We start from the raw sequence: 57,671 nt of genomic DNA, 5'->3' as shown, positions 1-57,671 counted from the left end.
AAAGGACCTAATGTAATGATGGGATACTTTAAAGATGAGAAATTAACTAACGAAGTGATTGTAGACGGATATTTCCATACAGGAGATATTGGAGAATTTGACAAAGATGGTTTCTTAAAAATTACCGACCGTAAGAAAGAGATGTTTAAAACATCTGGTGGTAAATACATTGCACCACAGATTATAGAAAATTTAATGAAACAATCACGATTTATCGAGCAAATAATGGTTATTGGAGAGGGACAAAAAATGCCTGCAGCTCTAATTCAACCTAATTTTGATTTCGTCAAGGAATGGGCTGCTATTCATAAATTTGATATTGGAACTACTTATGCTGAAATTGCTAGTGATGACAAAGTGATTAAACGCATTCAAGAAGAAATTGACCAGATAAACACTAAATTTGGACATTGGGAACAAGTTAAACGCTTCGAACTTACACCCGAAATTTGGTCTATAGAAGGCGGGCAATTAACCCCTACTTTAAAATTGAAACGAAAAATAATTTTAAAGCAATACGAAAATTTATACCAAAAAATTTATAACTAACCACAACCAAATGGAAGACCACGAAATTATTTTCGTGGTTTTTTTTTGACCTTTTTTAAATATTAATTTGATAATTAGTTAACAGTAGAATTAAACTAATATCCTTTATTTAATTTCTAAAACCATTTTGAACTTACGACTTGTAAATGTTGCCAATTGAGAATGCTAAACAATGAAGTTTTCGACTTTTAATTTAAGTATCGAACTAAAAAAATCAATTTTATTATGCGTGCATAGTATATTTTTTTGTATATTTGAAATCGATTGCGAAAGATATGAAAGACAAAACAATAGATTACATACTAAGAGCCACATGGCAAGCTGTTGCCAGAATGTATAATGAAGAAGCTTCTAAATACGACGCTAGCATGGCAACAGGGTTTGCGCTATTGAGTATTGACAAAGAAGGAGGTACACCATCTACTGCATTAGGACCAAAAATGGGAATGGAGGCAACAAGCTTAACGCGCACCTTGAAATCGATGGAAGACAAGGGCCTAATTGTTAGAAAAAAAAATCCTGAAGATGGTCGTGGTGTTCTAATCTACTTAACCCCTTTTGGGAGAGAGAAAAGAGATTTATCTAAAAATACCGTACTTAAATTTAATGAGGCTGTACGAGAAAATATATCTGAAGAAAAGTTACAACATTTCATAGAAGTCGCTGACGTTATAAACGAACTAATTTCTGAGAAAAGTATATTCAATATAAGCAGCGATGCAGAAGAAGAAACTTTAAAAATTGAACAACAGTAGATTCTCTATTGTTCTTTTTACCAATAAACAAATAACGTGTTATAGCTTTTCTATTATAAGTAACTAGTCAAGCAATTCACATTTTTAATAAAAAACAAATAAAAACTACGTATGAAACGCACAATTAAAAAAGTTGCAGTAATCGGATCCGGAATTATGGGTTCGGGAATTGCTTGCCATTTTGCCAACATTGGTGTCGAAGTTTTACTACTTGATATCGTTCCAAGAGAACTAACTGAGATTGAAACTAAAAAAGGATTGACATTAGAGAGTAAAGTCGTTCGCAATCGTTTAGTTAATGAGCATTTGATGAATGCTTTGAAATCGAAGCCCTCTCCTATTTACAGTCAAAAGTTTGCTAATCGTATCACAACGGGTAACACTACTGATGACATGGCAAAAATTGCTGATGTGGACTGGATTATTGAAGTAGTTGTTGAAAGACTGGATATTAAGAAACTAGTTTTTGAACAAGTGGAAAAATACCGTAAGCCAGGAACGTTGATTACTTCTAACACTTCGGGGATTCCAATTCACTTTATGAGTGAAGGTAGAAGTGAAGATTTCCAGAAACACTTTTGTGGAACACACTTTTTTAACCCTGCGCGTTATTTAAAATTATTTGAAATTATTCCTGGACCACAAACTTCAACTGAAGTTTTGGATTTCCTTACTATATATGGAGAGAAATTTTTAGGAAAAACAGCAGTTGTTGCTAAAGATACTCCAGCATTTATTGGAAACCGTATTGGAATTTACGGAATCCAAAGTTTGTTCCATTTGGTTAAAGAAATGGGATTAACTATCGAAGAAGTAGATAAATTGACTGGACCAGTAATTGGTAGACCTAAGTCGGCTACTTTTAGAACTGTAGACGTTGTGGGATTAGATACTTTAGTACATGTTGCTAACGGAATCTATGAAAACTGCCCAAGCGATGAACAACACGACTTATTTAAACTTCCAGAGTTTGTAAACAAAATGATGGAGAATAAATGGTTAGGAAGCAAAACTGGACAAGGTTTCTACAAAAAAGTAGGAAAAGAAATTCTGACTTTAGACTTAGATACTTTAGAATATAGAGCGGCTAAGAAAGCCTCATTCGCTACACTTGAATTAACTAAATCAATTGATAAACCTATCAATCGTTTTAAAGTTCTTGTAAAAGGAAAAGACAAAGCAGGAGAATTTTACAGAAAAAGTTTTTCTGGAATGTTTGCGTATGTTTCGAATAGAATTCCTGAAATTTCAGATGAATTATACAAAATCGACGATGCTATGAAAGCTGGTTTTGGTTGGGAAAACGGACCATTCGAAATATGGGATGCTATTGGAGTAGAAAAAGGAATTGAAATTATGAAAGCGGAAGGTTTAGAACCAGCTGCTTGGGTAACAGAAATGCTAGCTGCTGGAAACAAAAGCTTCTATACTGTTACAGATGGAGCAACGCACTTTTACAGCATTCCTGCAAAAGCACAAGTTAAAGTTCCTGGACAAGATGATTTTATTATCCTGAACAACATTCGCGAAAGCAAAAAAATATGGAGCAATAGTGGTGGTGTAATCACTGATCTAGGTGATGGAATCATTAACTTAGAGTTCCTTTCAAAAATGAATACTATTGGTGGTGACGTTTTACAAGCGATCAATAAAGCCATTGATCTAGCTGAAAAGGAATACCAAGGGTTAGTTATAGGTAATCAAGCAGGAAATTTCTCTGTAGGTGCTAACATTGGTATGATCTTTATGATGGCCGTGGAGCAAGAATATGATGAGCTAAATATGGCTATCAAAATGTTCCAAGATACCATGATGCGTGTACGCTATTCTTCTATTCCAGTTGTAGTAGCTCCTCACGGAATGACTTTTGGTGGTGGATGCGAAATGAGCTTACATGCTGATAAAGTAGTAGCTGCTGCAGAAACGTATATGGGATTAGTTGAGTTTGGTGTAGGTGTGATTCCTGGTGGTGGTGGTTCTAAGGAACTAGCGTTGCGTGCATCAGATTTATTCCATAAAAATGACGTAGAGCTTAATGTATTACAAGAGTATTTCTTGACTATTGCTATGGCAAAAGTATCTACATCAGGTTACGAAGCCTTTGACACTGGATTGTTACAACACGGTAAAGATGTTATCGTAGTGAACAAAGACCGTCAAATTGCCGAAGCGAAGAAACACGCTTTACTAATGGCCGAAGCAGGTTACACGCAACCTATTCGTAGAACAGATGTTCGTGTATTAGGAAAACAAGCTTTAGGAATGTTCTTAGTTGGAACAGACCAAATGGAAGCAGGTAAATACATCTCAGAGCACGATAAGAAAATTGCTAATAAACTAGCGTATGTTATGGCTGGTGGTGATTTATCTGAACCAACATTGGTAAGTGAGCAATATTTATTGGATCTGGAACGTGAAGCTTTCTTGTCATTATGTACAGAAAGAAAAACACTAGAAAGAATCCAATTTATGCTAACCAAAGGGAAACCGCTACGTAATTAAGAAAAATAGAACCAAGATGCAAGAAGCAAGACACTGAATTTTATTTCTCCTCTTTCTTCTTGACTCTTTCTTCTAAAAATATCTAAAAGAAAAAATATGAAAACAGCCTATATAGTAAAAGCATACAGAACTGCAGTTGGTAAAGCACCAAAAGGAGTTTTTAGATTTAAAAGACCTGATGAATTAGCAGCAGAAACCATCGAATTCATGATGAATGAACTGCCTGATTTTGACAAAACGCGTATTGACGACGTAATGGTTGGAAACGCGATGCCAGAGGCAGAACAAGGACTTAACGTTGCTCGTTTGATCTCTTTGATGGGATTAAAAGTAGAGGATGTTCCTGGAGTAACCGTAAACCGTTACTGTGCATCTGGTTTAGAAACGATTGGTATGGCTACAGCCAAAATTCAATCAGGAATGGCGCATTGTATTATTGCAGGTGGTGCTGAAAGCATGAGTTTTATTCCGATGGGAGGGTATAAACCAACTCCGGATTATGCTGTCGCCAAAGCAGGAAACGAAGACTACTACTGGGGAATGGGTTTAACAGCCGAAGCAGTAGCACAACAGTTTAACGTTTCAAGAGAAGATCAAGATGAGTTTGCTTACAATTCACACATGAAAGCCTTAAAAGCGCAAGCTGAAGGTAGATTTGACAAACAAATTGTTCCTATTACAGTAGAACAAACGTTTATCAACGAAAACGGCAAAAAAGAAACCAAATCTTATGTTGTAAACAAAGATGAGGGACCAAGAGCTGGAACTTCTAAGGAAGCCTTAGCGGGACTAAGACCTGTTTTTGAAGCTGGTGGAAGTGTAACAGCAGGTAACTCTTCACAAATGAGCGATGGTGCTGCATTTGTACTTGTTATGAGTGAAGAAATGGTGAAAGAATTGAATCTAGAGCCAATTGCAAGATTAGTAAACTTTGCTTCAGCAGGTGTTGAACCTAGAATTATGGGTATTGGACCCGTAAAAGCAATTCCAAAAGTATTGAAACAAGCTGGATTATCAATTAATGATATCGAGTTAATCGAACTGAACGAAGCTTTTGCTTCTCAGTCATTAGCTGTAATTAGAGAATTAGATTTAAATCCTGATATCATTAACGTAAATGGGGGAGCAATCTCAATGGGACACCCACTAGGATGTACAGGTGCTAAACTTTCAGTTCAATTATTTGATGAAATGAAACGCCGTGGTAACAAATACGGTATCGTAACGATGTGTGTGGGTACAGGCCAAGGTAGTGCTGGGATTTATGAGCTTCTTTAATATTAATGTAAGACAATAGAATCAAGAGGCAAGAAACAAGATTCATTACCTAAGATGGTTTTTTTAATCAACAACTTATAGATAAATGAGACACAACTTTAAAAACTTAAAAATATGGGTTTTATCGATGGAAATTACATCTGACATACATAAGTTATGTTTAACTTTTCCAAAGGACGAGGTATATGGGTTAATAAGTCAAATGAATCGTTCTGCTATCTCGATGCCATCAAATATTGCAGAAGGTTCAAATAGAAGTAATAAACATTTTCAACATTACTTGAATATTAGTTTAGGGTCTTCGTTTGAATTGCAAACTCAATTATTGATCGCTTGTCAAAATGAATATTTATCAAAAGATAAAACAGAAGAAATAGAAAACAAAATAATTGAATTTCAAAAGATGACTACAGGGTTCATTAGCAAGTTAGACACTAATCTTTCTTCTTGATTCTTGCATCTTTTATCTAAAAAAAACAAAAAAATGAGCGACGTAACCAGAGGAGGTCAATTCCTTGTAAAAGAAACAAAGTGCGAAGATATCTTCACTCCTGAAGACTTCAATGAAGAACAAATAATGATGCGTGACTCTGTAAAAGAGTTCGTTGATAAAGAATTATGGCCTAATAAAGACCGTTTTGAAAAGAAAGATTATGCTTTAACTGAAGAAACGATGCGTAAAGCAGGTGACTTAGGTTTTTTAAGTGTAGCTGTTCCTGAAGCTTATGGCGGAATGGGAATGGGATTTGTAAACACCGTTTTAGTTTGTGATTACATCTCTGGAGCAACTGGATCTTTTTCAACTGCTTTTGGAGCACATACAGGAATTGGTACTATGCCAATTACTTTGTACGGTAGCGAAGAACAAAAACAAAAATATGTACCTAAATTAGCTTCTGGTGAGTGGTTTGGTGCGTACTGTTTGACTGAGCCAGGTGCTGGATCAGATGCTAATTCAGGAAAAACTAAAGCAGTTTTATCTGAAGATGGTAAAACATACTCTATCACAGGTCAAAAGATGTGGATTTCGAATGCAGGTTTCTGTAGCGTATTCATCGTTTTTGCACGTATTGGTGATGATAAAAATATTACAGGTTTCATCGTAGAAAATGATCCGAGTAACGGAATTACGATGAATGAAGAAGAGCACAAACTAGGAATTAGAGCTTCTTCTACGCGTCAAGTATTCTTTAACGAAACTAAAGTTCCAGTTGAGAACATGTTATCTGAAAGAGGGAACGGATTCAAAATTGCGATGAATGCTTTAAATGTTGGACGTATTAAACTTGCTGCAGCTTGTCTTGACGCACAACGTAGAGTAATCACTAACGCAACAGCGTACGCTAACGAAAGATTACAATTTAATACACCTATTGCTCAATTTGGCGCTATCCGTTCTAAATTAGCCGAAATGGCAACTAGCTGTTACGCTGGTGAAAGTGCAACGTACAGAGCTGCAAAAGATATTGAAGATAGAATTACAGCTCGTGAGGCTGAAGGATCTACGCATCAAGACGCCGAATTAAAAGGGGTTGAAGAATATGCTATTGAGTGCTCTATCTTGAAAGTAGCGGTTTCTGAAGATGTTCAAAACTGTGCTGACGAAGGAATTCAAATCTTTGGTGGAATGGGATTCTCAGAAGACACTCCGATGGAGAGCGCTTGGAGAGATGCTCGTATCGCTCGTATCTATGAAGGTACAAATGAAATCAACAGAATGCTTTCTGTAGGAATGTTGATCAAAAAAGCAATGAAAGGGCATGTCGATTTATTAGGACCTGCAACTAAAGTTGGTGAAGAACTAATGGGAATACCGTCATTTGATACACCAGACTTCTCTGAATTATTTGCTGAGGAAAAAGACTTAATCGTTAGATTGAAAAAAGCTTTCATGATGGTTGCTGGTAGTGCAGTGCAAAAATTCGGAACTGAATTAGACTCTCACCAACAAATTTTAATGTCAGCTTCAGACATGTTAATCGAGATTTACATGGCAGAAAGCACGATCCTTAGAACTGAAAAATTAGCTAAAAAAGAAGGCGAAGATAAAGTTGAAGAGCAAATTGCAATGGCAAGATTATACTTGTACCAAGCAGTAGATATTGTTACTCAAAAAGGTAAAGAAGCGATCATCTCTTTCGTTGAAGGAGACGAACAACGCATGATGCTTATGGGATTAAGACGTTTTACTAAATATACTAACATGCCAAATGTTGTAGCTTTAAAAGAAACGATTACTTCTAAACTAGTTGCTAAAAACGAATACTGTTTCTAGCATTATAAAGATTGTTTTTAGTTCAATTTTATTTGTTTAAAAAACCGCACTCATTAATTTGAGTGCGGTTTTTACTTTTTAGCATATTTACTTTCGAATTACAGCCTACCACTACTCTAGCATTAACGATAATCAGTTAGATTTACGATGGTTATTCACAACTCTACTATTTGTTAAAAACAGAGCAAAAAAAAAACTGCAATACTTGATTGCAGTTTTTGTCATAAATAAATAACCTTCTTGTTATTCGCTAATTGTTGGCTTTACAAATAAATCATGTGTCCCATCTGAACCCAAGTTTAGGAAACGTTCGTACTCTCTTAAAACGTCAGAGATTATTTCGTCTTTACTTAAGTACTGGATATCATATCCCATTCGATGATCACCAAAGTATGTTATAGGCAAAAACATCGTTTCAGAATCAATCGTAGGCATATTTAACTCATTAACTAAGGTTTCTGATACTGTTTGCGGTTGTGCCATAACACCAAACACAAAATCACGTAATTGCTCGTGTTTGATCACAAGTTCTATAGAATTATTTGGCGTTGTATGATAAACAATACTCGCTTCAATTTGATTCTTTTCTAATTCGCTTACTAATTCCTCAAATGACATGCGTACTGTCTCATTCAAGAATTTCCTAATGTCTTTCTTTTGTGAGTAAGTCAGAATTTTTTGCAAACGAATTTTCCAGTGATAGTCATTCCAATTCAAACTACCGTGTGAATACTTGGTCATGCTATATTCATTATCTGCTGATAATGCTTTCCATAAATTTACACAAAGTAATAACATTATAATTCCGAAGGGTAGCGCAGTCACTAGCGTCATAGTTTGTAGAGAAGCAAGTCCTCCTGAGCGTAGCAAACTTAATGATACTACGGTAAGCAGAACTCCCCAAAAAGCATTTTGCCATTTAGGAGAATTGGTAGCACCTTTTGACGAAATACCGTTCATTATAAATATTCCAGAATCAGCTGAGGTAATAAAAAATACACATATTATAGCGATTGAAAGTATGTTCAATAAACTCGTTAAAGGAAAATAAGTAAAGAAGTTAAACAATAATGTATCAGGATTATTTGCAAATTCGCTCAATGCACCATTGGCTACATATTCATCAATCCAAATGGCACTACTACCGAAGATCGTCATCCAAACAAAGTTAAACAATGCCGGAATAAATAAAACTGCTAATATAAATTCGCGTATTGTTCTACCTTTAGAAATTTTAGCTATAAATAAACCTACATAAGGAGCCCAAGAAATCCACCAAGCCCAGTATAAAATTGTCCAATTAGAGAACCACTCTTGACTGTCTTTTTCGAAAGCATAAGTATTAAAAGTCAAGGACATAAAATTACTTACATAATGTCCAATTCCTTCTGTTAGTGTACTTAAAATATAAATCGTAGGACCAGCAATTAATACGAAAAGCATTAACGCACCAGCCATTATAATGTTGATTTCGCTTAATTTTTTAACTCCTTTTCCTAATCCACTAGTAGCAGAAATTATTGCAATCAACATAACGACAACTACAATTCCCACCTGGTATTCAAAACTAGTATTAGGAATTACACCTAAGCTTTCAAGTCCTGCGCTTAATTGTAAAACACCAAAACCTAAGGTAGTAGCAATACCAAAAAAGGTACTACACAAAGCAAAAACATCGACAATATCTCCAAAACGCCCATGTATTTTATCTTTTAACATTGGGTAAAAACCACTTCGAATTGCAATTGGTAAATTATGACGGTAAGCAAAGTATGCCATCGATAATCCCACTACACCATAAATTGACCACGCATGAAAACCCCAATGGAAGAATGTATATAGCTGTGCCTCCTTTGCCCTTAAACTTACGTCAAGATTACTAATTGCAGGGTTAGCAAAATGAGCCATCGTTTCTGCAACACCAAAGTACATTAGACCAATTCCCATACCAGCGGCAAAAAGCATCGCTACCCATGAGAAGAAAGAATATTCCGGTTTGGTATCGTCAGCTCCTAATTTTATTTTACCTAGCTTACTTACTGCTAGACCAATTAAGAATATCACAAATACAGTAACAATTAAAACATAAAGCCAACCTAAGTTTCTAAAAATTACCCCTTTCACTACATTAAAAAACGCTTCAGCCTCTACAGAAAAAAATCCGCAAAAAAGCGAAATAATAATGATGATCGTAAGACTAGGTAGTGCCACCGACTTCGTGAAATCAGTTTTAAAATTATACTTCTGTTCTAAAAAAGATAATAGTTTATTCATAAATACTTAAATAAAGTTAACTACAAACAAAATTTGTTTGCAGTAATAAATTTAGTTTGTCCTATCCTACTTTAGAATATAAAACGAAACCGAAAATTAATGTTTAATTGCTAGAATTGAATCTAGCGCACTGTGCAAATAAGTGGTTAAAAAGCCCTACTCCTGCTTAAAAAACTCTAATAATGAGCTTCAGTGAAAATTGAATGACAAAAAGCCATTGTGGTTTTTAAAATAATGCTGCTTTAAATTAAAGCCTAGCTCTAATAATCTCTACAAATATAATAGTAGACATAATAATAAGAAATGCAAAATAGTCTGCAAAATTAGTCAAAATTCATGCTAAAATCTCAATAATTACAAATTACCGCTTATTTAGACGAATTAAACAACAAATTCTAATCTTTATTAAACATACCCTTATTTATGTACTAAATTATATAAGAATTTCAAATGGTTATGCTATCATTCGATATTTTTTCGCTACAATTGCTCTGGTTAAATCTCAATTATGTGGAAATTTTATATCATTTGCAATTAATTTTAATATTCAATCTACACTATTATGATTAATTTTATATTCTAATAACTAAAACTTTTCACCATGAAAAAATTTCTTTTTATATCCGCTTTAATAGCGACTATTATTATAGGCTGCAAAACAAGTAGTGATTCTACAAATACGAAGAGTTTGAAAATTGATTTCGAACCAAAAAGTAATAGTACTGTATCTGGAACTGCAACATTTGTAGAGAAGAACGGAATGGTAACTTTTACTGCTAAATTAGCAGGTTTGCAACCAGGTGTTCATGCGATACACATCCATGAAAAATCAGATTGCTCTGCCGCTGATGGTAGTTCGGCTGGAGGACACTGGAACCCAACATTTAAAAAACATGGAAAATGGGGTGTGGGAGAGTATCACAAAGGAGATATAGGAAATTTTACAGCCGATGCAAACGGAAATGGAACAATTACAATGACTACAGATGAGTGGAATATTGGTTCTGGTGATCCAATGAAAGATATCCTAGGAAAAGGATTAATTGTACATCAAGGTACAGATGATTTTGTTTCTCAGCCTTCTGGAGATGCTGGAGCAAGAGTTGCCTGCTCAGGAATCATCAAATAATTTTCAATCTAATATAAATAAGCATGCTGTTTCTTTTACTTGAAATAGCATGCTTATTTAATTTTAATTTAATCAACAAAGCCATAAAAAAACCTAGCTTTGTAATCTTAATAAAGCACAATGATTAATCCATCAGCATCAGGCTGGATCGACAAATACTTCATCATGCAAAATACTGTTTCTCAAACAGTCTTTAGCACTCCCGAGGATTTTTATTTCAAGATCCGACAAACGGGCTTCATTTACGGACATGTAATTTCGTTTGAAACGACCACCAAAATAGAAACAAAAGGTTGGGTTCAAAATGAGATTCCTAAGGTGGCATTACTTAACACTTTACACGCTATCTTTAATTTTACTGAAACTGAAAGCAATCCTGCTACATTCATTAGTAAAGCAGTTGCTTTTTATAACGAAATGAACCCTCAAGGTTTTAATATTTTCAAAAAAGTACTTCCGAATGGATCTCCTTCCCTTAATTTAGAAAAAATCATTGATGATCGAGTTCAAACTAATATCGATATTATTAGTAAGAACTTTTCGCATATAATGACTAATGCGCTTTTGTTTGTTGATGTTTTAGCTTTTCGCCAATACTTAATTCACGGTCATATACCAGAAAAATATTTAAAAAAAATAGAAGAAGCTGTTATCAGTTTGGTTTCATTATCCTTAAAAACAAAGTCTCAAAAATCTACTTATGATGACTTATTAATTAAACTTTTTGAGGCATCAGTGCGCTACAGTAAATTTTCGAAAGTCAGTGTACAAAACTTAGCAGAACTAAATTTAGATTACTTTGAAAGCGAATTAGAAAAATACTATCTCATCGACATGGCGGGAATGGCACTGTGGAGTGATGGTAAAATTGAAAATGAAGAGGCTTACTTTCTGCACAAGTTAGCACAATCGGTTACTGTTTCAGATGAATTTGTAAAAGACAGCATTGAAAGCACAGATTCTTTTATTACGGTAAATAAAAAAGATATTGCGTATTTCAATTATTCGAATCCGGTAAAACATTTTTATGATCAAACGACACAAAGTGTTATTACGCTAATCACTCGAAATAAAAATAGATTAGTAAAAGAAATTGTGCAAAGCAAGGAACTAATGATTCTCCTTGCCCTCTCTACTAGAAGAGATCTAGATGAAAAAGAAAAAAAGAAGGTTAAAAAGCAATTGTTAGATATTTGCAAATCGGTACCTTCATTAACTATATTTCTATTACCAGGCGGTAGTTTATTACTTCCTATATTGATTAAGTTTATTCCTAAAATGCTGCCTTCAGCATTTAATGAAAACTTAGATGAAAATGAGTAAAAAAAAAAGTCGCTTTATAAAGCGACTTTTTTTTCTATTTAAAATTGTAATTGAAATACTTCATCTAAATCTGAGTTAGAACTGATATTCACTTCTAGATCGGTTACAAAACCTGAGTTTAAACCGTAAACCCATCCGTGAATACTTAAGTCTTGTCCACTTTTCCAAGCAGCTTGAACAATAGAAGTTTTAGATAAATCAAAAACTTGTTCCTTAATGTTTATTTCAACAAAAGCATTAAAACGTTCAGTTTCGTCTTCGATAGAATCTAAATAAGTATTGTGTAGACGGTAAACATCTTTAATGTGACGAATCCAGTTATCAATAATACCAATAGACTGATTCCCCATTGCAGCTTTAATACCACCACAACCGTAGTGTCCGCATACGATAACATGCTTTACTTTTAATACATTAACTGCATAATCTAAAACACTTAGCATATTCATATCTGAATGCACAACCATGTTTGCGATATTTCTATGCACAAAAACTTCACCTGGCTTAGCGCCAATGATTTCATTTGCAGGAACACGACTATCTGAACAACCAATCCATAATAATGGCGGCGTTTGTCCTTTGGCTAAGTCTGCAAAAAAGTTAGGGTCTTTCTCTAAAGCGTTAACAACCCATTGCTTATTATTGTCTAATATTTTTTTATAAAAATCACTCATTTTATTTCGTTTTAAGTTTCTTATTATTTAATTGTGGTTTTTCTCATGATTATATTTCATGAAATCTTCACTACTTTTTTTGACTAACTATTTTTAAAATCTTCAGGTACTACCTCTTTCTTCACCATTTGTCTTTTGGCAACATCATAATAATGTTCGAAAGAAACGTGATTGTTTGCATCAGGACTATTTTCTAAATCGTATGCTTTCTTAAATCCTTTCAATTTCACTTTTATGTTTTCATCAACGGCTCGCGTCATCTTAAATTCTTCGATCAAATCTAAAATATCATGTGCTATGTATACAGTATCGTGCGCATTGATTATTACTTTAGAGTTTGCTGGAATATCATTCAATGTGGTTTTGATTGCAGCTTTGTTCAAGAAAGACACTTCTTGAGCTAGATCAATATGTATAATATCACCATCAACATACTCTTCTTTTTTAAAGCTATACGCTCTTTTAAGATTTCCTTTCAAGATAAAGATGATACTAATCACAATACCTAATGCAACTCCTTTAAGTAAATCAGTTGTAACAACGGCTACTAGAGTGGCGATAAAAGGAATAAATTGGTATTTACCTTTGTGCCAGAAATGCTTGAAAGTTGCAGGTTTAGCTAATTTGTATCCTACTAAAATTAAGATCGTCGCTAAAGTTGCCAACGGAATCATATTTAAGATTACTGGAATAGCTAATACGCTTATTAATAATAGCACACCGTGAATAATTGACGACATTTTTGATTTGGCTCCAGCCGCATTATTCGCAGAGGTACGCACCACTACAGATGTCATAGGTAAACCTCCTAATAATGCACTGATGATATTACCAACACCTTGTGCTTTCAGCTCCACATTAGTGTCTGTGTATCTCTTTTGTTCGTCCATTCTATCAGAAGCTTCAATACAAAGTAAGGTTTCGATAGAGGCTACAATTGCAATTGTCAAACCTACAATCCATACCTTAGGATTTGTGAACCCCGAAAAATTAGGAGTTACAATGATCGCTTTCAACTCTTCAAAAGAGCTTGGAACTGGTAAAGTAACTAAGTGATCTTTTGAGATAGCTAAATCGCTTCCCATACTAATGAAAAGTTGGTTAATCAATATACCTGAAGCCACTGCAATTAATGCTCCCGGAACTAATTTTAAACGTTTTAAGAACGGTACTTTGTCCCAAGAGATTAATATAATAAGTGAAGCAATCGTGATAATAATTGCTCCTAATTGAACATGATTGAACACTTCAAATAAAGATGAAAAAGTGTTGTTTCCATCATTTTGAACAAATGATTGATCTCCTTCAAAATCAGCATCGTAACCAAAAGCATGTGGCAATTGTTTCAAAATAATTATAATTCCAATACCAGCTAACATTCCTTCAATTACGTTTGTAGGAAAGTAGTTTGAAATGCTTCCTGCTTTGATAAATCCCAAAGCTAATTGAATGAAACCTGCAATTAAAACAGCAGTTAAGAATATATCAAACGCACCAAAATCAGTGATTGCTGTTAATATAATTGCTGTTAAACCAGCAGCTGGTCCAGAAACGCTCAAGTGAGATTTACTCAAATAACCCACAACAATACCCCCAATAATTCCAGAAATAATACCTGAGAATAATGGTGCACCAGAGGCTAATGCAATTCCTAAACATAATGGTAGCGCCACCAAGAAAACCACTAAACCAGATGCAAAATCAGATTTAAGGTTGGCAAAAAGATTTATTTTCTTTGTCATAATACAATAGATAATTAATATGTAAAACATTGATGCATAAAGATATGCAAATCGATGTTTAAATTTTTAAAAAACAGTATGTACTATGCCACGTCAGGAGGCGGAGAAAAGATTCTTGGGGTAATTTTATCATGTTTAGACAAGTTCTCTGAGAGTATGAGACTTGTTTTATTAACTACTGCAACTACGTGTGTTTTAGTCACTTCTTCATAATATGCAAAAACCTTCACCTCTTTTTGAGTATGCTCTTCTTCCGATAGACCAAAAAACATAGAAGTATCGCAAGACTTTTCAATAATTGTGACAATAGGAGGCACAGCTAGAAAAGCAATGAAGAGTAGTAAAAATATGCGAGCAATTATTTTCATTACCACAAAAATATAGTATATGTGAGTAAATTAAAAAAAACGGTAACTAAATTTATAAAAATTTAACATTATCAAAACAAAAAAAGCCACAAATAACATTAACTATTTGTGGCTTATATAATTACTATGAAACAGTAATTTATTCTTCTAACCAAGCTTGCATCATCCAGATCGTTTTTTCTTGTTCTGCTATGAAATCACTCATCATGCTGTTTGTACCTTCATCATTGATTGCTCCCGCATGGTCTAAAATTGTGCGTTCGATTTTAAGTAAAGATGACAACGATGAAACAATTAAATGAATTGCTTTTTCATCATTAGATACATTTTTACCTACTGTTAACTGGTTGTGGGCAATGTAATCCTCAAATGTGTGCAATGGAGTCCCTCCTAACGTTAATACGCGTTCGGCAATTAAATCAATCTTTAACTGTGAATCATTATAAAGTTCCTCAAATTTCACGTGTAAATCAAAGAAGCGTTTTCCTCTAATATTCCAATGTATACCTCTCAAGTTTTGGTAATAGACTTGAAAATTTGATAATAGAGTATTCAATTCTTTTACTGTTGCTTCTGTTTCTTTTACTGGTAATCCTAAAATATTTGTTTTCATATCGCTAATTTTTATACAAATTTACTGAATTTATAGTGTTGGTATACTATAAACTAAATTGATTGTTTTTATATTTGTATCAAAAAATACTATACATGACAATAACACAACTTAAATATGTTCTCGCAGTAGCTGAACATAAAAACTTTACTTTGGCGGCAGAAAAGTGTTTTGTTACACAGCCAACGTTAAGTATGCAAATTCAGAAAATTGAAGACGAGCTAAGTATCTTAATTTTTGATCGAACGAAAAAACCAGTCCAGCTTACAGACATTGGACAAAAGATTGTAAACCAAGCCAAGAATATTGTTAATGAAGCAGATCGTATTCAAGATATTGTGGAACAACAAAAAGGTTTCATAGGAGGCGAATTTAGATTAGGAATTATCCCAACGATTATGCCTACGCTACTTCCAATGTTTTTAAACAATTTTATAAAAAAGTATCCTAAGGTTAAATTAATTATCGAAGAGTTAAACACTGAAGAAATTATTATAAAATTGAACAATGGTCATCTTGATGCCGCAATTGCTGCAACACCATTATTAGAGGATAAAATCAAGGAAATTGTGCTCTATTTTGAACCATTTATGGCTTACATCCCTAATGGTCATGAACATTTTGATAAGAAGGAGTTAGAAGTTTCAGATTTAAATCCAGATGAGATACTGCTTCTACAAGATGGACATTGTTTTAGAGACGGAATTTTAAATCTTTGTAAAAACGATCCTAAAAATGAATTTACTCATTTCCAGATTGAAAGTGGTAGCTTTGAAACACTCGTGAAATTAGCCGATGAAGGATTAGGAACCACCCTGTTGCCATTCCTACATACTTTAGACTTAAAAGAGTCTGATAAATTAAAACTTAGACACTTTAAAGAACCCAAACCAGCTAGAGAAGTTAGTTTAATTTACCCTAAGAGCGAATTGAAAATTCAGATAATCGATGCATTGAGAAGCACCATCGCAGGAGTGATAAAAGGAGCCATTGTCTTTCAAAATATAGAGGTGATTAGTCCTTTACCTAAAAAATAATTCAAATTACTTTTTAATATGAATTAAACATGGTTTTAATTCTGGTTTCTTCTTAGTGTAAAAATTTAACCAATTTTCAAGATGTTCCATTTCGTAAGGCAGTAAATTTTTTACTGCTTTTTTTAATACTTTGGAAAATTTCTCAGGATTTACGCTTACTTTTTCAAGTGACTCTTTAGTATAAAAATAAATTAATCTAGACATGTTACTTTGTTTGAAAAGGTTGTTATTAAATTCTACTTGCTAAATTTAAGGATATCTCACTTATATTCTCTAAAGAATAAGCCAAAATACTGTTAAGTAACGACAGATTGCCATTATTAAAAGTTGACAAGTAATTATTAATATTATAAAAACAATAAAAAAGGGAACTCAAATGAGCTCCCTTTTTTTTATGAATTAACGATAAGTAGACATTGTTTTAGTTCTGGTTTTTCTACAGTGAAGTCGAATAACCATTCTCTTAATTGTTCGATTTCATATGGCAATAGCGTTTTAATAGCCTTTTCTAATTCTTTGCAAAAAAGAATAGGATCAAAACTAACTCTTTCTAATATAGATTTCGTGTAATCAAACATTATTTTAGACATAATAAAAAAGAATTTTAGGTTATTTATTTGATTTTGTATGACGTAAAAATAGGCCATTTACAAAATGTATGGTACGAATTTAACGTTATTTTTTGATAAATATTACATTGTGATAAATTAAACCCTTAAAAGCTAAATAATTGTGAAGAATTCCTAAATTTTCTTTGTCGCTCTAAACATCTCTCTTTTTCCTGGAGGACCTGCTAATTTTTCGACTGTAAAGCCCACTTCTATCATGCTTCTTTTTACTACACCGCGTGCTGCATAAGTAACTAACACTCCATTATCCTTAAGAGCACTGTACATTTTTCTAAAAATTTCAGTACTCCATAAATCAGGTTGAACATGATAACCAAAAGCATCAAAATAAATTAAATCAAAGTAGTTTTCATCAACAATATCGTCAAAAAACTGCTTCCTTTTTGTTAAATCAAAATGACCATCAATAATACATTTTTCCTCCCAATTTGACTGATGCATTAAATTAAATATGGATTGTTGGCTAGTAACTCCTAACTCGGCTACGTAATTCATAGCCGCGAGTTCTTCATTCGACACAGGATACGCCTCTACTCCAACATAATCGATATTTTGCTTTAATTTGCTGGATTCTAGAAAAGTAATAAAGGCATTTAGTCCAGTTCCAAAACCAATTTCCATAATGGCGATATCTTTTCCTTCGAATAAAGAAAGACCGTTTTTTATAAAGACATGATTTGCTTCTTGAATTGCACCGTGTTTAGAATGGTATGATTCTTTCCATTCTGGTATGTGAATGGTCGTTGAACCATCTGATGTTTGTATAATTTCTCTTTTCAAAATAATAATTTAAAATATGCAAAACATGACATAATGATTACACGCCTTCAAAAATAAGTAAAAACAGCCACAGTTACTTTAAAATAATCCTGATAATATTGTATAATTAACATAAAACGTAGTAATTTATATTAGTTTATTATAATATGAACAAAACACAAATAAAGCCACTTTTTAATGTTGTTTTGGCAAGGATTTTACTGATTTTTACTTAATTTTGCATTTAGACAAAAGCAGTCTTTACGCGTTATAAACTGCAGTTACCTACTATAACTCAAACTACGAACTAAACAAATAAATATTATTATGAGTACCTCTCAAAATCAGCAAATCCAAATTACAAAAGCAGCGACTACTAAGATAAATGATGTAGATTTTGATAATTTAACTTTCGGTTCTGTGTTTACAGATCATTTATTCGAATGCGACTATATTAATGGAGAGTGGCAAACTCCGGTTATCAAGCCTTACGCACCGTTTTTATTAGATCCATCTGCTCGTGTTTTTCATTATGGTCAAGCTATTTTTGAAGGTATGAAAGCGTATAAGGACGATGCAAATGCGGTATGGTTGTTTAGACCTGACGAAAACTTCAAACGTTTCAATAATTCTGCTACTCGTATGGCGATGCCTTCAGTACCTGAAAATGTATTTATGAATGGTTTGAACGAGTTACTTAAATTAGAAGAAGCTTGGGTAAAAAAGGGGAACGGAAGTTCGTTATATATTAGACCTTTCATGATTGCCACAGGAACAGGTGTAATGGCAAACCCATCTGACAATTATAAATTCATGATTTTATTATCTCCTGCAAAAGCATATTATGCTGGAGAAGTAAAAGTGTTAATTGCTGAGCACTTCTCTAGAGCTGCAAATGGTGGAATTGGAGCAGCTAAAGCTGCGGGAAACTACGCTGCACAATTTTACCCTACAAATTTAGCTAACAAAGAAGGGTTTCAACAAGTGATCTGGACAGATGATACAACTCACACTAAGCTTGAAGAGGCAGGAACAATGAATGTTTTCTTTAGAATTAAAGACACTTTGTTTACAGCTCCTACAAGCGAAAGAATATTAGACGGAATCACTAGAAAAAGTTTGATTGAATTAGCTGCTAGCGAAGGAATCAACGTAGAAGTTAGACCAATATTAGTTGCTGAACTTGTTGCTGCTGCAAAAGAAGGAACATTAAAAGAGATTTTTGGTGCAGGAACAGCTGCAGTTATAAGTCCTATTTCAGGATTCTCATACCAGGACGTATATTATGAATTGCCTAAATCAGAGGATACCTATGCATCGCATTTAAAAGAAAAATTAACGAACATACAAAACAAACTTACCGAAGACACTTTTGGTTGGACTGTAAAAGTATAGTTAGATTATTTTATATTAAAAAGCGGGCTTCTACAAATGTACAAGTCCGCTTTTTTATTTTTAGTAAATTATTTAAGAATCTTTGAGAAATCGGGTTTAGAATAATTTGGTCCTTTTAAAACTTTTCCATCTTCTCTATAAATTGGTTCGCCATCTTCACCTAATTTACTCATGTTACTGCGTTGGATTTCGTCAAAGACTGCTTCAATTTTACCTTGCAATCCGTGCTCGATTATTGTACCACATAAAATATACATCATATCTCCAAGTGCATCGGCAATTTCTATTAAATCGTTATTTTTTACAGCTTCAAGATACTCCTCATTTTCCTCTTTCATTAATTCATAACGCAAGTTGGTTTTTGCTTCACTCAATTTTGCAGTGGGATTTTCGCTATAGCCCAACTTATATGCGGTATGAAATTCTTGAACAGCTTTGATTTGTTTCTGCATTGTTTTTATTTTAATAAATGGAACTGCAAATTAGCAACTATTGAGAAACAATTACTTAAATTTGCAAAAAATAATTACATTATGTTTAGTCAAGGACAAATAATTTTTGCAGCTTGTTTTTTTATTGCTTTTGTGATCGCAATTACAATAGCTTATAGAAAAGACATTAATATTCATAAATCTTTTTACAAAGGTAATTACAAAGTACTTCTAGCCTTTCTAGGGTTTATTGGTCTTTTATTTATCATCAAGATATTCTTTAAACGTTAGAATATCATATTACATCATAAAAAAAGTCCGCTTACAGCGGACTTTTTTACGTTCTATAATTTAACGATTTCTAGTTTTCTAATGGCAAAAAGCTAAAATCTTTAGAATAATTAAGCATTTGCTCTTCAAAAGATTTTGGTTGCTCTACCGATATCGCAATAATATTTCCTTTCGCATCCATTTTCGGAACCAATACTGGATTTACAAATCCGCTGTAGGGCGCTGCAGCAAACTGCTTGTTACGCTCTAATACCTCAGCATGTAATTTTTGATCTACTTTTACACCGTAATTTTCAACCAAAGCTTTTCCAGCCTCGTAATCTCCTTCAGATTTAATGCGTTGTACTTCACGCAATAATTCACCAAAGATGGCATGTAGTTTTTCGTAATCAGTAATGTTAAAATAGGTTTTTCCGTTGCGTGTTAATTTTTCGATAACGTTGTCGTTTTTACCTTTTTCGAAAGCCCAAGAACTAACCCATTGACGGTTTCTCATGTGCGCTTCTTCAATATTTGCACCTAGATCTAAGCGCACTAATTGTGTCATCAATCCATTACGAATGTAACTATCATAAGATTCCATTCCTGTTTTTTTCCAGTCATCAACTAATCCTAATTCTTGAATTTTTGGGTTATACAAATAGTACAAACCTACTAGATCAGCCCTTCCTTCTTCTAATGTGGATGCGTAGCTTTTTAAAGTTTCCTTAGGCGTACCCACTCCTTCATTAATTTGACCCGATGCGTGCCCTACTACTTCATGCAAAGCAGTGTGTAACTTATCCCCAATTTCAGCATACTTTTCAGCCAATGCGATTTCTTCAGGATCATTAGCAAATTCTTGCAACTTCCCTTTGCCACCAGCATTTGAATAGGCGTCTATAATATTTCCTAACGAAACTGACTTCGAACCATGTTCTGCACGTATCCAGTCAGCGTTTGGTAAATTCACACCAATTGGCGTACTAGGAGACGCATCTCCAGATTCCCCTGCTACGATAACCGTTTTATAAGAAACACCTACAACATTTTTCTTTTTATGTTCTGGCATTAAAGGAGAATTATCTTCAAACCATTGTGCGCTTTGAGAAACAACTTCCATTTTCTTAGACATGTCAAAATCTTTGATTTGAACCACACCTTCGTAAGAACCTCTATACCCTAATGGATCATTATAAACTTCGATAAAGCTGTTGATATAATCAATATTTCCTTCTGTAGCATCTAGCCAAGCGATGTTGTAGGCATCCCACGTACTCAAGTCACCTTTTTGATAATACTTAATAAGTAATCCTAAAGCATCTGCTTGCTTTTGATTTTCAGCAACTGATTTAGCTTTCTCTAACCAGTAAATAATTTTATCAATGGCAGCACCGTACATACCATTACTTTTCCATACTTTTTCTTCTAGTGTACCATTAGCATTACGAACTAATTTAGAATTCAAACCATATGAAAGTGGTTTTTTAGGATCTGTGTTTGTTTTATTAGCATAAAAATCTTCTGCTTCTTTAAGAGTAATTCCTTTGTCATAAAAGTTGATAGCAGACCCTGCTAACAATCCTTTTGACTCATCAAGATTTACCTTTTTATCATCTATGTCATTAAATAAAATGTCGACAACGTCAGCTTCTAATACTGTATTTGTCGCCTTCATCAAACCAGATAAGTAAGCAGGACTGAACTCAGGTTTGATTTTATCATTAGAGTAATGGTGGTGAATTCCGTTAGAAAACCATACTCTTTTTAGATAGATTTCAAAATTTGTCCAATCATTACTTTTTTTATCTCCTGTATAATTTTGGTAGATATTTTCAAGCGCTTTTCTAATTTTAAGGTTGTTGCGGTAGTTTTGATCCCACATAATGTCACGACCTGAAGTTCCTGCTTGTGTTAAATAGTAAACTAATTTTTGCTCCTTTAAACTTAGGTTTTCCCAACCTGGGATTTGGTAGCGCAAAACTTTAATATCTGCAAATTGCTCTACAACGTAATCAAAGGCTTTGGCGTCCTGCATTTTAGCGGTAGTTTCAGCGACAGGTTTTTGCGTATTACACGCTGCTACCAATCCAGCTGTTAATATAAACCCAGCTATTTTTTGTAATTTCATTTATATGGTATTTAAGATTCAATAAACTATTAATTACAAATATACGGTTTCTTTAAATAAACAATAAAATAGCGCCGTTTTTGAGTATCGCAATTATAGATTTCTAAATTTTAGAATGTTTTAGCCGATTCTTCTTTCGAAAAGAGGATTGGGTAAAATTTATTTATGATCGAATACCCATTCGAAAACAAACATTTGGACCAAATAATTATGATTTAATCGCCTGTTTATAATTTTTATAGTGGTTAGTATAGCATATTAATTAAATTTCTAACTTTACCGTTGAAAACAAATCCTTAATTATGAGAATTCTAAAATATATTTTTCTTCTTTTATTACTTAGTGTTGTAGCACTGTCTATTTTTATTGCCACTCAAAAAGGCGATTTTAAAGTTGAAAGAAGCAAAGTGATTAATTCTCCTAAAGAGGTAGTTTTCAACTATGTAAATGATTTGAAAAATTGGAGTGATTTTGGTTCATGGACATTATCTGATCCCGAAACTTCATATACTTATCCAGCAAATACCGTAGGAAGAGGTGGTTCATACTCATGGGAATCAAAAGATGGTGATGGAAAAATAGCTACATTATATGTAAAAGCTAATGACAGTATCGCTCAAAAAATGAATTTTAACGGATCAGATTCTAAAGTTGCATGGAAATTTAAAGATACTATTGGTGGTACAAAGGTGACTTGGAGCACAGAAGGTAAAATGAGCTTTACCATGAAAATTTATGCGGCGCTTAATGGTGGTGTAAATAGAGTGATAGGTAGTCTATATGAAAAAAGCTTGAGCAATTTAGACAAAGCTTTAGATTATGAGGTGAATACGTTTAAAGTAAAAGTTGATGGTGTGGTCCAAAAACCAATGATGTATTACTTGAGTCAAACATTTACATCTGAACTTAGTAAAATCAACAAGAATTTTAATATTGTTATCCCTAAGATAAAAACTTTTTGTGAGCAAAATGGCGTGAACACCGTGGGGAAACCATTTATTATTTATCATACGTATGATTTGCAAACACAGCTAGCAAAAATCTCCATTTGTATGCCTATCGACCATGAGATATTTTTAAGTGCGGGAAGTGATATTCTATCTTCTAAAATAGAAGCTTATGGAGCAGTCAAAGCGACCTTAACTGGAGATAATTCACATAATAAAAAAGCCTACGACCAAGCACTAGCACTGTTTACTAAAAGTAATTTTGTACATAACCCTACGATTTCACACATCGAAGTATATGCCAAAAATAAAAACGAAGTAAAAAATGCCTCTCAATGGGTTACAGAGGTTTATATCCCTATGCCAGCAGCTATTGTTCCAGCTACAGTTAAGTCAATTAATTCTCCAGCCGCTGGTGGATTATATCAGGAACCTGCAACAACTACAACAGCTCCTACCTCAGCAAATACAAATCAGGCAGTGGGTACTGCTACAAACCCAAATACCGTAACTCCTAAAAAGGTTGTTCCTAAAAAACCTAAAAAAGTTATTGATAAAGAAGTAGCTCCAGCGACGCCTAAAAAAGAAGTAGCTCCTAAAGCTGTAACTGAGGACGACGAATTTGAATTTTAATTTATCTCCTAATTAAACCTTTTCAATAAATTCTATTCTAATAATTATAAAAGACAAACTTGCAAGAGGAAGAAGAATTTATTAAGCAATTACTAGACAGCAAAACGCAAAACGTAGCGTTTCAAAAGCTGCTGTCTACCTATCAAAAGCCACTGTATAATCACATTCGTAACATTGTATTGAATCACGATGATACAGATGATGTCTTACAGAATACGTTTGTAAAAATCTTCCAGAATCTAAAGAATTTCAAAGGAGAGAGTAAACTTTTTTCGTGGATGTATCGTATTGCAGCTAACGAAGCAATTAGTTTTTTAAATCAAAAAGCTAAAAAAAGCGGCATTAGCTCACAAATTATACAAGACAAAGCACTTGATAACTTAAGAGCAGATGTTTACTTTGATGGAAACGAAATCCAACTCAAGTTGCAACAAGCTATTGCAACACTCCCAGAAAAACAGCAACTCGTTTTTAAAATGAAATATTTTGAAGAACTCAAGTATGAGGAAATATCTGAAATCTTAGGAACATCTGTTGGAGCTTTGAAAGCTTCTTACCATCATGCGGTAAAAAAAATAGAAAGCTTTTTAACAACAGATTAAACCTTTTATAGATTTTACAGTCAAACTAACGTTATGAAAGAATTTAAACTAGAAGACAATCCAAAAATCACAACCGGTTTTGTGACGCCAGATAACTATTTTGAAGATTTTTCTGCAAAATTCATGCAGAACTTACCTTTAAATGAAACTCCTGAGGTCAAAGTGATTCCGTTGTACAAAAAAAGTAGTACTATCATTAGTTTGATTGCTGCAGTGTTTGTGATCGCTTTAATGTTACCTATATTTAATCAAAGTCCTGCGATAACAACTTCTGCTGAGATTGATCAAGCATCTTTAGAAAATTACTTGAGTTATCAAACAAATGTGAGTCAGTACGACCTTATAAATTCACTGGAAACAGAAGATTTAGAAAATTTAAATGAAACCACTACAACTACCTTAGAACAAGAAACAATTGAAGATTTGCTTGTAGATAATGGTAATTTAGAACATTACATCATGGAATAAAAACCACTTAAAAAAGTGTTTTATATAGATAAATTAAAATATTGAGAAATGAGTTTAAAAAAAATAATACCACTAGTGTTACTTCTTACCTCTTTTAGCTTTTATGCTCAAAGTGGTAGTTCGAAAAGTAAAAAAGAACAAATACAGTCAATGAAAGTTGCTTTCATCACCACTGAACTTAATTTGAGCGCAAAAGAAGCACAGCGTTTCTGGCCTGTTTATAACAGTTTTGATGATAAACAATACGAAATCAGAAACGATAAAATGACGCTTTGCAAAGTACACCTTACTGATGCAGCAATGAGCAAATTATCTGACAAAGAAGCTGCTGCTTTATTAGATAAAATGGAAAACTCAGAGGAAGATTTGTATGCCTTGAGAACAAAATACAGCAAAGACTTAAGAGAAATACTAACTCCTACTAAAATCCTACTTCTAAGAAAAGCAGAAGATGATTTTAATCGAAAATTATTGCACCAATATCGCGATAGAGCAAAGAAAAAATAAAATAAACAAAAAACCCTAAAAGTGATTTTAGGGTTTTTTGTTGCTTCATTAGAGATAAGAAGTTGCTTTTATAGATTATTTCATTGCTTCAAGAGCGGCAATTAATATATCGATATCTTCTTTTGTGTTATAGTGACTAAGTGAAATCCGGATGCTAGGCTTAGATAAATCTTCTTCCGATAGCATTTCTGCTAATACATGAGAAGGCTTGATACTTCCACTTTGACAGGCACTACCTCTAGAGACAGCAATCCCTTTCATGTCTAAATGAAATAAAATCATTGAAGTTTTATCTTTTGAAAAAGGCAATAATACATTGACAATGTTGTAAAAACCGGCTTCCCCTCCATTAATTTTCGAGCCCACAAGTTTTTCGTTTAACTGAGCAATTAAATAGCTTTTTAATTCTTGAATATGATTGCGCTCCTGTTCTAAGTTTTCATAGGAAACAGTCAGTGCTTTTGCCATTCCCACAATTTGGTGCACAGCCTCAGTTCCTGCTCTCAATCCCTTTTCTTGTTCGCCTCCATGCAACATAGGTTGTAATCCAGAGTTCTTTTTTACATAAGCAAAACCAACACCCTTGGGTCCGTGGAATTTGTGCGCACTAGCTATGACAAAATCGACTGCTGTCTTTTGTAAATCCAAACGAGTCTTCCCCATAGATTGCACCGTATCAGAATGAAATAATACACTATGTTCTTTACATATTTGAACCACACGATCGAGGTCTAAAACAGTTCCCGTTTCGTTATTTACGTGCATTAAGCTCACTATAGACTTAATAGGATTAGCTAATTTCTCAACCAGATTAGTATAATCAACACTACCATTTTTTTTAACATTGACATAATCAATTTCGACCCCAAATTCCTTTTCCAATAACATAGCGCTGTGCAAAACGGCATGATGCTCTATCTTAGTAGTTATAATTCTTTTAACCCCTAAATCTTTCACAGCAGAGCGCAAAACCCAGTTGTCTGCTTCTGTACCACCAGAAGTAAATATAATCTCCTGAGCACTCACATTAAGCTCTTTTGCAATCGCTTTGCGAGAAAGTTCAAGCGCACTTTTGGCATTTCGACCAAAACCGTGCGTAGAAGATGGATTACCATAATCCTGAGCCATTACAGCGACCATTGTATCAATGACCTCTGGACGAATGGCAGTAGTTGACGCGTTATCTAAATATACTTTTTTCATTGCTGCAAAGTTATGAAATATCAATTATCTTATCTCGAATAACATTTGCCATTTTTTTAGCTATTTTTGTACCAAATATAAAATACAATGAAAAAAATACTCGGCTTAATGGTCTTCGTACTAGCACTAAATGGTTGTGATGATGGTGATTTAATACAAGAAGATATCGATTTTGAAAGCATTACAACAACTCAAAGTTGCTCTGATAATAATTTAATTTACAAATTAAAAGATCAAGAGGCTTTTATACTTGACATACCTTCTACCACTTTTACTGATGAAGATTCTGATGTGATTACTACTGAACTAAGTATAGATGGCAGTACCAATCGAGTGATCTATAGATTCTATAATGGAACCGTTGCAACAGATAACATTTGCGAAACGATTCCACCCATTTCTCCCAACGTAATTGACCAATGGACCGCTACAAGCGGAACCATCCAAATAGTTAAATCGGCTGCTAAAGCGGTTGATGAAACAACAAATAGCAGTAGAATTACCGCGTACAATCACGCAATTGTTCTTAAAAATGTTACTTTCTCTAAGAGCAAAGGAGGAACACAAGTATACGATACATTCACATTTGGTACGTATCAAACTACAGCGACAACACTTCCTTTCTTGTTTGACGAAACTAAGAATTTGAACCAATGTAATAGTTCAAATGACCTGTACAAATTCACTACTGCAGAGGCAATGATTTTTACAATTGACCCTACTTTATTAATAAATGAAGTGACTACAGCTGGCGCTCCTAGAACTGCTTTAATAGGAACAACTACAAACAAATTAACCTACCGATTGTTTGACGATTTACTTACAAGCGCCTACTTTTGTAACGCAACGACTCCTACAACTCCAACACTAAATCAAGAGTGGTTAGCTAACGCCGGAACGGCAGATGCAAGTGGAACAAAATTGACAGGAATAGTCGAAGTTACAACTACCACAAGCGGACCGAATACTTTCAAGCATACTATCGTTTTAAAGAAGGCCACATTGACTCGCGGAAACTATAATTTCTCATTAGGTGACAGCTATACCTATGGCGTGCTTTTCACGACAAACTAGAAAATAGACTCACATTTATAAATAAGAAATCCTCTTTTGTATTGCTACAAAAGAGGATTTTTTTTGGAGTAAAATAATGTTTACTTCGTACTTTGTTTTATAAAAACTTCGGTGGCACCTTGACCATATTTTTGATAATTGGCTTCTTTAAAATCAATATTATCATATCGACCTAACATGAAATCCAACTCTGCTTTTAGAATCCCTTCGCCAACTCCATGAATAAAAACGATCTTAGGGATACGGTTTTTTATAGCAAATTCAATATGTCTTTTTGCCGTATCAGACTGCAAAGTTAAGATATCATAGTTTGACATTCCGTTTTTGTTTTTAACCAATTTCTCAATATGTAAATCAAACTCTGGAACAATTCCTTCCCCACGATCTTTGCGTTCTTTAACAAAACTACGTGGTTTTGGGATTTCTTTTTCCTTTTTAATTTCATCTATATTAATCCTTCTAATAGAATCCATTAAATTACTGGTATTGTTTATTTTAAGCAATTCGTTGACTTTAAATGTCATCACAAAACCATCCTCTGTTTCGATGGTAACATCGCTACCATTTACTACTTGCACTACTCCATTGATGGCTTCATCAAGTACGGAAACACTATCTCCTTTATTCAACATCTTTATCTTCTTTTTCTTGATTTTTACTTGGTGTTTTTGCACTTAGTTGCATCATTCCTATCATGAAAACAACAATCGCAATTACGGTAATATACACATTTCCGGTGTTGCTTACTTGCTCATAAAAAGCAACTATGATTGCTGCAATCATCAACGGAATTATAAACTTTTTCATATCTTTAACTATCAGATCTCAAAAGTAACAAATTAATAATAGTTCCTTTTATTTCTGAATATCTTTGTCACATCCATTTCAAATTGAATTCGTTTTGCATTATGAACTTTGAACCCTACATGCTTCCTTGCCTTTTTAAAAAACTCACTGGATTTGATTGTTTGGGATGTGGTTTTCAACGTGCATTTTTTTTGCTTCTCAAGGGAAATATTTCAGGAGCATTCACAATGTTTCCACCAATTTTCACTAGTGTTTTATTTTTGATTTCGCTCACAATTGGAGTTTTTACTAAGTCAATTATTCCTCAAAAAGTGATTGTGTTTTTGGCTTTACTAAATGTAATTGTGATGCTCATCTCTTATTATTTCAAATAATTTCATCTTATTTATTTCCTACAAAAATAGCAACAAACCTAACAGCTATTTTCAATTATATTTTATCATTAAAATTTTACTTTTTCGAAAACAACAAACCAGAACGAACAAGTTCGTTTACTTAAAAAAAGAATTCTAATTTTCACTTAATTTCGCTTCCATAAATTTTCTTTTTATTCGAAACAATAAGACTTATTGATGGATAAAAGGTAGCACTTCAGCCCGTACCAAAATCATATTTTTCACCCTTTATTATTTCGAAAAAAACCGAAACTATTTTTCGAAATAAAAGTTGGTTTTAGTAAACATTCGTTAAAAAGTTCCCATCAAGCAAACAGCAACTAGAGATGAAGGCGCAAATCCAAAATAGTTCAATATCTTTGTCAGTATATCAATATTCAAAACAACTTGGCGTGATTATAAATCATCAGGTAGTCTTAGACGCGATTGCTTTTTGCGAAAGCGGAAACAAGACAAATTGAGGTGTTGATACAACTTTACTATTAACAATTCAAATTCATAATCGTGACTAAAGAGCTGATTATTCAAAATATTAGTGCTTTAAAAAAGCATGCAACAATTAACTACGGAATAAAAACAAAAACAGAAGCTTTTACAGAGCAACTTTTTTACACCTTGTTTGACAGTAACGCAGAGCTTGATGAAAGTATCGACGAGCTAGAAAGACGATTTAAAGAAATTTCGATTATTGCTTGTCAAAAGCCAAGAGGTATTTGCGATTCTATCTGGGACAACTTCCTAGAGAAACTTCCGGCTGTTTTACAAATGCTGAACGATGATGCACAGTACATTTTAGAAAATGACCCGGCATCTAACAGCATTGAAGAAGTATATCTCGCCTACCCTGGTTTTTATGCTATTGCTATTTACCGCTTGAGTCACGTACTTTACAATCTCGACCTTTTACTATTTTCTAGATTGATGAGTGAGTATGCACATCGCATTACGGGAACTGATATTCATGCAGGAGCCCAAATCGCTTCACCATTTTTTATTGATCACGCGACTGGGATTGTAATTGGGGAAACTGCCGTAATTGCAAAATTTGTAAAAATTTATCAAGGTGTTACTTTAGGAGCCCTTAGCGTAAGCAAGGATATGAAAAATGCCAAAAGACACCCCACGGTTGAAGAAGGCGTTTGCATCTATGCTAATGCTACAATCCTAGGAGGAACAACAACTATAGGTAAAAACAGTATTGTAGGTGGAAATGCGTGGGTAACCAAATCAATTCCTGCCTTGTCTGTAGTATTGAACACGACAACAACTGAAGTAAAAATTAAAGAGATACGATAATATGAAACCTCAAAACATACTTAACCTCATTGGGAACACACCGTTGGTGGAAAGCGCCAATTTGGTTGCCAATAAAAATGTCAAGCTATTATTAAAATTAGAAGGAAATAATCCTGGCGGAAGCGTAAAAGACAGAGCGGCATATAACATGATTGCTGCTGCACTTGAAAGAGGTGATATTAAAAAAGGTGATAAATTGATCGAAGCCACTAGTGGAAACACTGGAATCGCCCTTGCTATGATTGCACAATTAATGGGAATTGACATTGAACTAGTGCTTCCTGAAGATTCTACCAAGGAACGCACACAAACGATGCGAGCATACGGCGCTACAGTGATTTTAACGCCTGCTAAAGAAGGAATATTAGGTTCGCGTGATTATGCCGATAAAAAGGTTGCAGAAGGCGGATACATCATGTTAAATCAGTTTGCTAATGAAGATAATTGGAAAGCACATTATAAAACCACTGGTCCAGAAATTTGGAATGACACCGAGGGAACAGTAACACATTTTGTCGCAGCAATGGGAACAACCGGGACCATTATGGGAACCTCAACTTATTTAAAAGAGCAAAACAGCAACATCCAAATTGTGGGTGCGCAACCTAGCGACGGCTCACAAATTCCAGGAATTAGAAAATGGCCTCAGGAATATCTCCCAAAGATTTTTGATGCTTCAAAAGTAGATACCACTATCGAAGTGACCGAAGACGAAGCACGAGCAATGACTAAAAGACTGGCCCTAGAAGAAGGTGTATTTGCAGGAATGAGCAGTGGAGGATCTGTTGCCGCGGCTGTTAAAATTGCCGAAACACTAGAATCAGGAGTGATTGTTGCCATTATTTGCGACCGTGGAGACCGTTATTTATCATCTGACTTATTTGACTAAATTGTATAGCCATGAACCAAATTGTAAGAACCACTCCAGACAACATTGATTTTAAAAGATTAATAGAACTACTTGATATTGACATTCAAGAACGAGATGGCGACGAACACGTTTTTTTTGCTCAATTCAACAAAACAGACAGTATTAAAAATGCTGTTGTTGTTTACGTAGACGAAGTTGCTGTAGGATGTGGTGCTTTTAAACTTTATAAAGATGAAATTGCAGAGATAAAAAGGATGTATGTCGATCCACAAATGCGCGGAAAAGGTATCGCTTCAAAAATTTTAATCGAATTAGAAAATTGGGCTCGCGAAGAAGGTTATACAAGTGCTATTCTTGAAACCGGTCACAAATTTCCCGAAGCTGTTGCATTATACCAGAAAAACGGATTTGTAATAACCGAAAATTACGGACAATATATTGGCGTTGCCGATAGTATTTGTTTTCGAAAAGACTTGTAAAAAATAAGGCGTTACTAGATTTTAGTAACGCCTTTCTTTTTTGATCGAATGAACAATTTATTGTAAAGTTGCCGTCGATGATATTTTTGTATTTAGCAATTTTGAAATCGGGCAATTAGTTTCTGCTTTTGTAACTAGTTCCTGAAAGTCAGCATCGCTAATTCCTTTTACCTTTGCTTGTACTGTTAAATGCGAGCTCACAATGCTTCCGTCCTGAAAGTCGATATCGCATTTTGTTTCTATATTATCTATTTCGTGTCCGGCCTCAGTAATGTAAGCGCTCAATTGCATGGTAAAACAGCCTGAGTGTGCTGCTGCAATCAATTCTTCAGGGTTTGTTCCCACTCCTTCTTCGAAACGAGCCCCAAAAGAATATTGTGCGTTATTTAATGTTGTACTTTGTGTTGATATTTTTCCGGCGCCCTCTTTTAGAGAACCTTCCCAAACTGCGGTTGCATTTCTTTTCATAATTTAGTCGTTTTTTAATTTACTCAAATTTAAGATTTTAAAATCTAGATAGTGAAGATACCTCTTTATTTAACTTAAATTTAAAACGAGATACGCATCCCTAAACAAGCAGTATTCAATATTTTAAAGTGACCGACTTATAATTTATATCGAAAGCGCTATGTTTGCTTAGCATTGTATATTTTACAATAGATAAAAAGAATGACAAATGAAAATAGCTAAAATATTTTTAGGGACATTATTAGTACTTGCAGGAATGGGACAAAAAGGACACGCACAAGATTGGGCAAACTTGAATAAATACAAAAGCGAGAACGAACAACTTTTGCAAAAGGAGCTTACTACCAAGTCGGTTGTTTTCATGGGGATTCTATCACCGAGTTTTGGTCAAGAGAATCTCCAGAATATTTTCAGGAGCGGCAATACATCAACCGAGGCATCAGCGGGCAAACGACTTCGCAAATGCTATTGCGATTTAGATCAGATGTGATTGCGCTCAAACCAGCAGTTGTTGTAATTCTAGCGGGTATCAACGACATTGCCGAAAATACAGGCCCCATAGCACTCCCAATGGTTGCAGGAAACATTGCTTCGATGATAGATCTGGCTAAAGCCCATAATATTAAGGTGATTTTATGTTCGATTTTACCAGCAGCTTCATTTAATTGGAATAAAAAAATCGAACCAGCCATGAAAGTAATGGCGTTAAATGATCTCTTAATGAATTACGCTGATGCGAATGCAATTCCTTATGTAGACTATTTTTCTGCATTGGTGGATGATAATAATGGATTGCCTTTGCAATATGCCGAAGATGGCGTTCATCCCAATCGTGCAGGATATAAAATCATGGAACCAATAGTACAACGTGCAATCAACCTTGCTTTTATACTAAAATAAAAAGAGCCCAATCGACTGTGATTGGGCTCCTCTTTAACTACTATATTCTAAAATGCTTATTTTACTACTGTAAAAATGATTTTAGAATCATCAAATACTCTTTGTGTTTGCTTCTTGAAATCCGTTTCCTTAGCGTAAAAAATATTATCTACAAAAGTTTGCGGATTCAAATCAATAAAAGGAAACCAAGTACTTTGAATTTGCACTTGAATTTTATGTCCTTTCTTGAATGTATGCATCACATCTTGTAACTTCACATTTACTACTGTTTTCTGATTAGCTACAAACGGTTCTGGAGTGATAAAACTATTTCTAAAACGACCGCGCATTACTTCACTGCGTACCATCATGTGATAGTTACTCATTTTTAAATAAGGAGCCACCTCATCAGTTTCAGGTTCGTCAGCTGGAAACACATCAATTACTTTAACAATCCAGTCAGAATCTGTTCCTGAAGTCGACACTTGTAATTGTGCTAAAATATCTCCAGCCAGCGTCATGTCGTCTGTTAGCACGGGTGTTTCATAAACTACTACATCTGGACGTCTTGCAGCAAAACGTTGGTCATCTGTCATATATTTACGTGGGGTAATTCCTTTTTGGTTGATATCTTCTGTAAACGGAACCGGTTTTTTGGGATCACTAACAAATTCGATAAAAGCATCGCTTGTACCAGTTTGTGCTGTTAATTTGTTTTCGTTTAAAAACATCGTTTCTTTAGAGGCATTTTTTGGTGGCCAAACGTCGTATGTTTTCCAGTCTTTTGCTCCAGTATCAAATACGTAAGCCTCTGGTAATTTATTCTGCCCTTTTCCATTGTCTTTCAAGAAATGACGGAAAAAGTTAGCTTCAATATTTTTTTGGTAAAAGCTAGAAATGCTGTCTCCAAATTTGATGTTCCCAATTGTAGCCGTTGCTGTATTCCTAGCCCAGTCACCATGACTCCAAGGCCCCATTACAATGGTATTGTAATTTTTACTGCTTTTCTCGATCGCCTGATATGTGTTTAAAGGTCCGTATAAATCCTCAGCATCAAACCAACCTCCTACTATCATCACTGCAGGTTTGATATCTTTTAAGTGTTGTAATATTCCACGTTTTTGCCAAAAATCATCGTAGCTAGAATGGTCTTTTAATTGTTGCCAAAATTCATTGTCTTTACCGTAATATTTATCTAAATTAGACAGTGGTCCTGCGTCTAAGAAAAATTGGTAATCGTCTTTAGTGCCTACATCTGGTAATTTGTACCATGATTTAGTAGTAGGCTCTGCTTTTTGAATTCCGAATAAAGGTGTTGCTTTCCAGTAACTCAATAAATAGGCCCCATTATGATGAAAATCATCAAAAAAGAAATCACTTATGCACGCTTGAGGCGAAACTGCTTTCAAAGCCGGGTGATTGCTTAACAATGAATAGGTAGAATAAAATCCCGGATACGAAATTCCCCATACTCCCACATTTCCGTTATTGTTATCGACGTTTTTTACTAACCAATCAATGGTGTCATAAGTATCTGAAGCTTCATCAACTTGAGATTTCCCTTTTTTATTAGGTATATAAGCGCGCATATTGTCATACAAGCCGTCGCTCATCCAGCGTCCGCGTACGTCTTGGTAAACCACAATGTACCCCTCTTTCATCATGGTTTCACTAGGTCCAATGCTTTTTTTGAATTCATTCTCACCATAGGGAGCGCAGCTGTAAGGCGTGCGTTGCATAATGATAGGGTATTTCTTTGAAGTATCTTTAGGACTATAGATTGCCGTGAATAAGGTATTTCCATCGCGCATTTTAATGCTGACTTCTTTTTTAGTATAGTGCTCCCCTACCGTATTAGGTGTAGTGTCCTGAGCAAAAACTGTAGCTGTAATTGCGAAAAACGCAATAAATAATAGTTTTTTCATGTAAATATTGGCTAATAATAGAAGCGTAAAGATATTTAGAATAATGCGATATTAAAGCATGTCCAAAACGTTTTTTAAAATATCATTAAAAGTGGGTATTGTAGGAATAATTAATTAGTTGTCAATTTGTGGCTGAGGACAATGGAATAACAAAGTTTCAAAATTACTTTAAGAGCAGAAAGTTGTTTCTTTCATAAAAAGTATAATTCCATTTACTAAATAATTAATAAAAAACCTATAGTAACATGGCAAATCTAAAAGACATACTAGTATTAACAACTTCCAATACACAAGGTCTAACTATCGTAAAACATTTAAAACCCGTTTCAGCACATCTTGTGGCAGGAACAAATATATTTAGTGACTTTTTAGGTGGATTAACTGATGTTTTTGGTGGTCGATCAAATTCCTATCAAAAACAATTATCATCACTATATGATGAAGCAATCGAGCTAATAAAATTTAATACGTATGAGATTGGTGGTAATTGCATTATTGGCTTAAGCATTGATATGGATGAGATTTCTGGTAAAGGAAAATCTATGTTTATGTTAACTGCTATTGGAACAGCAGTCATCATTCAAGACGAGGATAAAAAGTTGGAAAATTCTAAAGCGAATGAAAAACTTGAGAATGTAGGAGTTGAAAGGATTAATAATTTGAGAATTAAATTATTAATAATTGATCAGGCAAAAAACAACTCACTTGTCCTTGATGACAAGACTTGGAATTATATTAAATTAAATCAAGTAGAAGAAGTATTTCCATATATTATAGACGCAAATTCTTCTCTCATAAAAAATTATGATACGGCGATGGATGGCTATAAATCATTTAGCGAAAATTTCATAAGTTACTTGAACGCTTTAAGTGAGAACAAACAAATAGAATTGCTATATACTGCTATTGAAAATGAATCAGATCAAAAAGTCACAGAATATCTAGTTAAAGTAGTACAGGAATTGAATCTTTTTAATTTCGAAAGAACTTTAACTCTATTAAATAATACAGCATTAGAAAAAAAGAAAATTGGTTTAAAAATAGCCACTTTCGACAAGTCTTTTTATAATAAAACAGATATTGAAAATCTATATCTTATAAAAGAATTCATCAGCAATAATTTTAAACAGAGAGGTCAAATCACGAGTAAAAAGCAATTATTATCATCCAAAGAAAAGGAGGTTTGGAATTGTGAATGTGGTAATAATTCCGTGGAGATTGGAAAATACTGTGGAGTATGTTTTAACGATATAGTTGGCTTTAAAAAAGGTGAAGTTAGAGCAATTGATGTAGAGGACTTATTAGATCAAAAAATCACATTGATTAATAATTTTTTACGATAAATTTAACTCTATTACCCATCTTGACCTTGTAACAAATTTCCTAAGTTGCCGTCTATTAGTTATAACAAACGCTCTTATGAAAAAATGTTTACTTACTTCTCTTTTTTTGATTTTGATGGTGCCTATAGGACTTGCTCAAAGCCTTCGCGTAAAAATTATTGCTTCGGCGACTGGAGAACCGGTTCCCTATGCGAATATTAGTGTGAACGCCACAGAAAATTTGGTTTCTAATGGTGAAGGTTATTTTTCACTTTCAGAAAACAATAGTCAGGATGCTACGGTAATTCTTGTTTCTTATTTAGGGTTTGTAAATCAGCAGCTAACTGTAGAGCAAATAAAAAAGCAAGATCTAACGATTAAAATGCTTCCTGCAATGTACGAGTTGGAAGATGTGGCTATTTCGAATGAAAAAATTACCGCTGACCAAATTATGGCCACAGTAAAAGCCAATTTGAAAACCAATTATCAAACGAGCGAAACGGCTAACAAAGACAAGATATTTCATCGTACAACGCAATATTTCGATCCTTCAAAAATTGAAGTTGAAATCAATAAATCTACCGGTTTTTCAAAAGTGGCTTTAGAGAAAGTAAACAACGACATACAATCCTATGCTAGAAAATTAATTGCGCATCCACCCGTTTCTTTTACTGATGTGCTTTGCAATTATTACTCGGTGAAAACTAAAAAAAGCGAAAAATTTATTTTTACATCAAAGCTTGATGTATTAAAAGCAACGATTTTAAAAAATGAAGGGCAATCAACTTCTCTCGTAGACTTAGAGAAAAAAGGGAAAGAGTTAATGTTGAAACATCTGGATACAACTAAATTCTACCGTTTTAAAAGCGGACTCATTGGCTCCCGAGACACCATATCTTTTAGTGAGGAATTTAATAGAAAATCAAATAAAGACACGGTAAAAACAAAGCAGTTAGCTCAAGCAAAAAGTGATTTGAATAGAATTATGAGCAAGGCCAATATATTAACCAATAAAAAGCTTGATTTTATACAAAATCCAGAGTGGTACACGTACACATTAGAGGGCACTACATTTACTAATAAAAATGAATACGCCTATGTACTGACTTTTAAACCTAGAAAAAGTAAAGCCAAATTTGTAGGCAAATTATATGTTTCAGATGGTGACTATGCTGTTCTTCGAGCAGAGTATGCTCTCGAGGACGGAGAACGATTAGAAGGGCTTAACTTGAAGTTACTATTCGGAATTAAGTTTAGTGTCAACATTAGCAAGGGGACCATGATGTATACTAAATCCTCTAGTGACGACAAGTATTATCTACAGTATGCATCTACAGAAGAAGGTGGTTATTTTTACGTTAACCGCCCTTTAAAATTAATCGAATTGGCAAAAGGTGAAAAAGATGTACTCGATCTTGATTTTAAAATGGAAACAACTACGAGAACTAAAAATGAATATTTAAATATTTCTCGCACACCTATTGATGCTGCTACAGTAACTGGCTTTAAAGAGAAAGATTTTAAGTACCAAACTATTTCGAAATACGATCCGAAGATTTGGCAAGCATATAACGCAATCGAACCGATGCAAGAAATGAAACAGTTTAAAACAATTAATTAAACTATTGTACTACTTAAAGTTAACCAGCTATGTTAAAAACATTTTTATTTATTCTGACTTATTTATGTTGTTTAATGACCAATATGCACGCTCAAAAGAAGCAGTATTACAGCACAGATGATTATAAACAAATTGACAGTCTTACTTTTACAAAATACAAAGACGACTTTTTCTATTTTAAAGTCGAAAGCGATTCAACAGTTGTAAATCTTAAAGCGCCTAGAATTAAAAAGGGAAAACTAACTGCAGAGCAGTTTGATGCCGTAAAGATAAGTTTAAACACCGACGAACATTATTTTGACACCACCGAATTCCTTGTTATTGAATATTTTCCTGGGCTAGATTCTTGCAATAGTTCAGGCGATAAAACGGCAGTTATAGCGAATTATGAAGCGCATGCGGCAAAGATGGAAAGTAGGGATGATGTGAAGCAGTTTTTTATTTACCAAGAAAAAGAGGGAATTGAGATGTACGGAAATATTAACTGGCAAGCAGATCGTGACCATGTAATACAAAAATCTTTTTTTATGCTACATTTTCCTTGTAGTAGCATGGTTGTGGTCGATCGTTCTGGTAACTATTACTCGCATCGAGGAGAGCACAATCTAAGTGAAGCTTTAACAATAATTAAAAAGAAGAAAAATTTCCAACCGTAATTAGACTTTCCAATTTAAAAACAGTGACATAATGGATTACGCATCACAGCTACAGCAAAATTTAAAAGACTATTTCGAAAAATTAGATTTTGCAGTAACAAACTTCATCGCTAGTAGTGAAAGCCAAGAATTTAAAGCTTGTTCGTTTCTATTAAATAATAAGAAGATTATTTACCGTCAAGCGAAAATTACTCCCACTAAACTAGGCCACTTTGTTACAATCTGGAAAAGAAATCTAGAGGGAATTACAGCTCCATTTGATTGGAATGATAAATTTGACTATTTTATAGTAACTGTTATAAGAGAGGAAAAGACAGGACAATTCATTTTTCCAAAAAATGTACTTAAGGATTGCGGGATTATCAGCTATCTTAATAAGGATGGTAAAAGAGGAATGCGCGTATATGCCCCTACTGAAACAGTAAAAAGCAAACAAGCCATTAAAACCCAGAAATGGCAGCAAAACTATTACATTCCTAGTGAAATAAATACTGAAGAACTGAAAAAAAGGCTACATCAGCTTCTTAATTACGGTCAGTCATCGCTATAATTAATAAATATATATCGGATAATCTCCTTGTGTATTCCTTTAAAAAAAGAGATTAAAAAAAACGTTTTATAACATTGCCGTCTTGAAATTCTAAGCCTTTGTAAAATATTCCTTATTTTAGCTAATAGCTGTTGGTTTTACGATTTTCGAATAGAAAGAAAAAGCAAAGTAAACCGCAGTTTAGTTATTCACCAAAAATAAAATACATTATGAAAAATTTAGATTTTAGTCATCTAAGCGTTGTCTATGTAAATTGTACCTTGAAAAAGTCTCCTGATATCAGCCACACTTCTTCCTTAATAAATGTTTCGAAGGAAATTATGAAAAAGGAAAATGTAAAAGTCGAAGAAATAAGATTAATAGATCACAAGGTGGCAAGCGGCGTTTATCCGGACATGACCGAATATGGTTGGGACGCTGACGAATGGCCTGCTATATACGAGAAAATTATAGCTGCAGATATATTAGTGGTGGGAACTCCAATATGGTTAGGTGAAAAATCATCTGAAGCACAAAAATTAATTGAGCGACTATACGCCATGAGCGGAAAAACAAATGACAAAGGTCAATATGTATTCTACGGAAAAGTAGGTGGTTGTATTATAACGGGTAACGAAGATGGCGTGAAACACTGCGCAATGGGAATTTTGTATTCATTACAACATGTAGGATATTCGATTCCTCCACAAGCTGATGCTGGTTGGATAGGAACCGTGGGACCCGGACCAAGTTATGGAGATACAGAGTGGAAGGGAGAAAAACTAGATAAACCAGTGGGATTTGATAGTGATTTCACCAACAGAAACACTACTTTCATGACCTATAATTTACTACACTTAGCAGCGATGATGAAAGCAAATGGTGGCTACCCTAGTTATGGTAACTCTCGTAAAGATTGGGACAATGGAGAACGATGGGAGTTTGACAATCCAGAATATAGATAATTGAAATACAGAATTTTACACTTTCCCTTAATTTAAATTTAAGTCTTAAAAAACTACATTTAAATTAAGGGTTTTTTATTGTTTTACTTTAAATAATAGACTGAAAACAATAACGTAAAAATAAAAAGCATTCTTTTTAAAAAATATTTTGCTTTTTGAATTTATAAAAGTTTACAAACGCTTATTTTTGCGCCATGGGAAGAAAAAATACAGACAAGGTTGTCTTTCATCAAATAAAAGTCCTTGATGCAGGTGCAAAAGGCGTATCGGTTGCAAAGGCACCGGATGGTAAAGTAGTGTTTATACCAAATGTGGTACCAGGTGATGTGGTAGATGTACAAACATTCAAAAAACGCAAGTCGTTTTATGAAGGGAAAGCAGTACATTTTCATGAATTATCAGAACATCGTGTAGAGCCAGTGTGCCAGCATTTTGGGGTATGTGGTGGTTGCAAATGGCAGAACATGAACTACACACAACAACTTTATTATAAGCAAAATGAAGTTTTAAATCATTTACAACGTATTGGAAAAATAGAACTTCCTGATTTTGAACCAATTTTAGGATCAGAGAAAAAATTCTTTTACAGAAATAAAATGGAGTTTTCGTTCTCTAACAGCCGTTGGTTAACTGAAGCAGAAATTAGCAGTACTGAAGATTTAGGAAATAGGAATGCCTTGGGATTCCATATCCCAAAAATGTGGGATAAGATCCTAGACATTAATAAATGTCACTTACAAGAAGATCCTTCAAACGCCATCAGAAATGAAGTTCGTGATTTTGCTAACAAGCATGGTCTGACTTTCTTTAATCCTAGAGAGCACTCAGGTTTGTTACGTACATTAATGTTGCGTACGGCTTCAACAGGTGAAATCATGGTATTAATCCAATTCTTTGAAGACGATAAAATTAAGAGAGAATTATTATTAGATTATTTATACGATAAATTCCCTGAGATTACGTCATTACAATTTGTTATCAATAGCAAAGCAAATGATACATTATACGATACTGACATTCAGCTATACAAAGGACGTGATTACATATTGGAAGAAATGGAAGGATTGAAATTTAGTATTAATGCTAAATCATTTTACCAGACTAATTCTGATCAAGCATACGAATTATACAAAATAACGCGCGACTTCGCTGGTTTAACTGGAGAAGAAGTGGTTTATGATTTATATACTGGAACAGGTACTATTGCTCAATTTGTTTCTAAAAAAGCAAAAAAAGTAATTGGTGTCGAAAGTGTTCCTGATGCTATCAAAGATGCAAAAGCAAATGCGGTACGCAATGAAATCACAAATTGTGAGTTCTTTGTAGGAGACATGAAAGTGGTTTTCAACGACAGCTTCATTGCACAACACGGACAGCCAGATGTAATTATAACTGATCCACCACGCGACGGAATGCACAAAGACGTAATTGAGCAAATTATGAAAATTGCTCCTTCAAAAGTGGTTTATGTAAGTTGTAACTCAGCTACACAGGCACGTGATTTAGCTTTAATGGATGAGAAATACAAAGTTACACGCGTACGTCCTGTGGATATGTTTCCGCAAACGCATCACGTAGAAAATGTCGTTCTTCTTGAGTTAAGATAGGTAGTAATTAGTAAAAAGTAATTAGCTTCAATTTTGTACTAATTACTTTTTACTGATCACCAATCACAAAAAAAAGTATATGAAAAAATTAATTCTCTTAATATTCGCTATTGCCTTTACTTTTTCCAGTTGCGAGAAAGATGATATTTGTGATGCTAATACTATTACAACTCCTCGATTAGTGATTTCGTTTTACGATATTTCTAATTCCTCTGTGTTAAAAGATGTAACTAATTTATCCATTATTGAGGAAAACGAGACAGAAGCAGTTACTTTCAACTCAAGCACATTAATTAACGGAAGCACGGTTTCGATTCCTTTAAAAACAGATGCTGATGTAACTAAGTATCGATTCATCTTATACTTTGGTAGTACAACAACACCGGTGGCTAACGAGGACCAAATTCAGTTTAATTATACTCGTGAAAATGTGTATGTTTCTAGAGCTTGTGGTTACAAAACCGAATACACATTAGACCCAGCAAATCCATTTATCCTTACTGATGGTGCAGCTGCAGATCAACAATGGATTAAATATGTTGCTGTAAAAAAGAGTACCATTACTAACGAAAATGAGACACACCTTGAAATATATTTTTAGTATTTATTTTGTCCTTTCAGCCTGCATTTTATCTGCACAAGAAACAGGTCCTAAAAAAATAGCTCCAGTAAAACCACAAACTGAGACTGCTCCTGTTATTCCTGCAAATGATTATGAAGAAGTGCGTAAAACAGCTATCAAACCTACGGACACTATTAATGTAGTTCCTAAAATCAATCGTTACGGTTTGCGTGTGGGTGTTGATGTATACAAATTGACTCGCATGCTATATGACAAAGATTATAAAGGAATTGAGTTCACTGGGGATTACCGTCTTTCTAAAAAATACTATGCCGCTGCAGAAATAGGAAACGAAAACAAAACTACTGATGATGATCGCTTAAACTTTACAACAAAGGGAAGTTACGTGAAAGTTGGTTTTGATTATAATGCCTATGAAAACTGGCTTGATATGGAAAATATTATTTCTGTGGGATTGCGTTACGGTTTTAGTTCGTTCAGCCAGCAACTGAATGACTATAAAATCTACAATTCGACGCCTTATTTTGGTGAAGTTCCAGAAATTAGCTCAGGTCAAAAATACAATGGCCTAAGTGCTAGTTGGGTTGAGGTTGTAGCAGGCGTTAAAGCAAAAGTTTTCAATAATGTATTTGTGGGTTTTAGTTTGCGATTGAATACTTTAGTAAGCAATAAAAAACCAGATAACTTTGATAATTTATATATTCCTGGTTTCAACCGCACTTATGATGGAAGTTTTGGTGTTGGTTTCAACTATACTATTTCTTACTTTATCCCTATTTATAAAAAGAAAATTGTTCCGGTGATTGTTCCTAAGAAACCGTTACCTAAAAAATAAAAATGCTAGTAGTTTGATTTTATTTTTCGATCAAAAAAAGCAATTATAAAATTAAAAAGGAGCCAATTATATTAATTATAATTGGCTCCTTTTTTTATTATTAGAATAATACAATGATTGTTATTATCCAATTTCCTTTACCTCTTTAATGAAAATCCATTTCATATATAGCTTTTCGCCATCTTTTGTGCGCAATGCTTTGAACTTTGGTGATAAAATGGTTCCTACTACAAATGCAGTAAATGGAACCCAAAGTCCTGTTAATCCAGTGTACATCTCTACTAAATAGCGCGCAGATATAAACAGAATTGCAAAACATCCCAATTGATATAAAAAAGCTCTTACTTGTAATTTTGTCATGCTGTTTTATTTAAAGTTAAAGGTCTAAAAAAAATTAAAGTTGGTTACTATTTATCAATGATAAATTTGTACCATTCTATTTTCTTTCTTCTTATTCCTCTTCAGTTACTTGAAATTTAGTTCTCTTACTTCCTTCATACATTTCGTATTTCACTAGACGTGCTTCAATACTTGCATTAAAAAGTTTAATTTTTCGAGAAGGACGCAAACCAACAAATTTCAAGGCATCAAGATTACCTGTAATAAACCATGAGTTAGTTCCTGGGTAATTTTTCTTTAAAGTATCTCCTATGTTTTTATAGAATTCTTCCATGTGTATATCTAAACGCTCATCATACGGTGGGTTAAATACCATGTGTAATTTTCCCTGAGTCGTTTTCTCGGTGTCAAAAAAGTTTTGCTCGTCGATAGTAATATACTCCTCAAGGTTGGCATTCTTAATATTGTCCTTCGCTTTTTGAACTGCAGACGGCGCTTTATCATATCCTTTAATCGTATGATGAAACTCACGTACTCTTTTCAATAAACTATCAACAATGTTATCAAACAATTCATTATCCCAATCTTTCCATTTTTCGAATGCAAATTCTTTACGATTAATATTTGCTGGAATATTACATGCGATCATCGCCGCCTCTGCAAGAAAAGTTCCAGAACCACACATAGGGTCAAGAAAATCAGTTTCTCCATCCCAACCAGAAAGTAATAAAACACCTGCAGCAAGCACCTCATTTATAGGAGCAATATTGGTTGCTGTTCTATAGCCACGCTGATGTAAGGAATTTCCAGAAGTATCTAATGCTACAGAAACTTGGTCTCTATCAATATGAATATTAATTCTTAAATCAGGATGTGCTTTATCGATACTAGGACGTTGTCCCGTGCGCTCTCTAAATTGATCTACAATAGCATCCTTACATTTTTGTGAAACAAACTCTGAGTGGTTAAAATTATCTGAGTGTACCGTTGCATCAATCACAAAAGTTTGATTTGCATTGATATATTTAGACCAGTTCACACCAGAAACACCTTTATATAACGCTTGCTCATTATTAGCTCTAAAAGAGTAAATAGGTTTCAAAATTTTTAAAGCCGTACGCAAAGACAAGTTCGCCTTATACATAAATCCTTTATCACCTTTAAAACTAACCATTCTTACGCCCTGCTCTACTTCCTGAGCGCCTAATTTTTGCAATTCGTTTGCTAATATCTCTTCGAAACCAAAAAAGGTTTTGGCCACCATCTTAAAATTATCTTCCATCTTTTTGTATCATTTAAAACAAGCCCCTTCATAAAACTACAAACGCTTGAGATAAAAATTATGTGAATCTGTTTGTATCGCAACTGATTCGTTATTTTTCAGCAAAAATACACTAAATTTGCCGGATAGAATAAATTGAAAAAGAATAAATGTCTGAAGAATTAAAACCTACTGCCTCAAATCAAGATCAACCAGCACAAACTTGGTTTAGCTCTTGGTTTGACACACCGTATTACCACATATTATATAAAGATAGAAATTATAGAGAGGCGCAAGTTTTCATGGATAATCTTACCCATTACTTGAACCTTCCTGAACAAGCAAAAGTATTGGATTTGGCCTGCGGTAAAGGACGTCACTCTATTTACTTGAACCAATTAGGGTTTGATGTTTTGGGAGCTGATCTTTCTGAAAATAGTATTGCCGAAGCAAGCAAGAATACAAACGACACCCTACATTTTGAGGTGCACGACATGCGCGAGCCTTTTGAAAAAAAGTATGATGCAATCTTTAATTTGTTTACTAGTTTTGGTTATTTCGAAAATGAAGAGGATAATTTAACCACTTTAAAAGCAATTAAAGAGAGCTTGTCTGAATATGGTTTTGCTGTCATCGATTTCATGAATGTAACTCAAGTTTTAAACACGCTGGTCCCTGAGGAAACGAAAACTGTAGACGGAATAGACTTTCATCTTAAACGTTATTTAAAAGATGGCCACATTTGCAAAGACATCATTTTTAGCGATAACGGACAAGATTTTCATTACACTGAAAAAGTAAAAGCACTTACTCTGCAAGATTTTGAAACCATGATGGAAGAAGCAGGAATCTACTTGCTAGACATTTTTGGAGATTATAAATTAAAGAAATTCTACAAGAATGAGAGCGAACGCTTAATTATGATTTTTAAGTAATTGCCATAGTGGCTAATCGTTGTTATGGTTAATCAAGGCCATTAATAAACGGTTAGTTTTATAACCCATCACACGATTCAACAGTTATCATGAATTACTTATTACCTTTAATATCAGTGCTATTAGGTTATGTTATTGCTTTGATTTTAAAACCAAAGAACAAGACAAACTTAAAATTATTGCTAGCCTTTAGTGGATCATTCTTACTGTCATTGACAGTAATGCACCTATTGCCAGAGGTATACGAAACACACAATCCAAATATTGGAGCTTTTATCATGGTGGGAATTTTATTCCAAATCATCTTAGAATTCTTCTCTAAAGGAGCTGAGCACGGTCATGTTCACGGCCATCCTAATATGGCGCACATTCCGTGGTTTCTATTTTTAAGCTTGTGCATACATGCTTTTCTTGAAGGCTTTCCGGTAAGCCATCACAATGATTTAGCTATAGGAATTGCAATTCATCATTTGCCTATTGCAATTATTTTAACGACGTTTTTCATGAATGCACAATTGAATAAAAAAGCAATTTTTGCCTTCATGATGACCTTTGCAGCAATGACTCCGCTAGGAACTATTGCGGCTGACTATCTTCCTATATTAAACGATTACCACACTGAACTTACGGCAATTGTAATCGGAATCTTATTTCACATCTCTTCTACAATCATCTTTGAAAGTAGCGAAGGCCACAAGTTTAATATCGCTAAGGTTTCTATGATTATAATGGGAATTCTATTAGCTTTCTTCTTATAAAAAAAAATTTTTGGCGTGTCCCTTTATATGCTTGATAAAAATCAGGCATATAATGGGGCGGGCTATTTGCTACAATCTTTTATTTCTCAAAAAAAATAAAAGGATTTTCACTACTATCCCTCACGCGGTACATGTTAGGCTATAAGAATGTTTTGTTCACGTTTTGTTTCATACGAAATTATAGATACTTTTTCCTACACTGTATATAAAGTACAAGAAAGTTGGCTATATTTGGACGAAGGTAAAATCTGACTCAGGAATATTTCCCACACTCTCTTTAAAATGCAGCATCCTTTGTTTAAATACTTGTATTTAAAATTACAAGACTAAGATTTCCAACGCGCAAATAATTTATAAAATTCAAACCAGTAAGATGAAAACAGGACTTAGAAAATACGTTGAAATTTTTAAAGAGTTAAAAGTAAAACATCCTAATCTAACCGAATATGAAATGCTAACATTAGCTATTCAAATAGAGCGAAATGAAATTTTAGAGAACGGTCTTGCCGTAAGTAGAAATGACCATGAGCCTAGTGGAATCGAAGCAATTGTAAGCGCTTTAAATGATGCTGATAAAAAATCATCTTAAGCATTTCAATTATTAGCACAAAAACTAGCATACTAACCTAACTTAAAAAACCAAATGAAAAGTGAATGGACTACAAATTATGAAGGCAATGAAATTAGAATAACAAACAACTGGTTCTCTGGCGAAAAACTCTTTGTAAATAATGAACTTCAAGACGAGCAACTAAATTTTATCACTCCAAGCAATATGACTGGAAGCTTGATTGATAAAAATGGCAACAAACTACATGTTAAGACCAATATTTCGGGGTTTTTGTCTGTTAGTTGCCGACTATTCATAAACAATAAAAAAATCACATTACAGCAAATAGCTTAGAAAATAAGAGGAACACATTTTTTGTTTCTCTTTTTTTTTGATACTAAATTAGAATTGATAACTATCTCAATAGCCCCGATTGCAGTGGCATCCTCTCGCGTGGCGACAGCCAAAGCGGGAGATATAACGGAAAGCGGGATATAAACTTCTTGTAAACAAAAGTACGTCTTGCTCCAAAACCTAAAAATCACAGAGATTATTATCTTTCAAAATCAAGAATTTTTGAAAGATATAAATATGAGATGTTTTGTCACCAAATTTTCTGTAGCTAGCATAAAATCAAAAGTGTAAAATTAAAAATACTTTTTAAAAAGGTAGTATCTTTGAGTCTTTTCAACTCTGAATTTCAAGAAATAATGACTTTTAATAAAATTACTGAGCAAACTTCTAACTACGAGCATTTGGATAAAATGTCGGTTGACGAGCTTTTAACAAATATCAATAACGAAGACAAAACTGTACCGCATGCTGTTGAAAAAGCACTGCCGCAAATCGCTGCTTTAGTGACTCAAATAGTTAAGAAAATGAAAAATGGTGGACGCCTTTTTTATATTGGAGCAGGAACTTCGGGAAGATTAGGGGTAGTCGATGCCTCTGAGTGTCCACCTACTTTTGGTGTGTCATTTGACACTGTTGTTGGAATTATTGCTGGTGGTGACGAAGCCATTCGTAAAGCAGTAGAAAATGCCGAGGATAACACTACGCAAGCCTGGATTGATTTGCAACAACATACTGTTACTTCAAATGATGTGGTAATAGGTATTGCTGCTTCGGGAACAACTCCTTACGTAATTGGTGGTTTAGAGAAGTGCAATGAAAATGGAATGATCACAGCTAGTATTTCTTGCAATGCAGGAAGTCCTATTTCTACTATAGCGCAATTTCCTATTGACGTAGTTGTTGGTCCTGAATTTGTTACAGGAAGCTCTAGAATGAAGGCTGGGACAGCGCAAAAATTAGTATTGAATATGATATCAACTGCAACTATGATCCAACTTGGAAAGGTAAAAGGAAACAAAATGGTTGACATGCAGTTGAGCAATAGCAAACTAGTAGATCGCGGTGTAAAAATGATTATGAGTGAAATCCCAGTGAGCTATGAAGAAGCTGCTAATTTACTGCAAACTACCGGTAGCGTTAGAAAAGCAGTTGAGCAATATCATTTGAACAATTAAAATTTAAGCTCTCTCCATCTCCTACTTTTCTTTAAATTTTAAATATAAAAAAATTATTATGGCTACAAATAAAGTGCTTTTATCTAAAGGAATAAAATACTTAGCATGGGCATTACCACTATTATTTATTGGTCCTGCTATTATTTACAATGCTTTTATAAATACAGACAACGTTTGGCATTATGCTGTTTTAGCAGTGGGAATTATTGCCTGCATAGCTGCCGTATATTTTATGTTTAAAGGATTGCAAACAATGGTAAAAGGCTTATTCAACGATTAATGGAAGAGTTAATTCATATTCAGAAAACATTTGATAAGGTTAATTTTATCAATAAAAAAGTAAGTAATCGTGAATTTGAAGATTGCATCTTCAAGAACTGTGATTTCTCCAATAGCGATTTTTCTAATAATACATTTATGGACTGCGAATTTATTGACTGCAATCTATCGATGACAAAATTGATAGGGACAAATTTGAAAACAGTCAATTTTATTAATTGTAAGTTAATGGGAATTGAGTTCAACACATGCAACGATTTTTTATTTCAATGTAGTTTTCAGGATTGTGTTTTGGATTACGCTTCATTTACCAACAAAAAAATGGTAAAAACCAACTTCAGTAATTGCTCCATACGAGATGTGAATTTCTCAAATACGATATTATCTAATTCGGCTTTTGATAATTGCAATTTGGATAACGCTTTGTTTCACGAAACGCAGTTAAAAGAAGTAGATTTTACCACAGCGTACAATTATAAAATTGACCCCGAATACAACCCAATGAAAAAGGCAAGGTTCTCTAGAGACGGAATCACTGGTTTACTTGATAAGCATGATATAAAAATTAATTAGCCATGGATGTAGCTCTTTCCTATTTGAGTAGTACTAAGAAGCAATTTGCTTACTATAAATTAGTAGGCGAAAAAGCTATTGATCAATTAGAAGACGAGCAATTATTTATTGTAGCAAATGAAGACACAAATAGTATTGCTACAATTATAAAACATATCGCAGGAAATATGCTTTCTCGATGGACAGACTTTTTAATTACTGACGGAGAGAAAGATTGGCGGAATCGCGACACAGAATTTGCGAATGATTTAAAAACGAAAGATGAAGTCCTTGACATATGGAGCAGCGGGTGGAATTGTTTATTTGCCACTTTAGATTCGCTTGAAGCAGAAAATCTCTCTCAAATTATCTACATTAGAAACGAAGGTCATACTGTCGTAGAAGCTATTAATAGACAATTAGCACACTATCCTTATCACATTGGCCAAATAGTTTTTTATTCAAAATTATTAAAACAGAGCAGTTGGAATAGTTTGACAATTCCTCGCAACAAGTCAGTAAATTATAACAATACAATGTTTGCTGAAGAAAAAAATATTCAGAACTTTACAGATAAAGAAATAAAACGATTAGAATAAACAGTTTATTTTATATTACAACATATTCATGAAAAAATTACTTATCATACCCCTACTCTTCTTAGCCGCATCTTGTTACAATGTAGAACGAAATTGCAAAGATTTTAAAACCGGAAAATTCAAGTTTGAATATGAAGTAGACGGTGTAAAAAAAACCACTTACTTTGAGCGAAATGACAGTATCGAAATCGAGAATTACGATGGCAAAATAGACACTGCTACTGTGAGATGGGTGAACGACTGCGAATATGTTTTAAAGAAGCTTCATCCAAAGAATATGGCAGAAGAAAAATCTATTGATATGAAAATTCTAACCACCTCTGGAAATACATACACATTCGAATTTGGTATGGTGGGTGTTGCTCAGAAACAAAGAGGTACCGTTACAAAAATATCAGATCTGTAAATTTAATTTCTCAAAATTTAAACTATTACACCTATGGAAGTTTTTTTAAACCCCGATGCTTGGATAGCACTGATTACATTAACCTTCCTAGAAATCGTCTTAGGAATAGATAATATTATTTTTATATCAATTGCCACCGGTAAATTACCACCTGAAAGCCGCAAAAAGGCAACCAAAATAGGGTTGTTTTTAGCAATGTTCATGCGTATTGCATTACTGCTTGGAATCTCCTATTTGATTGCAATGAAGGAACCTTGGTTTGTTCTAGATTTTAGTTGGCTTTCTGCGCAAGTCTCTGGACAGAGCATTATATTGCTTCTAGGTGGATTGTTTTTGATCTATAAAAGTACAAACGAAATTAGAGAAAAAGTAGACGATAAAGGCCATGAAGAAAAAGAACTTGGAAATGCAGCCACCAAATCTTTTGGTAATGTAATTTTCCAAATTATATTAATTGACTTGGTTTTTTCGTTTGACAGTATACTTACCGCAGTAGGTATGACAAATGGTGTGGAAGGAGCTTTATACATTATGATAACCGCGGTAGTTATTTCCGTTCTAATAATGATGCAATTTGCTGTTCCCGTTGGGAATTTTGTAAATAAGCACCCTTCAATACAAATTCTTGGACTCTCCTTCTTAATCTTGATAGGATTTATGTTGATTACAGAAAGTGCGCATTTATCTAATGCAGTGATCTTTGGTAGTCATGTCACAGCGGTACCAAAGGGTTATCTATATTTTGCTATTTCATTTTCATTATTAGTTGAAGTGCTAAATATGAAAGCATCAAAAAAAAGATAAGTAATTGATTCAAAAAAATTAAACAAGGTAGGTTAACATATACTTTCAAGCAAGAGAATCCTGATCACAAAAGATCGGGATTTTTTTTTCATGGTAAGCAAGTCCAATACTTGTTTTATCCTTCACTATTTCAACAATTTAACAACGCACTAATTAAACGTTATTGACATAATTCCTTGAGATACAGATAAAAAAAAATAGTAGTAAACAAAAGTTTACTACTATTTTTAATATTTATAATAAGAGTGCTATTTTACTAGCGCTTGTATTAATTAGATTTTAAATCTTTTTCTATCAGTCTCAGTTAAATAGATTTTTCTCAAACGAATAGATTTAGGAGTAACCTCTACATATTCATCTTTTTGAATGTATTCTAAAGCTTCCTCTAGAGAGAAAATGATTGGCGGAATAATTCTCGCTTTTTCATCATTTCCAGATGAACGTACGTTAGACTGTTTTTTAGCCTTAGTTACATTCACACACATATCATCGCTACGTGAGTTTTCACCAATAACTTGACCTTCATAAATTTCAGCGTTAGGTTCAACGAAGAATTTACCACGATCTTGTAACTTATCGATAGAGTAAGGAATTGCTTTACCATTCTCCATAGAGATTAATGAACCGTTGTTACGTCCAGGAATAGCTCCCTTGAAAGGTTCATACCCAATAAAACGGTGTGACATAATCGCTTCACCAGCAGTAGCTGTTAATAATTGATTACGTAATCCAATGATTCCACGAGATGGAATGTTGAATTTAATAATCATACGATCATTTTTACCTTCCATAGAAAGCATTTCACCTTTACGAATAGTTACAAATTCAACTGCTCTTCCAGAAAGATTTTCTGGTAAATCAATTGTTAACTCTTCAATTGGCTCACATTTTTTACCATCAATTTCTTTAATAATAACTTGTGGTTGACCGATTTGTAATTCGTACCCTTCTCTTCTCATTGTTTCAATAAGAACAGATAAGTGAAGTACACCACGACCAAAAACCATAAACTTATCAGCTGAATCAGTTTCACCTAATTTCATTGCTAAGTTTTTCTCTAACTCTTTCGTCAAACGATCTCTAATATGACGTGAAGTTACAAATTTACCCTCTTTACCAAAGAAAGGAGAGTCATTAATTGTAAACAACATACTCATTGTAGGTTCGTCAATTGCAATAGAAGCTAATGCTTCTGGGTTTTCAAAGTCAGCGATAGTATCACCAATTTCAAAACCTTCAACACCAACAATTGCACAAATATCTCCGGCAATTACTTCGGTTACTTTTTTACGTCCAAGACCTTCAAAAGTATGTAATTCTTTAATACGTGATTTTACCACAGTACCATCTCTTTTTACTAGTGAGATTGGCATTGCCTCTTTTAATATACCTCTTTCAAGACGACCGATAGCGATACGACCTGTAAAAGCAGAAAAGTCAAGAGAAGTGATCAACATTTGTGGAGTTCCTTCAGATACTTTTGGAGCTGGTACATTTGCAATAACCATATCTAATAATGCTTCCACATTATCAGTTACATTCTCCCAGTGGTCAGACATCCAGTTATTCTTAGCAGAACCGTAAACTGCTGGAAAATCCAACTGCTCTTCAGTAGCTCCTAATTCAAACATCAAGTCAAAAACTTTTTCGTGAACTTCTTCAGGAGTACAGTTTTCTTTATCAACTTTATTTATAACAACGCATGGTTTTAAACCAAGGTCTAAGGCTTTTTGTAATACGAAACGAGTCTGTGGCATAGGCCCTTCAAATGCATCTACAAGTAAACAAACTCCATCAGCCATATTTAATACACGCTCTACCTCTCCACCGAAATCGGCGTGACCAGGAGTGTCAATAATGTTGATTTTAGTTCCTTTATACTGAACAGAAACATTCTTAGAAGTAATTGTGATACCTCTTTCGCGCTCTAAATCGTTGTTATCAAGGATTAGATCACCTGTGTTTTCGTTGTCACGAAATAACTGACAGTGATACATAATTTTATCAACCAAAGTTGTTTTACCGTGATCGACGTGGGCAATAATTGCAATGTTTCTAATAGATTCCATCTGTGATTTTTAATGAGTGCAAAGGTACACTTTATTTTGATAAAACAAATATTTATCCAATACTTTACATATACTTAACTAATTAGGAACAGATCACACCAAAACAACTATCATTAGAAAATAAAAATTCCGGCTATTTGTATTTAACTTAAATTAATTACATTTGGATAATGAAAAATAAATCGACACAAATAGCACTTATTTACCTGCTGATTGCATTGTTTGCTGCTATAATTTTTCATAAAATGTCTGTTAGTTATTCTAACGTATTTGACCTTCAAGAATATAATTTTATTAAAGATATTTTTCTGATTAGCCTTACTGCAGGAGCTTTAAAATTTATACTTACAAAAAATGATAAACGCAATAGCAGCTATCTTTCTGAACTTCAAAAAACGAACGAGGAAATTAAAGAATCAAATGATCGATATGACATTGTAGCCAAAGCTACTAGTGACATTATACGCGATTGGAATATTCAAAGCGATAAACTACAATGGAGTTTAGGAATAGAGACCATTTTTGGATACAATAAAAGTCAAATAGGCGATTCGTCTGCTTGGTGGTTTGACAATATTCACGCAGAAGATAGCATACTCATGTCGATAAAACTATACTCTTTCCTAGAAGAGAAAACAGATAAATGGCAAGATGAATATCGTTTTAAATGTGCTGATGGCACTTACAAATATGTTTTAGACAAAGGCTTTATAATAAAAGATAAGTTTGGCAAACCTATTCGAATGATTGGAGCTATCCAAGACATTACTAATCAAAAAGAAGAAGAAATTCGATTACGATTGCTAGAGACCGTCATTCTACAAACAAAAGATTCTATCATCATAACCGAAGCTAATTTTAACGGGGACCAACTTCCGAAAATAGTATATGTAAATCCGGCATTTTCACTGATGACGGGTTATCAAGCTTTTGAAATTATTGGGCAATCACCTGATATTTTTAAAGGTTCGAAAACAAATCCCAAAGCAATTGCAGAAATGATAAGCTCCATTCGCAATCAACAAGAAAACATAATCGAAATGATATGTTACAAAAGAAATGGGGATGAATTTTGGCTTCGCTTCACTATGATTCCTATTTTCAATAATGAGCAACAACTTTCACATTGGATCTCTATACAAAAAGATGTCACTGAAATTAAAAAGCAGGAAAGAGAAAAAGAACAATTGATTACAGAACTCACGAAAAAAAATACCGACTTAAAACAGTTCTCGTACATCACTTCTCACAATCTACGCGCACCTCTTTCTAATTTAACTGGACTCTTAAACCTCGTTGAGGACATAAAAATCGATGATGAGGAGTTACAAGACATTTTGAACGGATTAAGTACATCTACTCACTTATTAAATGACACCATCAATGATCTAACTAAAATTATGGTTATCAAAGAAACGCCAAATATTGCAAAAGAGGAGGTATCGATAGCGCAAGTATTTGAAAAAGTATGTACTCAAACAAATGTTTTATTAAACACAATTGATCACAATTTAATTACCGATTTTAAAAAAGAAACCGATTTTAAAATAAATAAGTCTTATATTGAGAGCATATTTACCAATTTATTAACCAATTCAATTAAATACAAATCTGCCAACACACAACTAATCATTGAGATTAGCGCCTCATTAGTTAATCAGTCAACGATGATCATTTTCAAAGACAACGGAATTGGAATAGATTTAGATCGTAATAAAGATAAAGTGTTCGGACTTTATCAAAAATTTCATAATTACCCGGATAGTAAAGGACTCGGTCTTTATTTGGTTAAATCACAAGTCGAAGGGATGGGCGGCACAATTACTATCGAAAGTGAAGTCAATGCAGGAACAAAATTTGTAATGAAATTTCCACATAATTAATACCAATGCTAAATACTATATTGTTTGTAGATGACGATCCTATAACCCTGATGCTTTGTAAAAAAGTCATTAGCAAAGCTGCCTTTTCAGACCAAATTATAACAGCACAAAATGGTGAAGAGGCAATCAATTTATTCCATAACTTACTGGATGATTCAGAAAAAACGGTACCCGAATTAATTTTCTTAGATTTAAATATGCCTATAATGGGCGGTTGGGACTTCTTGGAGGAATTCAGTAAACCAACATTCAAACAATTTCACAATATAAAAGTTATCGTTTTATCATCCACTATAGATCCTGAGGACTTAGAGAAAATAAAAGAATTTCCAATGGTGATGGATTTTTTACCCAAACCAATATCCCTAAGCATGTTAAATAAAGTAGCCGAAGCATTAATTTAGTAGTCTAATAAAAAGTTAAAGCAAAAACAGGTTTAACATCAATTTTTCGTTGAGCTTTTCGACAATTACAAGTCACTTAATAGAATACGCAACTATTTTTTTTTTTTTGTAAATACTATTCAAATTTAATAAACGCATTTATCCAAGATAAGCAAGGTACCTCAAAATATTACAATCTACATCTTTAACTTAAAGCAACACTTGCGACGTATTTAATAACCCTCTCTTAGATATTAAGAGAATATAATCATATTTCATGAGTTCTGTCAACCATTCAAAATTTACCCTTCCTGATTATATTTTGTATTGAGTTGTAAGTAACCAATTCGGCTATTCCAAATAAAACCCGCAGCTAGACCTTTTAAATGATAAATAATTTTGTATAAGAGTATGATAATGTACGCTTAGCAATTATCACTTTTCTTAAAGTATGTAGCTAGCCTCTATCCCCACTTTCATACGTTTTTATATGTCTGACGATAAATGAAATCATTAAAATAATATAGATATATATAGAACAATAACAACCATAAAAAGTATCAGGTCAATTAAATAAAAAAAATGCAAATATGCAGTACAGGATTTTGTAATACAAGACAAAATTAAATCCTAATTTGTTTTATTGTCAATTTATATTAAAAAAAAAGAGAGATTAATTGCGCCTTAGTAAGATTGACGTCAAACCAAACACAAGGTTTTTAAAATTACTATTTAACTGGATAAGTCCACGAAATAACGCACTGAAAAATCTTCTGCAAAAGCGATTCAAATAGGCAATATATTTTGCGTAAAATAAACAGCATTAGAAAGTAGATTGAAAATTGAGACATAGTATAGTTACGCAGATAACAACGCTGCAAATTAGTTCAAATTAGCAGTTTCTGCCGAAACCAAAGTACAATCCTACCAACATTTAACAGATGGTGACACGAAAAATGATTAGCAGGAAGGAAGTGCATTCTTTGTAAACCTATTGAAAGATGGACAAAAAGCCAACAAAAGGTACTATTATTATTGAAATTACATCCTGATTTTGAAAAATAATAGATATTATCATAGAAATTACGAATTAACAAGCAAAGCAATAATATTGGGAATAATGCATCAGGAACAAAACCTGGGGAGGATATAAAAAAAACATAGATATTTGCAGAGCAAAATAATAGTAAATGGATTCTGTCGAACTTTTAAAATTTATGCTTCCTGATTTTCTAGTAGATAACTTTGAAATAGTTTCTGCACTCAATTCTGAGGAACACCTACATCTCTATTTTGAAGAAAAATCAAAATCTCCTAAAGAGTTTGATTCTTTGGAATTAGTGTCCAAAGGATTTTTGGATGAAATCACAATTCAAGATTTCCCACTTAGAGGTAAGTTTGTCTATTTACACATTAAACGTCGTCGTTGGACAAATAAAACCAACGGTGAAATAGTTATCGTCCCGATAGCTATCGGGAGGCAGTTAGTAGCTAAGGGAACACGTATGACGCAAGAGTTTGCGGCTTTTTTAAAAGAAACTAGTAGATAACACCGCTATTAATTGCAACACCATTGGTGGCTTCTTTGGTGTTAACGGTAAAAAACTCCAAAGGCAATATAAAAAACATTTAAGTTCTTTTAGTATTTGGGAACCAAGAGAACACGCCCATAAATGGATTATTTACCCCCAAAACATAGGCACTCATCTCGCCATTGACGAAGTTGCCTTGTCTCAAGGAGAACTTTATACTATTGTTACCAATAAAAAAGCCAGAGGCAAAAAAGGATCATTAGTTGCTATAGTTGCTGGCACTAAGACAGAACAAGTGATAGAACAAGTCAGTAAAATTGACTCTAAAAAAAGACAGGCAGTTATAGAAATCACTCTTGATATGGCTAATTCCATGAAGTTGATAGCTAAAAAATGTTTTCCAAAAGCTATACAAGTAACAGATCGTTTTCATGAACAGAAATTAGCATTAGAAGCTTTACAAGAAATTAGAATCAAGTACCGATGGGAAGCAATGGACAGAGAGAATCACGCCATACTACAAGCTAAATCAGAAAACAGAGTACATACTCCCCAACTTTTAAACAATGGAGATACTGTAAAACAATTATTAGCCAGAAGTCGATATATACTGTATAAATCTAGAGAAAAGTGGACTAATAACCAACAAGAAAGAGCACATCTATAATTTGAATTATACCCTGATGTAAAGAAAGCTTATATTTTATCCCAGCAACTACGAGGTATCTACAACAATGATAAAACTGTAGCGATGTTGAAATTAGCGCATTGGTACAGAAAAGTAGAAGAATCTGGATTTAAGAACTTCAATATTGTTCTCAATACGATAACGGTTAATTACCAATCAATACTAAATTACTTTGATAATCAAAGCACAAATGCTTCAGCTGAATCCTTTAATGCTAAAATTAAAGCTTTTAGAAGTCAATTCAGAGGAGTTAGGAAAATTGATTTTTTCCTGTTTAGATTATCTAATCTTTTTGCCT

Annotated in this window: 60 protein-coding genes and 1 pseudogene (1 of these 61 running past the window's edge); 43 read left to right on the top strand and 18 right to left on the bottom strand. The window is 33.7% G+C overall.

What is annotated here, in order from left to right:
• The 6 genes from H603_RS0111655 to H603_RS0111630 form a co-directional block, all read left to right on the top strand.
• Window positions 1–549 carry the 3' portion of an AMP-dependent synthetase/ligase gene (locus H603_RS0111655; protein ID WP_026708776.1) on the top strand. It extends 1,227 nt beyond the left edge of the window, so only the last 549 of its 1,776 coding nucleotides appear in the window; its start codon lies beyond the left edge, outside the window; its stop codon occupies window positions 547–549.
• A gap of 275 nt (window positions 550–824) precedes the next feature.
• Window positions 825–1,304: a MarR family winged helix-turn-helix transcriptional regulator gene (locus H603_RS0111650; protein WP_026708775.1), complete on the top strand. Its 480-nt coding sequence runs from the start codon at window positions 825–827 to the stop codon at window positions 1,302–1,304.
• 111 nt (window positions 1,305–1,415) lie between these two features.
• Window positions 1,416–3,806 (top strand): 3-hydroxyacyl-CoA dehydrogenase/enoyl-CoA hydratase family protein, encoded by a 2,391-nt coding sequence (locus tag H603_RS0111645; RefSeq protein ID WP_026708774.1) that lies wholly within the window; start codon window positions 1,416–1,418, stop codon window positions 3,804–3,806.
• A 96-nt stretch (window positions 3,807–3,902) separates the two neighbouring features.
• Window positions 3,903–5,084 carry an acetyl-CoA C-acyltransferase gene (locus H603_RS0111640; protein WP_026708773.1) on the top strand — a complete coding sequence of 394 codons (1,182 nt, stop codon included), beginning with the start codon at window positions 3,903–3,905 and terminating at the stop codon, window positions 5,082–5,084.
• Between the two features lie 85 nt (window positions 5,085–5,169).
• The gene (locus H603_RS0111635) at window positions 5,170–5,535 is read left to right on the top strand and encodes a four helix bundle protein (protein WP_026708772.1); all 366 of its coding nucleotides are present in this window, start codon (window positions 5,170–5,172) and stop codon (window positions 5,533–5,535) included.
• Between the two features lie 33 nt (window positions 5,536–5,568).
• Window positions 5,569–7,359, top strand: coding sequence for an acyl-CoA dehydrogenase family protein (locus H603_RS0111630; protein WP_026708771.1), 1,791 nt, complete (start codon window positions 5,569–5,571; stop codon window positions 7,357–7,359).
• A gap of 243 nt (window positions 7,360–7,602) precedes the next feature.
• On the opposite strand, the gene H603_RS0111625 is transcribed toward H603_RS0111630, so the two are convergent.
• Window positions 7,603–9,633, bottom strand: a complete 2,031-nt coding sequence (locus H603_RS0111625) for a BCCT family transporter (protein ID WP_026708770.1) — start codon at window positions 9,631–9,633, stop codon at window positions 7,603–7,605.
• A 601-nt stretch (window positions 9,634–10,234) separates the two neighbouring features.
• Here H603_RS0111625 and H603_RS0111620 point away from each other — a divergent pair.
• Entirely contained in the window at window positions 10,235–10,762 is a 528-nt protein-coding gene (locus H603_RS0111620; protein WP_026708769.1) for a superoxide dismutase family protein, read from the top strand.
• Window positions 10,763–10,882: 120 nt separating this feature from the next.
• Window positions 10,883–12,085, top strand: coding sequence for an LETM1-related biofilm-associated protein (locus H603_RS0111615; protein ID WP_026708768.1), 1,203 nt, complete (start codon window positions 10,883–10,885; stop codon window positions 12,083–12,085).
• A gap of 38 nt (window positions 12,086–12,123) precedes the next feature.
• Here the strand turns inward: H603_RS0111615 and can are convergent, their stop codons facing one another.
• The 4 genes from can to H603_RS0111595 form a co-directional block, all read right to left on the bottom strand.
• The gene (gene can, locus H603_RS0111610; RefSeq protein ID WP_026708767.1) at window positions 12,124–12,759 is read right to left on the bottom strand and encodes a carbonate dehydratase; all 636 of its coding nucleotides are present in this window, start codon (window positions 12,757–12,759) and stop codon (window positions 12,124–12,126) included.
• Window positions 12,760–12,842: 83 nt separating this feature from the next.
• Window positions 12,843–14,501 carry a SulP family inorganic anion transporter gene (locus H603_RS0111605; RefSeq protein ID WP_026708766.1) on the bottom strand — a complete coding sequence of 553 codons (1,659 nt, stop codon included), beginning with the start codon at window positions 14,499–14,501 and terminating at the stop codon, window positions 12,843–12,845.
• Between the two features lie 83 nt (window positions 14,502–14,584).
• Window positions 14,585–14,869, bottom strand: coding sequence for a hypothetical protein (locus tag H603_RS0111600; RefSeq protein ID WP_026708765.1), 285 nt, complete (start codon window positions 14,867–14,869; stop codon window positions 14,585–14,587).
• Window positions 14,870–15,008: 139 nt separating this feature from the next.
• Window positions 15,009–15,482, bottom strand: coding sequence for a Dps family protein (locus H603_RS0111595; protein WP_026708764.1), 474 nt, complete (start codon window positions 15,480–15,482; stop codon window positions 15,009–15,011).
• A 95-nt stretch (window positions 15,483–15,577) separates the two neighbouring features.
• Here H603_RS0111595 and H603_RS0111590 point away from each other — a divergent pair, with 95 nt between their 5' ends.
• The gene (locus H603_RS0111590; protein WP_026708763.1) at window positions 15,578–16,519 is read left to right on the top strand and encodes a LysR substrate-binding domain-containing protein; all 942 of its coding nucleotides are present in this window, start codon (window positions 15,578–15,580) and stop codon (window positions 16,517–16,519) included.
• Between the two features lie 6 nt (window positions 16,520–16,525).
• Here H603_RS0111590 and H603_RS0111585 read toward each other — a convergent pair whose 3' ends face one another.
• The 3 genes from H603_RS0111585 to mnmD all read right to left on the bottom strand — a co-directional run bounded on the left by H603_RS0111585 (window position 16,526) and on the right by mnmD (window position 17,928).
• A complete protein-coding gene (locus H603_RS0111585) occupies window positions 16,526–16,723 on the bottom strand; it encodes a hypothetical protein (RefSeq protein ID WP_026708762.1) in 198 nt (65 codons plus the stop codon).
• Window positions 16,724–16,911: 188 nt separating this feature from the next.
• On the bottom strand, window positions 16,912–17,109 hold the full coding sequence (locus H603_RS0111580; protein ID WP_026708761.1) for a hypothetical protein: 198 nt from the start codon (window positions 17,107–17,109) through the stop codon (window positions 16,912–16,914).
• A 153-nt stretch (window positions 17,110–17,262) separates the two neighbouring features.
• Complete coding sequence (mnmD, locus tag H603_RS0111575; RefSeq protein ID WP_026708760.1) at window positions 17,263–17,928, bottom strand: tRNA (5-methylaminomethyl-2-thiouridine)(34)-methyltransferase MnmD; 666 nt, start codon at window positions 17,926–17,928, stop codon at window positions 17,263–17,265.
• A 306-nt stretch (window positions 17,929–18,234) separates the two neighbouring features.
• On the opposite strand from mnmD, the gene H603_RS0111570 reads away from it, so the two are divergent.
• Window positions 18,235–19,302: a branched-chain amino acid aminotransferase gene (locus H603_RS0111570; protein WP_026708759.1), complete on the top strand. Its 1,068-nt coding sequence runs from the start codon at window positions 18,235–18,237 to the stop codon at window positions 19,300–19,302.
• 68 nt (window positions 19,303–19,370) lie between these two features.
• On the opposite strand, the gene H603_RS0111565 is transcribed toward H603_RS0111570, so the two are convergent.
• Together H603_RS0111565 and H603_RS0111555 are read right to left on the bottom strand one after the other, a co-directional pair.
• Complete coding sequence (locus tag H603_RS0111565) at window positions 19,371–19,754, bottom strand: pyrophosphohydrolase domain-containing protein (RefSeq protein WP_026708758.1); 384 nt, start codon at window positions 19,752–19,754, stop codon at window positions 19,371–19,373.
• Between the two features lie 340 nt (window positions 19,755–20,094).
• Window positions 20,095–22,134, bottom strand: coding sequence for a dipeptidyl-peptidase 3 family protein (locus H603_RS0111555; protein WP_026708756.1), 2,040 nt, complete (start codon window positions 22,132–22,134; stop codon window positions 20,095–20,097).
• A gap of 302 nt (window positions 22,135–22,436) precedes the next feature.
• Between H603_RS0111555 and H603_RS0111550 the strand changes: the two genes are divergently transcribed.
• From H603_RS0111550 to H603_RS0111535, 4 genes are read left to right on the top strand one after another with little or no spacing between them, the layout of a single operon-like run.
• On the top strand, window positions 22,437–23,714 hold the full coding sequence (locus H603_RS0111550) for an SRPBCC family protein (protein ID WP_026708755.1): 1,278 nt from the start codon (window positions 22,437–22,439) through the stop codon (window positions 23,712–23,714).
• 59 nt (window positions 23,715–23,773) lie between these two features.
• Window positions 23,774–24,316 carry an RNA polymerase sigma factor gene (locus H603_RS0111545; protein WP_026708754.1) on the top strand — a complete coding sequence of 181 codons (543 nt, stop codon included), beginning with the start codon at window positions 23,774–23,776 and terminating at the stop codon, window positions 24,314–24,316.
• Between the two features lie 33 nt (window positions 24,317–24,349).
• Window positions 24,350–24,784: a hypothetical protein gene (locus H603_RS0111540; RefSeq protein WP_026708753.1), complete on the top strand. Its 435-nt coding sequence runs from the start codon at window positions 24,350–24,352 to the stop codon at window positions 24,782–24,784.
• Window positions 24,785–24,832: 48 nt separating this feature from the next.
• A complete protein-coding gene (locus tag H603_RS0111535) occupies window positions 24,833–25,291 on the top strand; it encodes a hypothetical protein (RefSeq protein WP_026708752.1) in 459 nt (152 codons plus the stop codon).
• Between the two features lie 75 nt (window positions 25,292–25,366).
• Here the strand turns inward: H603_RS0111535 and H603_RS0111530 are convergent, their stop codons facing one another.
• On the bottom strand, window positions 25,367–26,494 hold the full coding sequence (locus H603_RS0111530; protein ID WP_026708751.1) for a cysteine desulfurase family protein: 1,128 nt from the start codon (window positions 26,492–26,494) through the stop codon (window positions 25,367–25,369).
• Window positions 26,495–26,581: 87 nt separating this feature from the next.
• Here H603_RS0111530 and H603_RS0111525 point away from each other — a divergent pair, with 87 nt between their 5' ends.
• The gene (locus tag H603_RS0111525) at window positions 26,582–27,568 is read left to right on the top strand and encodes a hypothetical protein (RefSeq protein WP_026708750.1); all 987 of its coding nucleotides are present in this window, start codon (window positions 26,582–26,584) and stop codon (window positions 27,566–27,568) included.
• 80 nt (window positions 27,569–27,648) lie between these two features.
• Here the strand turns inward: H603_RS0111525 and H603_RS0111520 are convergent, their stop codons facing one another.
• Together H603_RS0111520 and H603_RS0111515 are read right to left on the bottom strand one after the other, a co-directional pair.
• Entirely contained in the window at window positions 27,649–28,200 is a 552-nt protein-coding gene (locus H603_RS0111520) for a Smr/MutS family protein (RefSeq protein WP_026708749.1), read from the bottom strand.
• The gene (locus H603_RS0111515) at window positions 28,190–28,375 is read right to left on the bottom strand and encodes a hypothetical protein (RefSeq protein ID WP_026708748.1); all 186 of its coding nucleotides are present in this window, start codon (window positions 28,373–28,375) and stop codon (window positions 28,190–28,192) included. Before H603_RS0111515 ends, H603_RS0111520 begins: the two co-directional genes overlap by 11 nt.
• A gap of 101 nt (window positions 28,376–28,476) precedes the next feature.
• Between H603_RS0111515 and H603_RS0111510 the strand changes: the two genes are divergently transcribed.
• From H603_RS0111510 to H603_RS0111495, 4 genes are all read left to right on the top strand, one after another.
• Window positions 28,477–28,749, top strand: coding sequence for a DUF2752 domain-containing protein (locus H603_RS0111510; protein WP_026708747.1), 273 nt, complete (start codon window positions 28,477–28,479; stop codon window positions 28,747–28,749).
• Between the two features lie 525 nt (window positions 28,750–29,274).
• Window positions 29,275–30,066: a serine O-acetyltransferase EpsC gene (gene epsC / locus H603_RS0111505; protein WP_026708746.1), complete on the top strand. Its 792-nt coding sequence runs from the start codon at window positions 29,275–29,277 to the stop codon at window positions 30,064–30,066.
• A 1-nt stretch (window position 30,067) separates the two neighbouring features.
• Window positions 30,068–30,955, top strand: coding sequence for a cysteine synthase CysM (gene cysM / locus H603_RS0111500; RefSeq protein ID WP_026708745.1), 888 nt, complete (start codon window positions 30,068–30,070; stop codon window positions 30,953–30,955).
• Window positions 30,956–30,966: 11 nt separating this feature from the next.
• Window positions 30,967–31,416 (top strand): GNAT family N-acetyltransferase, encoded by a 450-nt coding sequence (locus H603_RS0111495; RefSeq protein ID WP_026708744.1) that lies wholly within the window; start codon window positions 30,967–30,969, stop codon window positions 31,414–31,416.
• A gap of 57 nt (window positions 31,417–31,473) precedes the next feature.
• Here the strand turns inward: H603_RS0111495 and H603_RS0111490 are convergent, their stop codons facing one another.
• Window positions 31,474–31,884 carry an OsmC family protein gene (locus H603_RS0111490; RefSeq protein WP_026708743.1) on the bottom strand — a complete coding sequence of 137 codons (411 nt, stop codon included), beginning with the start codon at window positions 31,882–31,884 and terminating at the stop codon, window positions 31,474–31,476.
• A gap of 208 nt (window positions 31,885–32,092) precedes the next feature.
• Here H603_RS0111490 and H603_RS17765 point away from each other — a divergent pair, with 208 nt between their 5' ends.
• Window positions 32,093–32,374, top strand: a complete 282-nt coding sequence (locus H603_RS17765) for a hypothetical protein (RefSeq protein ID WP_316930279.1) — start codon at window positions 32,093–32,095, stop codon at window positions 32,372–32,374.
• Window positions 32,257–32,784 carry a GDSL-type esterase/lipase family protein gene (locus tag H603_RS16750; RefSeq protein WP_316930280.1) on the top strand — a complete coding sequence of 176 codons (528 nt, stop codon included), beginning with the start codon at window positions 32,257–32,259 and terminating at the stop codon, window positions 32,782–32,784. The genes H603_RS17765 and H603_RS16750 overlap by 118 nt, the downstream gene beginning before the upstream one ends.
• A 56-nt stretch (window positions 32,785–32,840) precedes the next feature.
• Here the strand turns inward: H603_RS16750 and H603_RS0111480 are convergent, their stop codons facing one another.
• A complete protein-coding gene (locus H603_RS0111480; protein WP_026708742.1) occupies window positions 32,841–34,688 on the bottom strand; it encodes a CocE/NonD family hydrolase in 1,848 nt (615 codons plus the stop codon).
• Window positions 34,689–34,933: 245 nt separating this feature from the next.
• Between H603_RS0111480 and H603_RS17140 the strand changes: the two genes are divergently transcribed.
• The 8 genes from H603_RS17140 (at window position 34,934) to H603_RS0111440 (ending at window position 42,806) form a co-directional block, all read left to right on the top strand.
• The gene (locus H603_RS17140; RefSeq protein WP_051219287.1) at window positions 34,934–36,031 is read left to right on the top strand and encodes a YbjQ family protein; all 1,098 of its coding nucleotides are present in this window, start codon (window positions 34,934–34,936) and stop codon (window positions 36,029–36,031) included.
• 76 nt (window positions 36,032–36,107) lie between these two features.
• Complete coding sequence (locus tag H603_RS0111470) at window positions 36,108–37,631, top strand: carboxypeptidase-like regulatory domain-containing protein (protein WP_026708741.1); 1,524 nt, start codon at window positions 36,108–36,110, stop codon at window positions 37,629–37,631.
• Between the two features lie 29 nt (window positions 37,632–37,660).
• Entirely contained in the window at window positions 37,661–38,287 is a 627-nt protein-coding gene (locus H603_RS0111465) for a hypothetical protein (RefSeq protein ID WP_157510435.1), read from the top strand.
• Window positions 38,288–38,318: 31 nt separating this feature from the next.
• Window positions 38,319–38,837, top strand: coding sequence for a MepB family protein (locus tag H603_RS0111460; protein ID WP_026708739.1), 519 nt, complete (start codon window positions 38,319–38,321; stop codon window positions 38,835–38,837).
• A 209-nt stretch (window positions 38,838–39,046) separates the two neighbouring features.
• A complete protein-coding gene (locus H603_RS0111455) occupies window positions 39,047–39,781 on the top strand; it encodes a flavodoxin family protein (RefSeq protein ID WP_026708738.1) in 735 nt (244 codons plus the stop codon).
• 194 nt (window positions 39,782–39,975) lie between these two features.
• A complete protein-coding gene (gene rlmD / locus H603_RS0111450; protein WP_026708737.1) occupies window positions 39,976–41,388 on the top strand; it encodes a 23S rRNA (uracil(1939)-C(5))-methyltransferase RlmD in 1,413 nt (470 codons plus the stop codon).
• 79 nt (window positions 41,389–41,467) lie between these two features.
• The gene (locus tag H603_RS0111445) at window positions 41,468–41,989 is read left to right on the top strand and encodes a DUF6452 family protein (protein ID WP_026708736.1); all 522 of its coding nucleotides are present in this window, start codon (window positions 41,468–41,470) and stop codon (window positions 41,987–41,989) included.
• Complete coding sequence (locus H603_RS0111440) at window positions 41,961–42,806, top strand: DUF6048 family protein (RefSeq protein WP_026708735.1); 846 nt, start codon at window positions 41,961–41,963, stop codon at window positions 42,804–42,806. The genes H603_RS0111445 and H603_RS0111440 overlap by 29 nt, the downstream gene beginning before the upstream one ends.
• A gap of 123 nt (window positions 42,807–42,929) precedes the next feature.
• Here the strand turns inward: H603_RS0111440 and H603_RS0111435 are convergent, their stop codons facing one another.
• The gene (locus H603_RS0111435; protein WP_026708734.1) at window positions 42,930–43,166 is read right to left on the bottom strand and encodes a hypothetical protein; all 237 of its coding nucleotides are present in this window, start codon (window positions 43,164–43,166) and stop codon (window positions 42,930–42,932) included.
• 91 nt (window positions 43,167–43,257) lie between these two features.
• Window positions 43,258–44,427: a THUMP domain-containing class I SAM-dependent RNA methyltransferase gene (locus tag H603_RS0111430; protein WP_026708733.1), complete on the bottom strand. Its 1,170-nt coding sequence runs from the start codon at window positions 44,425–44,427 to the stop codon at window positions 43,258–43,260.
• Between the two features lie 149 nt (window positions 44,428–44,576).
• Here H603_RS0111430 and H603_RS0111425 point away from each other — a divergent pair, with 149 nt between their 5' ends.
• From H603_RS0111425 to H603_RS0111380, 10 genes are all read left to right on the top strand, one after another.
• On the top strand, window positions 44,577–45,341 hold the full coding sequence (locus H603_RS0111425; protein ID WP_026708732.1) for a class I SAM-dependent methyltransferase: 765 nt from the start codon (window positions 44,577–44,579) through the stop codon (window positions 45,339–45,341).
• Between the two features lie 89 nt (window positions 45,342–45,430).
• A complete protein-coding gene (locus H603_RS0111420) occupies window positions 45,431–46,099 on the top strand; it encodes a ZIP family metal transporter (RefSeq protein WP_026708731.1) in 669 nt (222 codons plus the stop codon).
• A 373-nt stretch (window positions 46,100–46,472) separates the two neighbouring features.
• Window positions 46,473–46,688: a hypothetical protein gene (locus H603_RS16740; protein ID WP_051219284.1), complete on the top strand. Its 216-nt coding sequence runs from the start codon at window positions 46,473–46,475 to the stop codon at window positions 46,686–46,688.
• A 54-nt stretch (window positions 46,689–46,742) separates the two neighbouring features.
• Window positions 46,743–47,003, top strand: a complete 261-nt coding sequence (locus H603_RS0111410) for a hypothetical protein (protein WP_026708730.1) — start codon at window positions 46,743–46,745, stop codon at window positions 47,001–47,003.
• A gap of 356 nt (window positions 47,004–47,359) precedes the next feature.
• Window positions 47,360–48,178 (top strand): N-acetylmuramic acid 6-phosphate etherase, encoded by an 819-nt coding sequence (murQ, locus tag H603_RS0111405; RefSeq protein WP_026708729.1) that lies wholly within the window; start codon window positions 47,360–47,362, stop codon window positions 48,176–48,178.
• A 58-nt stretch (window positions 48,179–48,236) separates the two neighbouring features.
• Entirely contained in the window at window positions 48,237–48,458 is a 222-nt protein-coding gene (locus H603_RS0111400) for a DUF6095 family protein (protein WP_026708728.1), read from the top strand.
• A complete protein-coding gene (locus tag H603_RS0111395; RefSeq protein WP_026708727.1) occupies window positions 48,458–49,030 on the top strand; it encodes a pentapeptide repeat-containing protein in 573 nt (190 codons plus the stop codon). Before H603_RS0111400 ends, H603_RS0111395 begins: the two co-directional genes overlap by 1 nt.
• 2 nt (window positions 49,031–49,032) lie before the next feature.
• Window positions 49,033–49,608: a DUF1572 family protein gene (locus tag H603_RS0111390; protein ID WP_026708726.1), complete on the top strand. Its 576-nt coding sequence runs from the start codon at window positions 49,033–49,035 to the stop codon at window positions 49,606–49,608.
• A 28-nt stretch (window positions 49,609–49,636) separates the two neighbouring features.
• Entirely contained in the window at window positions 49,637–50,014 is a 378-nt protein-coding gene (locus tag H603_RS0111385) for a hypothetical protein (RefSeq protein WP_026708725.1), read from the top strand.
• 33 nt (window positions 50,015–50,047) lie between these two features.
• On the top strand, window positions 50,048–50,818 hold the full coding sequence (locus H603_RS0111380) for a TerC family protein (protein ID WP_026708724.1): 771 nt from the start codon (window positions 50,048–50,050) through the stop codon (window positions 50,816–50,818).
• Between the two features lie 272 nt (window positions 50,819–51,090).
• Here the strand turns inward: H603_RS0111380 and typA are convergent, their stop codons facing one another.
• A complete protein-coding gene (typA, locus tag H603_RS0111375) occupies window positions 51,091–52,887 on the bottom strand; it encodes a translational GTPase TypA (protein WP_026708723.1) in 1,797 nt (598 codons plus the stop codon).
• A gap of 170 nt (window positions 52,888–53,057) precedes the next feature.
• Between typA and H603_RS0111370 the strand changes: the two genes are divergently transcribed.
• From H603_RS0111370 to H603_RS17340, 4 genes and pseudogenes are all read left to right on the top strand, one after another.
• Window positions 53,058–54,770 (top strand): PAS domain-containing sensor histidine kinase, encoded by a 1,713-nt coding sequence (locus H603_RS0111370; RefSeq protein ID WP_026708722.1) that lies wholly within the window; start codon window positions 53,058–53,060, stop codon window positions 54,768–54,770.
• Window positions 54,771–54,775: 5 nt separating this feature from the next.
• Window positions 54,776–55,174: a response regulator gene (locus H603_RS0111365; protein ID WP_026708721.1), complete on the top strand. Its 399-nt coding sequence runs from the start codon at window positions 54,776–54,778 to the stop codon at window positions 55,172–55,174.
• 1,169 nt (window positions 55,175–56,343) lie between these two features.
• On the top strand, window positions 56,344–56,703 hold the full coding sequence (locus tag H603_RS0111360) for an ISAon1 family transposase N-terminal region protein (RefSeq protein WP_026708720.1): 360 nt from the start codon (window positions 56,344–56,346) through the stop codon (window positions 56,701–56,703).
• 7 nt (window positions 56,704–56,710) lie between these two features.
• Window positions 56,711–57,671: pseudogene (locus H603_RS17340) on the top strand (ISAon1 family transposase); the annotation flags it as partial.

The sequence above is a fragment of the Flavobacterium frigidarium DSM 17623 genome (genome assembly GCF_000425505.1).
In the GTDB taxonomy this organism is placed as follows: domain Bacteria; phylum Bacteroidota; class Bacteroidia; order Flavobacteriales; family Flavobacteriaceae; genus Flavobacterium; species Flavobacterium frigidarium.
This window is presented reverse-complemented; position numbering and strand designations above follow the sequence as displayed.

Coding starts and splice junctions, on each gene's coding strand:
- H603_RS0111445 (WP_026708736.1), top strand. CDS start 41,468: ATGAAAAAATTAATTCTCTTAATATTCGCTATTGCCTTTACTTTTTCC.
- H603_RS0111400 (WP_026708728.1), top strand. CDS start 48,237: ATGGCTACAAATAAAGTGCTTTTATCTAAAGGAATAAAATACTTAGCA.
- H603_RS0111565 (WP_026708758.1), bottom strand. CDS start 19,754: ATGCAGAAACAAATCAAAGCTGTTCAAGAATTTCATACCGCATATAAG.
- H603_RS0111470 (WP_026708741.1), top strand. CDS start 36,108: ATGAAAAAATGTTTACTTACTTCTCTTTTTTTGATTTTGATGGTGCCT.
- H603_RS0111420 (WP_026708731.1), top strand. CDS start 45,431: ATGAATTACTTATTACCTTTAATATCAGTGCTATTAGGTTATGTTATT.
- H603_RS0111630 (WP_026708771.1), top strand. CDS start 5,569: ATGAGCGACGTAACCAGAGGAGGTCAATTCCTTGTAAAAGAAACAAAG.
- H603_RS0111430 (WP_026708733.1), bottom strand. CDS start 44,427: ATGGAAGATAATTTTAAGATGGTGGCCAAAACCTTTTTTGGTTTCGAA.
- H603_RS0111370 (WP_026708722.1), top strand. CDS start 53,058: ATGAAAAATAAATCGACACAAATAGCACTTATTTACCTGCTGATTGCA.
- cysM (WP_026708745.1), top strand. CDS start 30,068: ATGAAACCTCAAAACATACTTAACCTCATTGGGAACACACCGTTGGTG.
- H603_RS0111390 (WP_026708726.1), top strand. CDS start 49,033: ATGGATGTAGCTCTTTCCTATTTGAGTAGTACTAAGAAGCAATTTGCT.
- H603_RS0111510 (WP_026708747.1), top strand. CDS start 28,477: ATGAACTTTGAACCCTACATGCTTCCTTGCCTTTTTAAAAAACTCACT.
- typA (WP_026708723.1), bottom strand. CDS start 52,887: ATGGAATCTATTAGAAACATTGCAATTATTGCCCACGTCGATCACGGT.
- H603_RS0111640 (WP_026708773.1), top strand. CDS start 3,903: ATGAAAACAGCCTATATAGTAAAAGCATACAGAACTGCAGTTGGTAAA.
- H603_RS0111440 (WP_026708735.1), top strand. CDS start 41,961: ATGAGACACACCTTGAAATATATTTTTAGTATTTATTTTGTCCTTTCA.
- H603_RS0111385 (WP_026708725.1), top strand. CDS start 49,637: ATGAAAAAATTACTTATCATACCCCTACTCTTCTTAGCCGCATCTTGT.
- can (WP_026708767.1), bottom strand. CDS start 12,759: ATGAGTGATTTTTATAAAAAAATATTAGACAATAATAAGCAATGGGTT.
- H603_RS0111465 (WP_157510435.1), top strand. CDS start 37,661: ATGTTAAAAACATTTTTATTTATTCTGACTTATTTATGTTGTTTAATG.
- H603_RS0111555 (WP_026708756.1), bottom strand. CDS start 22,134: ATGAAATTACAAAAAATAGCTGGGTTTATATTAACAGCTGGATTGGTA.
- H603_RS17140 (WP_051219287.1), top strand. CDS start 34,934: ATGGCAAATCTAAAAGACATACTAGTATTAACAACTTCCAATACACAA.
- H603_RS0111495 (WP_026708744.1), top strand. CDS start 30,967: ATGAACCAAATTGTAAGAACCACTCCAGACAACATTGATTTTAAAAGA.
- rlmD (WP_026708737.1), top strand. CDS start 39,976: ATGGGAAGAAAAAATACAGACAAGGTTGTCTTTCATCAAATAAAAGTC.
- H603_RS0111645 (WP_026708774.1), top strand. CDS start 1,416: ATGAAACGCACAATTAAAAAAGTTGCAGTAATCGGATCCGGAATTATG.
- H603_RS16740 (WP_051219284.1), top strand. CDS start 46,473: ATGAAAACAGGACTTAGAAAATACGTTGAAATTTTTAAAGAGTTAAAA.
- H603_RS0111650 (WP_026708775.1), top strand. CDS start 825: ATGAAAGACAAAACAATAGATTACATACTAAGAGCCACATGGCAAGCT.
- murQ (WP_026708729.1), top strand. CDS start 47,360: ATGACTTTTAATAAAATTACTGAGCAAACTTCTAACTACGAGCATTTG.
- H603_RS17765 (WP_316930279.1), top strand. CDS start 32,093: ATGAAAATAGCTAAAATATTTTTAGGGACATTATTAGTACTTGCAGGA.
- H603_RS0111540 (WP_026708753.1), top strand. CDS start 24,350: ATGAAAGAATTTAAACTAGAAGACAATCCAAAAATCACAACCGGTTTT.
- H603_RS0111395 (WP_026708727.1), top strand. CDS start 48,458: ATGGAAGAGTTAATTCATATTCAGAAAACATTTGATAAGGTTAATTTT.
- H603_RS0111455 (WP_026708738.1), top strand. CDS start 39,047: ATGAAAAATTTAGATTTTAGTCATCTAAGCGTTGTCTATGTAAATTGT.
- H603_RS0111550 (WP_026708755.1), top strand. CDS start 22,437: ATGAGAATTCTAAAATATATTTTTCTTCTTTTATTACTTAGTGTTGTA.
- H603_RS0111595 (WP_026708764.1), bottom strand. CDS start 15,482: ATGAAAACAAATATTTTAGGATTACCAGTAAAAGAAACAGAAGCAACA.
- H603_RS0111605 (WP_026708766.1), bottom strand. CDS start 14,501: ATGACAAAGAAAATAAATCTTTTTGCCAACCTTAAATCTGATTTTGCA.
- H603_RS0111600 (WP_026708765.1), bottom strand. CDS start 14,869: ATGAAAATAATTGCTCGCATATTTTTACTACTCTTCATTGCTTTTCTA.
- H603_RS0111570 (WP_026708759.1), top strand. CDS start 18,235: ATGAGTACCTCTCAAAATCAGCAAATCCAAATTACAAAAGCAGCGACT.
- H603_RS0111585 (WP_026708762.1), bottom strand. CDS start 16,723: ATGTCTAGATTAATTTATTTTTATACTAAAGAGTCACTTGAAAAAGTA.
- H603_RS0111480 (WP_026708742.1), bottom strand. CDS start 34,688: ATGAAAAAACTATTATTTATTGCGTTTTTCGCAATTACAGCTACAGTT.
- H603_RS0111620 (WP_026708769.1), top strand. CDS start 10,235: ATGAAAAAATTTCTTTTTATATCCGCTTTAATAGCGACTATTATTATA.
- H603_RS0111635 (WP_026708772.1), top strand. CDS start 5,170: ATGAGACACAACTTTAAAAACTTAAAAATATGGGTTTTATCGATGGAA.
- H603_RS0111530 (WP_026708751.1), bottom strand. CDS start 26,494: ATGAAAAAAGTATATTTAGATAACGCGTCAACTACTGCCATTCGTCCA.
- H603_RS0111360 (WP_026708720.1), top strand. CDS start 56,344: ATGGATTCTGTCGAACTTTTAAAATTTATGCTTCCTGATTTTCTAGTA.
- H603_RS0111535 (WP_026708752.1), top strand. CDS start 24,833: ATGAGTTTAAAAAAAATAATACCACTAGTGTTACTTCTTACCTCTTTT.
- H603_RS0111435 (WP_026708734.1), bottom strand. CDS start 43,166: ATGACAAAATTACAAGTAAGAGCTTTTTTATATCAATTGGGATGTTTT.
- H603_RS0111380 (WP_026708724.1), top strand. CDS start 50,048: ATGGAAGTTTTTTTAAACCCCGATGCTTGGATAGCACTGATTACATTA.
- H603_RS0111520 (WP_026708749.1), bottom strand. CDS start 28,200: ATGTTGAATAAAGGAGATAGTGTTTCCGTACTTGATGAAGCCATCAAT.
- H603_RS0111490 (WP_026708743.1), bottom strand. CDS start 31,884: ATGAAAAGAAATGCAACCGCAGTTTGGGAAGGTTCTCTAAAAGAGGGC.
- H603_RS0111410 (WP_026708730.1), top strand. CDS start 46,743: ATGAAAAGTGAATGGACTACAAATTATGAAGGCAATGAAATTAGAATA.
- H603_RS0111425 (WP_026708732.1), top strand. CDS start 44,577: ATGTCTGAAGAATTAAAACCTACTGCCTCAAATCAAGATCAACCAGCA.
- H603_RS0111590 (WP_026708763.1), top strand. CDS start 15,578: ATGACAATAACACAACTTAAATATGTTCTCGCAGTAGCTGAACATAAA.
- H603_RS0111625 (WP_026708770.1), bottom strand. CDS start 9,633: ATGAATAAACTATTATCTTTTTTAGAACAGAAGTATAATTTTAAAACT.
- H603_RS0111365 (WP_026708721.1), top strand. CDS start 54,776: ATGCTAAATACTATATTGTTTGTAGATGACGATCCTATAACCCTGATG.
- H603_RS0111580 (WP_026708761.1), bottom strand. CDS start 17,109: ATGTCTAAAATAATGTTTGATTACACGAAATCTATATTAGAAAGAGTT.
- H603_RS0111515 (WP_026708748.1), bottom strand. CDS start 28,375: ATGAAAAAGTTTATAATTCCGTTGATGATTGCAGCAATCATAGTTGCT.
- H603_RS0111525 (WP_026708750.1), top strand. CDS start 26,582: ATGAAAAAAATACTCGGCTTAATGGTCTTCGTACTAGCACTAAATGGT.
- H603_RS0111460 (WP_026708739.1), top strand. CDS start 38,319: ATGGATTACGCATCACAGCTACAGCAAAATTTAAAAGACTATTTCGAA.
- H603_RS0111615 (WP_026708768.1), top strand. CDS start 10,883: ATGATTAATCCATCAGCATCAGGCTGGATCGACAAATACTTCATCATG.